The sequence below is a fragment of the Lentzea sp. NPDC004782 genome (assembly GCF_040609115.1).
In the GTDB taxonomy this organism is placed as follows: domain Bacteria; phylum Actinomycetota; class Actinomycetes; order Mycobacteriales; family Pseudonocardiaceae; genus Lentzea.
In genome coordinates this window covers 1-57,671 of the sequence record NZ_JBEXJN010000053.1, presented here as the reverse complement: position 1 = coordinate 57,671, position 57,671 = coordinate 1, and the positions used below count along the sequence as shown (strand labels likewise).

Genomic DNA, 57,671 nt, shown 5'->3' with positions numbered 1-57,671 from the left:
TGGTGGGGGCTGGACGCGATCGCCGCCGCACCCGCGAGTGCGGTGTGGGCCGAGGGCAGCGAGGCGATCACCTACGCGCGACTGCGTGAGGAGGTCGACGCGGTCCGGGTCCGCAGTCGGGCGGCTGGTGCCCGCAAGGGATGTACGGTCGCGTTGCGCGTCTCGCCGAGCTTCACCTTCCTGTGGTGGCTGTTCGGGTTGTGGGCAGACGGCATCCGGGTGCTGCTGCTCGATGCCCGCATGAAGGACGCCGAAGCCGACGCGGTCATGGAGCAGGTCGCGCCGCACTTCATCGTCACAGGTGAACCACCCACCGATCCCCTGACGGCGTTCCACGACCGGTACGAGGTGACGCTCGAACAACACGTTGCCGTCGGAACCGCAGAGGACGACGAACTCGCTCTGATCCAGTGCAGCTCCGGGTCCTCGGGGGTGCCCAAGATCGTCGGAAGGACGGCCGCGGCGTTGCTGGCGGACGTCGACCGAAACGTGGCCAACCCAGGCATGCCGAAGAGAGGTGAACGCGTCTATCTCCTCAGCCCGGCGACACATGCTTTCGGGCTGATGGCGGGCGTGCTCACCGCCCTGCGGGCCGGTGCGACGCTCGTCCTGCCCGACCGGCTGCACCCCGAGGACCTCGCTCTGCGCGCCTGTCTGGCCGACGTTGCCGCGATCTTGGGAGCGCCGGTGCACTTCGACCTGCTCGGCAGAGCGTCCGGTGACCACCGGCCGCCCTCGCTGCGGCTCGCCGTCTCCTGCGGTGACGCGCTCCCTCCCTCAGTGCGTGATCGTTTCGCGGAGAAGTACGGGGTAACGGTCGGTCAGGTGTACGGGATGACCGAGGTCGGAGTGATAGCCACCGACCTGACTGGTTCGTGTGCTCCTCCGGCAGTCGGAAGGACACTCCCCGGAGTGGAGGTCCGGATCGTGGATGGTGAGTTGTTCGTCCGCAGCGACCGCTGCCCGTACATCGGGCCGGACCAGGAGGGCCGGTACGCGGACGGATGGCTGCGCACGTTCGATCGCGCCGAGTTCGAGCCCGGTTCAGGTGCGTTGCGTGTGCTCGGACGTGCCGACTCGGTGCGCAACATCGGCGGGCTCAAGGTGGACCTCTCCGAGATCGAGCAGGTGCTGCGCGGACATCCCGAGGTGATCGACGCACTGGTGACCTGCGGCGCGCCGGAAGCCGCCGACGGGCCACAGGTTCCGATGATCGAGGCGTACATCGCCACCACCGGAACACCCACGCCTGAGGAACTGAGTGAGTGGTGTCATCGGCGGCTCAGCGACTTCAAGGTACCCAGGAGGTGGCACGTGGACACCGACATCCCTCGCAACGCGGCGGGAAAGGCGGACCGCCGCAACCTGACGAGGAGCACCGGATGAACAAGACCGATGTCCGGCAACTCGTACTGGATGTCTCGTACCTGAAGAGTGCGTTGTCCTCCGCCGACGACTCCCACCTCGACGCGGAGGAGTTGCACCTCGACTCCCTGACCCTGGTGTGGTTGATGATGACCATCGAGCGACGGATCGGCCGCCGTGTGTCCGTCACCCAGCCGGTCACGGTGGATTCGCTCCACCTGTCCATCGTCGGGGAGAACAGTGCTGCGGACTCACCGGCGAGCTCGGGTGTCGAGGTGCTCGACCGGCTCGTCGAAGTGGAGAATCTCAACGATCCCTCCGCGTACTACGAACACCTTCGCACCACATCACCGATCGCGCTCTACCCCGCCCGGCACCTGGACACGCTCTTCGGGGCTGAGTACTACTGCTTCGTCAGCCGCTACGCGGAAGCGCGGTACATCATGACCTCGCCGTTGTTCCGCGTACCGGATCTCGGCCCGCTCTTCCCCCAGGGCGACGATCCGAGGGTGAACAGGATGCACCAGTTGTTCGCCAACAACGTGCTGGCGCTCAACCCTCCACTGCAGACTGAACGCAGGAGGCTGCTGACCAGCCTGCTGTCCGCGGGTGCTGCCGAGCAGCTGCGTGAGATCACCGAACGGTTGTGCGAGGAAGCCGTTGCTTCGGTGGTCGGCAGGTTGCAGGCCGGCGACGAGGTCGACGTGCACGCGGCGCTGTCGGAGAAGGTGGCATTGGAGACGATCGCGACCTTCCTGGGCGTCTCCCCGGAGGACGCGGTCCGTCTCAAGCCGTTCGCGTCGGATCTCATCGACGCGTCCCACCCCGTCCGCGACAAGCGGACGATGGCTACCGCGGTGGAAGCGGTCGACGCGCTCCAACAGCACTTCTCCGGTCTGCTGGCCGAACGTGTACGTTCACCGCGGGACGACCTGGCGTCACGGCTGGGCGCCGCGGTCGTCGGCGACCAGGTCGACGAGAGGGACGTCGTCGACGTGCTCATGGGACTGTGGATCACCGGGTTCCTGTCCACCGCGGCCGGCATCGACACCGCCGTCGTCAACTGGGCGAGGGATCGGGCCCTGTTCGCCGCGGCCAACGAGTCGCCCGCAGGGCTGCGCGGCTACGTGAACGAGTCGCTGCGCCTGGACCCGCCTCTTCCGACGAGCGGTGCCATCCGGGAAGCCACCACCGACATCGAGCTCGGCGGTGTCACCCTCCCGCGCGGCACTCAGGTGATCATCCTCTTCGGAGCGGTGAACCGCGATCCCGAGGTGTTCGAACATCCGGAGAAGTTCCTGCCCCTGCGCAACAACTCCCAGGCCATGTCCTTCGGCGTTGGAGCGCACTACTGTGTCGGAGCGCAGTTGGCGAGGATGGAGATGTCCGCCGTCATGACCCAGCTGGACCGGCGGCTGCAGGCGCAGGTTGAGGTCACTGAAGCGGTCCGGCGGAAATGCCTCTTACCGCGTATGTACGACACGCTCAAAATTCGGATCAGCGGGACGGCAAGGCAGACGTGAACCAGAATGAGACGTGCCGAAGGCGGTGCGGTGCTGAGGATCCTTTCGGGCCGTTCGGCGTGTTCGTGTGAGTCGGCGGGGCTCCTGAGGCCGTGCGGACTGTCTGCTCATCGAGAACTGGTGTGGATGCCAGCCGCACGGACCCGCGTTGAGGGCCTCCGCGGTGTGGAAGCGCAATCATGGGGTTGCATTCACGAAGAACCGCGATCCGGCGATGACCGAGCCGTCACAGGAGTTCGTGTTCCCACTCGCTCCGCTCTCGTCGGAGGACGCCGTGGCTCTGCTCGAGTCCCTCACGGGTGCCGACGCCGTACATGCCGACCAGGAGGCCGCGCTTGGACTGGTGACGTTGTGCGGCAACCTGCCGCTCGCAGTGCGGATCATGGGCAGCCGGCTGGCGACGAGGCCGCGCTGGTCGTTGCTCCACGTCGTCAGCCGGTTGCACGACGAACGGGTCCGGCTGGACTTCCTGACCGCCGGTGATCGCCGGCTGCGCTCTGCTTTCGCAGGTGTCGTTGCGCCGCTTGTCGCCACGAGCCGCACTGGTGTTCCGCGGGCTCTCCGTGATTCCGGGAGATCATCTCGACGGTGTTCTCGCCTCGGTGGCCACCGGACTCCCGCTCGCGGAGTGGAAGTCCTGCTCGATGAGCTGGTCGAGGCGTCCCTGCTCACCTCGGCCGATCTCATCGGTCGCTTGCGGTTGCTCGAGCCGATCCGGCTTTCGCGCGTGAACGCCGGCCGAGGACGAAACGCAGGACGTGAGCGATCGGTTGCGCGACGAAACGCTGCGCCATCTGCTGGGCCATCCGCTGGGCGAGGCGTGGAACTGGCTGGAGCGGGAGCACGTCAACTGGTCGGCCTCGTCCGGTGCCGCGTCCGGACTTGGTTGGCACGCCGAGGTACTGGCACTCGCCAAGACCATGTGCCGGCGTGGGTCCGTCCGTGATGAGATCAAGAGCTGGAAGGAGGTGTACCGGCTCGGGGCCGCTGCGGCGCGCGAGCTCGGTGACCGAGTCGCCGAGACGGAGATGTTCGACCAGTTCAGGTGAGCGCAGCGCTGCACCAGAGTGCCTGACTCATGATGGTCTGAGCGGTCACCCGCCGAGGGGAAGCGGCGCTGGAATGAGCCAGGCCGTTGAAGAGGAATGTTGTCGCGTTCGCCGATCCTGGCGACGCCACCGCGGGAGTGCGTTGCCGGGCCCCAGAACTCGTGGAGGCAATCCGCCGTTGCGGACTGTCCGAGCCGTGCCGCAGCCAGCGAGGGACATGACCGAGAACGTCCTGGAATCGCTGGCCGCCGTGGCGAACGTTCTGAAACTATCAGCACGCCAGGGAGGAGCCGTACTGGTCGTTGTGTCGCCTGGCGCGATGGCTCCTGATCATCCGCACCAGTGAATAGCCGTTGAACCTGAGCGCCCGCTCCGCTGCCGCGTGGTCGAAACACCCGATGCGCCCGCTCACCGCCAGCACGGCCGGCCACTGCTGCCCGCTGGTGGAGTCGCGCATGGCCAGTGCGGCACTGGTCGTGCCGTGGCCGAGTTCGAGGCCGTGAGCGAAACCGGTGCTTCTGATCTCCGTCAGATCCGCCGCGGATGGCCTGCCGGGGATCGCGCCTCCGCTTTCGGGCTCGTACGCGTGCAACAGCTTGAGGACCGCCGAGGGCACCGGTGATCCGGGCACCGCATGGACACCTCGGTGGTTGTAGATCTGGTTGACGAGCGTGGGGCCGTTCCTCGTCAACAGCCAGGCGCTCGCGGTACCACCGGTGGCGATGTGCACTTCCACGAGGTATGGCGTCGACTCGGCGCGAAGCAGAGACGCCAGGGGGTTGCTCTCCAATGTGGACTTCGCCGCCATACGGTGGCCAGGACGGTATAGCCCGTCCTGGCGCAACAGCAGTCCGTGGGCGCACAGCCTCGCCAGCAGCCGGTGGGCGGTCGACTTGGGCAGGCCGGTACGGCGAGTCAGTTCGGTCAAGGACAAAGGGGCGTTGCTTGCCATCACGGATGTCAGCACGATCAGCGCCTTGTCGACAGCGCTGAGCACGACACCCTTCTCACGATCGGGCGCCTTCGCGACGCCTAGGCATTCTGCCGACTGAACGTCCATGGCTTAGAGGACTCTTCCTGATGAGCGGGTCTGCACGAGGGCGTTGGTTTTGGCGCGGAGTTCGCCTGCCGTAGCTCAGAAACGCATGGCAAAGCTACGGTTCGCGACCGTTCCGTATCGGAATCCTTGTCCAGACGGACATGCGCGCTGCACGTTCTGACATTCAGCCTGGTTGCGCGACGGCGAAATGAGAGCCGAACGTGGTTCGTTCCGCCCTGCAGACTCCTTCTCAAGCGTTGAGCTTGCTGCCTGGTGCGCCCGCGAATCCGGCAGCGGTGTCCTGCATCATGGTCACGATGTCGTCGGGTAGCGCGGCCCCCACCTCCGCGTATCCAGGCAGGTCGATCGGCCGTGCGGCGAGGTCGCACAGCACCGCCGCGACGCGGAGCAGCGCGTGTGTGCGGAACTCTTCCTGCGTTACTGTGGTTCTGTAGACGAGGAAGTACGAGTCGAACAGGCGCTCCTCATCGGCAGTGGCGCCACACCGTGCTCGCCCACCGGATTCCTTGAACAGCGAGCCGCCCTCGGGCACCAGGATCTGGCCGACCGCCATGTGCACCGCACGGTTGCGCCGGACCGCGGACTTCAGCGGGCTGTCGCGAGGGATCGGTAGTTGGCCGAGCAACCAGCGCACCCACGTGTGGTCCCTGGCCCACAGGCCGCTGAAACTCGGGTGCAGCGCGGCCATGTCCGGCCTGATCACGTTGCGGTACAGCGGTTCCCCGCAGCTGCCCGCGTACAGGACCGTCGAGGTGTACCGGTCATACCACCACGCCGACTCCTCGAGTCCTTCATCCGTGACGCCCGCAGTGACCATGCGGGCGAGCACCTCAGCCAGGCGCCGCCACACGCAGAACGCAACGTGATGGCCGAGCAGCCACCGGAAGCGCGCCCGGCTTGCCGGGTCGTCCAGTGTGGACACTGCAGCAGGATCCGGCGCGATCGTCAATCGCAGGAGGCCGACGTGTGTCTCTGTTGCATCGCTTCCTCCACAAGCGGATGCCGGCTCGGTGGCCAGGGGCCGCGCGGGCAGTGGCATCGGCAGGACATCTGTCGCCCGCCGGATCAACGCCGAGCTTGCATCGGCTTGGTCGCGCCTCACCCGAACTCCAGGTGCTCGGCGGCGAAGGACTCGATCCCAGCCGACACGACACCGGCGCAGAAAGGTCGCCGGTCGAGATCCCGGATGACACCGTGGATCTCGGCGGTGAACAGCCCGCTCACCTGATCGAGCAGCACCGCGTCCAGCCGGACGTCAATGCCGGTGTGTCTGTGCAGGTTGAGATCGTGCGTCGTCATCACGGCGACCTCCGGGATTCGTCGGTCAGAAAGCGTGCGGCGCATCCCCTCCAGGCGAGGCCTGTCCTTCATGGATGCCGCAAGGCTCATCGGTGGATGAGATTGTGGGTTTTGCCGCAGCCGCTGTCTCACTTGAGTCCCAGGCCATGGGACACATCGTCCTTTTGCTGGTTCGGGCAATTGTGTTCCACGAGGTGGAATCCTGGCCGGGAGGTCCTGCTGGTACTCGTGAAGCAGTGATTCTCTGAGTGAGTGGAGGTCAGCTGTGAATGGCATCCCAGCCTGCCCGAACCAGATCGACAAGTGGGTCCAGCTGACCCCGGAGGTGCTCGAGTACGCGCTCACCTGCACTGAGCAACCCGTTCCCGCACAACGTCGGTTGATCGACGCCACCGCTGCGCTGGGACAGGTTTCCGAGATGCAGGTCGTGCACGGGCAAGCGGTCTTCCTGACCGTGCTCACCGCCGCGATCGGTGCCCGCACTGTCATCGAGATCGGTACCTTCACCGGAGACTCGGCGCTGGCGTTCGCACGCGGTCTCGCGCCGGGCGGAGTGGTCGACACCTACAACGTCACCGACGAATGGTCGCAGATCGCCTCGCGGGCGTGGCGGGAGGCCGGGGTGACCGACCTGATCCGCCAGCACATCGGTAACGCCGCGGACCTGCTCGACGAGCTTCCACAAGAGTCCTTTGTGAATATTGCGTTCATCGATGCCGACAAGGTCGGCTACATCACCTATTGGGAGCAGCTTGTACCCAGGATGGTCGACAACGGACTGATCCTCGCCGACAACGTGCTCTACTACGGCGATGCGGTGAGCCCTGAAGCCGAGGGCAACGCCGCTGCGATCCGAGCGTTCAACGAGCACGTGATGGCCGACGACCGAGTGCAGCCGACCATGCTGCCGCTCGCAGACGGGTTGACCATCGCACGGAAGCTGCCGCGGCCGAACTGAACGCAGCCGATCTGGCGCCGCGGCCATCAGGGTCGTGGTCACTTCCGCAAGAGACTCGGCGACCCCGATGGGCACCACCTCATCGGCGCGAACGTCGCGCATCTTCTGGCGCAGCTCAAGAAAGGCCGGCCCAGATCTGATCGATCCGGCCCATGCCACGAGTCCGTGTCGAGCTGCCCCCGGCACTGCCCTCAGGGCGCCACGCGCCACAGCTCGTAGACGTTGCCGCCCGCGTTGTACCTGCACTCGTGTGGCAGGTCGCCGCCGGAGCCGGGCGGGACCATCTGCTGATAGCCCTCCTCACAGGCACCCGCGCTGTCATACCAGTGTCCTGTGTAGTACCAGTCGCCTGCCAGAGCGGGCACTGCGCTGGCGGCGAGCAGGCCGAGTCCCAGGGCAGCGCCGAGCACCAACTTCCTCACAGCTGTTCCTCCGGTGTTGTTCACTTGCCGACGGTGCTCCACCGCGCCGGCATCGGCGGTGGACACCAGCGATGTTCCACAACATCTCTCACAGCGCGGAGGAGGATCCAGACGTGAGCGTGAAGTCTGCCCGTTCATCCATCACGGACGTTCCGCACGCCCAAGCACATGGCGGAGGAACGCATGCGGCGTTGCCGAAGAGGCGGGCGGAATCTGCTTCTTCGGCATGACAACCGCACGAGCCGCAGCCGACTCATCGAACGACCCCGTCAACCGTCCGGCTACGTGGGGCAATGCAGCTCGAACCTTCCCGCCTGTCGGACGTCACGGGCCTGCGGCGCCGACCGCGCGCACCAGCGCTTCGACCCGCATGTGCAGATCGGTCACGTAGTGCTCGAATTCGGGCTTCATCAGGACACTGCGCACGACGCGAGCTTCGGCGAGGTCGCCGCCCAGGTCCGGGTGCCTTGCGGCGAATGCGGCACGGGTAGCCTTGAACGTGCTGAGGTAAACGGGATGGGCGGCGTTCCGTGCTTCTGCGAACACTTTTTCCACCGCTGCGTCGACACCGCTCATCGTCGTCTCCCCTGTCACCGGAAGCCAGGTCACGATGTCCAGTTCTGGCTGCTGGTAGAGCCTCAGCAAGGCGGATGACTCGATCAAGGAGGCCCAGGACACCGCGGCGGTACGGCACGCGGCAAGCACCTTTCCAAGCCCGTCACGAGTGGCCGGCAGTAGCCTGAGGGTGAGCCACAGCGCCGCTGCGGCGGCCCCCGACTTCGAACACTCCAGGCTGATCTCGCCGAGGTGCAGAGCGGCTGGCGTGCAGTAGGTGTAGGGCGAATCGTGGACGTAGAAGCGGCTGACCGAGGGCTCACGGAAGAGCACCGCGCCGCACCCGTACGGTTGAAGCCCGTGCTTGTGAGGGTCGATTACCACGGAATCGCACCGTGCGATCGCCTGCCATGGCTCCGGCGCGAGTCCGGCGGGGCCACTCGCTCCAGCGAGCAACGTGTAGAACCCGCCATATGCCGCATCGACGTGCACACGTGCCCCATAGCGTTGAGCCACTTCGAGGATGTCGTGCACCGGGTCGACTGCGCCGAGTCCGGTCGTGCCCGCCGTGGCGACAACCGTGCCGACCTGGCCGGTACGCATACGTCGTTCCAGCGCATCGACATCCATCCGGCCGTGCGAGTCGACCGGCACCGTCTGGCTCTGCACCCCCAGCACACGGCACATGCGGCTGTGCGTGAAGTGTGCCTCCTCGCTGAAGAGGATCGTCTTGCCGGGCGAGAGTTCGCGGGCGATGTAGAGCGCTTCCAGGTTCGCGATGGTGCCACTGGATGTGAGATGCCCGAGATGCGTGTCGAAGCCGAACATCGCGGCCAGTTGGGCCACCGACTCCTGCTCCATGCGCCCAGTCGCAGGCCCTCCTTCGAATGAGTGGTTGTTCGGGTTGATCAGCATGGCCGCGAGGTGTCCCACTGCCGCCGCGGGATGTGGTGCCCGCATCATGTGTCCGGCGTAGCTGGGGTGGAAGAACGGGTAGTTGTCACCGAGACGATGCGTGAACTCGTGGAACGCCGCCGCAAAGCGGTCGTCGTCGACCGTCATGGACGGATGCTCGTCGACCGTTCCGTGCGTCGCAGCCCACGCATTCACAGCACGTACAGCTTCGGCAGCCCATCGCTGCAGGTCCATGATCAGCTTCCTTCAATCAAGCGATGTCAGTTGTTCGAGGACAGGACTACGGACGTGACAGGGTGCGGTGCACGTCCATTCCGCGGCAATGTTCACCAATCCCCCAGAAGAGCCGGTTGTCCAGGCACTCGAGCAGGTAGCCCACCCCCTCGGTGCCACCGGTGCCGTCTGCGACGCCGATCATCCGACGCCCCAGCGAGTAGTGCGTCCGCTTCCACTTCTGGTGGGCGTGCTCGAGTGCTCGAAGTGCGTCATCGACGAGGAGGCGTTCGTCCCCCGCCATGGTTGGCGCGGCGGTCAGATACCATGAGGTCAGCGACTCGTTCTCGAACGTAGCTCGCGCCCGAACCTCAGGTACGGCGCGGAAAGCCAACGAGTCGAGCCGATCAGGTTTGGGCACGCCGCACAACAGCTCGATGAGCTTGTAGTGCCGGGATTGGACTGCGCTGGAGCCGGTTGTCTGGTCGCGGAACGCGTGAAAGCTCTCCGGTCTCATCGTGGCCAGGAGGCTGAACAGGCCAGCCACGCAGTTCAGGCTCGCTGCCGCGTCCGTCAGGCGTTGTGCGACTGTGGCTGTGGCATCGGCACGTGCCGCCGCCATCGCTTCCTCCAGCAGCATCGCCATCCCGCTGAAGACGGTCTCGTAGCACTGCAGCACACGGATGAACAGGTACTCGTCGTGCTGGGACGAGACGGGCAGAACGCTGACACGCAGTCGCCGTCTCTCGTCCTCGGTGGTCAGCAGAAGTGATGACCTTCCGCGGAGTTCCGCGACCAAGCGGGTCGCCTTGGCGATGCGTTGGTCTGTCACAGCGCGGACCGGTCGATTTCTTGCAAGCCGCTGGTCGCCGGGCGTGTCGGCCGTTGAGGTCTCGAACTCGACCAGGTCGGTGAGCAGCAACCGCACCAACCGATGTGCTTCGAGGTCGCCGACTTGCGCAGGCATCAAGGGCGCGAGCAGTTCCAGCGCGAGATAACTGTCGTAGGTGAACCGCTGGTCTTGCTTGTCCAGCACATTGTTCAGCAGTGACACCAGAAACGGATCATCCGCATGTTCCTGCCTGGCGATCCGCGCCATCTTGATGACTCGCGGGTCCAGCGCCTCCTTTCCCACCTGCTGCGCGTGGTCGATCAATGCGGCGACCGGGAACGGATCCATCGTCTGACAGGAGACGGGTGACGTGCCGTCTTCCTTGGCGAAAACTGACGTTTTCACATAAGAACGATTGGCGTTCAAGATGCTTCCTCAGACTCCGTTGAGGTGAATGCAAAATCGACACGCGAGACTCTAGCTGTGATGTTCCGAACGGCCAAGAAGGGGTTCCATGGCATGGAACACGAGGACTGGTTGTGAGTATGATCGAGGTGTCCACCTTCCGAGTGGTTCTTCGAGCATGATCATGTGCTGTCTGGCTCGACAGATCGCCTTCTCGCCACAGTGTTACCGCTCTGTGGAGCGCGTGATTTGGATTGGGTGGTGACCTGAGTGGTTGGGCTTTCCTGGCGACCATGACCACTTGCGGGCGTGACAAAGATGACCACTTCACTGGCATCGACGATCGGATTGCCAGGCGACTTTGAAGATCGGGTTGTGTTTGAATCCTCAAACTTCGTCGACCAACCTGAAATTGTGCCGTCTCTTCAAGGTGATCAGCCCGTCTCGGGCGTAATGCACCCGCTTGACCCCTGTCTCCTGATCGCACACGTTCGAACACGCGGAGACATGAATGGTGCTGGCGTCAACTGGATCAAATTGATCGGTCAGCCCCAGGTGATCGCGTCCCGGACGGCATTGCGGGTCCAGTGTCGCAGAACTCAACTGGTCCGGAAGAATGGAAGTTCACCACCACCGACCTCGACGACCTACTGACCAGACTCGACCGCCACACACCCGACCAACAGGAACAATCCGCCCTCCCGCAGGCCGCATGATCAACCCCCGACGAACTTGCGAACAGGACCACTTAGGGCGCGTCGAGGAATAACGTGGACGTTTCCATTTTCAGGCTTGTCGATCTCCTATGGGGCGGACGGGCTGCCGCACGGCTGTCGTCACGGAGTTGGTGGTAGGTAAGGTGATCAGCAAAGCGATTGCGTTCGCCGCTAAGTACATCCAACTTCACATCGCCGCGCCGTGAGAGCGCGTACATCAAGATCAAACCAGTGTGTTGTTCATCTGCGCGCCCTTAGCCGGGGAACAGATGGTCCGCACGTCTTCTGATCGTGGATCGACGACAGCGAGGAGTTCTGCGGACCGGACACCATGCCGGTGATCAAGTGCGCTTCCGCGACAGGTCGGTTCATCGAACGTTTGCAGTCCCCCACAACTCCAACCTCAGTGCAGCCAGGCCACATGAGCGACGACGATGGGGCAGACATGATGTGCCATGAGCTCATCGGCTGGACCGACTGCGCGGGACAGGACAATAATGCGGGTTCATGACCATTGATCTTGCGACTGCCGCTGGCGCCCTGTTCACCACCCAGGGCCGAGTTGATCCGTACCCGCTTTACCACACTATTCGGCAAGCCTCCCCCGTCCTGCCCATGGCCGAGAACATTGTGCTGGTCACGGGCTACGATGAATGCGATCGTTTACTGAAGGATCCAGCCTTCATGGTGAGGGACCAGTACCGACGTGATCGCGAAGACGAGTCGGCGGAGAACCGGCATCCTGCCAAGTCCCTCATCGCCGCTTCGATCATCTCGCTCAATCCTCCCGACCACCGCCGTCTACGCCTCTTACTGGGGCGTGCATTCACTCCCGCGCGGATCACAGCGATGGTGCCGGTGATCGAAAGAATCGCCGAAGAGCTCATGTCGGAAATGAAGGAAAAGGCCGAAGACGTCAAATTCATCGATTTCATGAGCGAGTTCGCCGACCGACTGCCGATTCGGGTGGCCGGTGCCGTGCTCGGTCTTTCCGGTGCGGACACCGAGGGGCTCGGCCCACTTGTGCACGACCTGGCCGTGGCCTTTGAACCAGGCATCACCGGGAAACCGCTGGCTGCCGCAAACTCGGCGGCTGCCCGGTTGCGTGCCCACCTCACCGACGTGGCCGACCGGCGAAGAGGTCAGCCATCCGCTGACGACGACCTGATCGGCACGCTCGTGGCGGCTGCACCCGAAGACTTCGACGAGCTGGTCGCCAACCTCGTTCTCCTGCTCGTCGCCGGACAGGAGAGTCCCTCCAACCTCCTCGGCAACGGTCTGCGCATTCTCCTGGACAAGCCTGAACTCGCCGCGACCCTGCGCACGGCCCCAGCCGGGCTTCCAGCGTTCGTCGAAGAGGTTCTCCGCTACGACTCGCCTGTGCAGATGACCGCCCGCTGGCCCAACCAGGAAACCGACCTCGGTGGTTATCGGCTCCCACGTGAGGGCTGCGCCATCCTCATGCTGGGTGCCGCCAACCGCGACCCCCGGATCTTCCTCGACCCCGACGAGTTCCTGACCACCCGTACCAACAACAAGCATCTCAGTTTCGCCTCTGGCTCCCACTTCTGCCTGGGAGCTGCCCTCGCTCGCCTGGGAGGCAGGATCGCCTTTCACGCGCTCCTTCGGGAATTTCCTGGGATGTCGCTCGCCGATGAACCGGTGCGCATCGATCGGCTCAGCCTCCGCGGTTATGCGACGTTGCCAATCCGCCTTGCCGCGTAGTTCCGGCGGTGTCAGCCGGACGGGGCGGGCAGTGCACCGCAATGCCGAGATCGTACGGCTGGACATGGCGCACCGGTACATCAAGCGGCCACGGTCGACGCCCTGACCGTTGTTCCCACGAGGTGGTCAAGGGGAGTCGGAGTCGACCAGCCACTTCATCCGGTCGGCGACGAAGGCCGTGGCCCGCTGCGGCATCAGCCGCGAGAACCGATCGAGCAGGCGAGCATCGCCGCCGATGCGGATCCTGTGCGTGCCCTTTTCGATCGCTCGGATGATCTGCCGGGCCGCACATGTCGCAGTGGTCTGCTTCGCCTTGCCGGCCTTCGCTTCCGGTGCACGGCGGGGACTCCGGACCCCGGAGTTGCGGAGGATGTCGGTGTCGACGGCACCTGGGAACACCACGGTCACGGCTATCGAGGTGCCGCGCAGCTCACCGTGCAGGCCCTCGGTGAACAGCTTGACGGCGGCCTTGCTCGCGCCGTACGTGGTCTGTCCCGGTATCGGCACCAAAGCGCTCATGCTCGAAACGTTGACCAGACAGGCCTCGCGGCGGTCGAGCAGCAACGGCAGGAAGGCTCTGCTCATGTTGACCACAGCCCAGAAGTTGACCGCCATCACCCGTTCGATCTCGTTGAGACCCAAGTCCTGTATGCGTGCGAAGCGCTGGACGATGCCCGCGACGTTGATCACGCCGTCGACCTGGCCGTGCGCCGCGACGATGTTGCCGGGCAGTTCCTCGACTGCCGCACGGTCCGTGAGATCCAGCGTGTGGGTGGTCAGCCGGCCCTTGCAGGCGGCGCCGAACTCGGCGGTCTCGACGAGCGGAGTGGCCCTGAGATCGACGGCGGCGACGTTCGCGCCGCGACCGAGGAGTCCGAGCACGACCTCTCGCCCGATCCCGCTTCCACCCCCGGTGACGACGAAGACCTTCTTCGCTATCTGCATGCCAACCAACTCCCATGTGATGGCCGCCCGGTTCGCTCCCCCGTCGGCCACAGTCGGTTCACCAGGCCACCGGCAGTTCGATCAGTCCGCCGGTGAGCACATCGGTTCTGATCTTCAGCTCCTCGACCGGTACCGCTAGGCGCATCGTCGGAAAGGCTGTGATGAGTTGCGAGAACAACGCGTATAGCTCGATGCGGGCCAACGGCGCGCCGATGCAGTAGTGCCCACCGTGACCGAAGCTGAGCTGGGTCGCGGCCGGACGGGTGACGTCGAACTCGTCGGGATTCGGGAAGACGGTTCCGTCGTGGTTGGCGGCGCCCGTGGAAAGCACGACCAGTTCACCTGTGCGGACCGTGTCGTCCCCGATCCTCAGGTCGGTCTTGGCGTAACGAGGGATACCACCGACACCACCCTTGTCCGCGGTCCGAAGGATTTCCTCGACGGCAGCGGGGATCAGGCTGTTGTCGGCGGCGAGGGCCTGCCACTCGTGGGGATGGGCCAGCAGCAGCAGGGCGCCCATGCCGATCATGACGACAGTGGTCTCATAGCCGCTGAACAACAGGACCATCGACAGTTTGGCGATCTCTTCATCGGGGACGCCTTCTGTCGCGCACAAGCGGGAGATGACGTCGTCCTCGGGCTGGCTGCGTTTGCGGGCAACCAGGTGCCTGCCGTACTCGTAGAGGTCACCGATGCCTTGCAGCGACAGCGCTCCGTCACGGACGTTCGCGGCGGCCTGCGTCCACGTCCGGAACCGCTCCCTGTCCTCGTACGGCACGCCGAGCAGCTCGCAGATCACCAGGATCGGCAACGGGAGAGCGAGTGCCTGGTGGAGATCCGCCGGTGCCGGCTCTCTGGCCAGCTGGTCGAGCAGATCCGCAGCGAGTGCTTCGACCCGGGGGACCAGCGCTCGCATGAGTTTGGGGGTGAAGTGGGGTTGCAGAAGTCCCCGCATCCGTGCGTGATCGGCATGCTCGGTGTCGTAGTTGCCCAACGGACGACCGAACAGCACCGATTCACCGGTTCGCGCGGCGTTGCCGGGGTCGGGATGGGCGCGGCCGAGCCGAGGGTCGCTCAGCAACTTCCGCACTTCTTCGTGGCCCGTGACGAACCACCCCTCGCCGCCGACCGCGGTGCGAATGCGGTGGATCGGGCCGCGGTTCTGCAGGCCGCGGAGTGCTGGAGCAGGAAGCAGCGGACCCGGCTGCTCGAGTGGCAACTGGACGGGGACGGCCACTGGAGACTCCTCAGGACGGCTCGAAGTATACTCGCATGTGTATACGCAGAGATATACCAACACTGGTTTATTACACTGTCAACACCATGGATCCATCCTGTAAGACCGCCGGATCGGCGGAGACGCCACCGGCACCCTGTTCGTCCGGCCCGGTCCGCCGGATGCGCAGAGCCGAACGGCGTCAGCAGATCATGGATGCCGCTGCTCGAGCGTTCGCGCGGACCGGGTTCGCCGGCACCGGTCTGGACGAGATCGCCGCCGAGGCGGGAGTCACCAAGGTGATCTTGTACCGGCACTTCGACTCGAAGGCTGACCTGTACCGAGCGGTGTTCGACCGCATCTACAGTCAGATCACGGGCCTCCTGGGAACCGGCGGCTACGACCACAACGTCGTCGCCACCCTGCTCCACGCGGCCACCCTGGACCCCGACGGGTTCCGGCTGCTGTTCCGGCACGCCGCGAGGGAGTTGGAGTTCCGCGACCTCGTGGACGGCCTGACGGCGGCCTCCGCGACGATCGCCCGCCGAGAGCTTGCCAGTCGCATCCAGGAAGGCCCGTGGCTGGACTGGGCCGTCCAGCTGCTGCCCGTCCTCACCATCGAAGCCGTCCTCGCCTGGCTCGACGTCGGACAACCGGACCCCGCGGAGGCCGCCGACCGGATCGGCCGGATGATCCGCCACACCCTCGCTGCCGCGGAGGCCGGCACCGACTCGATCCGCCCGGTCAAATCCGAAGCGAGATAGCCGGCGTCCGCGACCGCGGAACTATCCGCCGCAACCTGACCAAGACCACTGCGTCGAGCAGGAGCATCAGCACGCCGGCCAGTCGCTGGTCGAGGACCGGGTTCACCGCCGCGGCGCCGGCCAGCGGCTCCGCGGCGACGAGCATCGCCAGGCCCATAGTCATCATCGCCTCCAGCACCACGCCGACGGCGAGCAATCTCAGCCCTCGCGGCAGCCGGGACCGGGTCACCGTCGTCCAGAAGGCACTGCCGAGCGACCAGCCCGATGGGACCACCCACCACGGCGTACCTTCTGGAGCCATCAGCAACGCGTGTCCAGCGGACGTGTGTGCGAGGACAACGACAACAACCGTCGCGATGCCGCTTGCCAGGCCCAGCACGAGCGGAGTGCGGACGCCGGCGTGCGGATCTTCCCCCATCTCCTCGTTCCAGGTCCCGTCAAGGGCTGTCAGTGGTGCGAGGACGAGGACGATCTCCAAGATCGCCATCAGTCCCACGTGGGAGCTCGACAGCGGTTGTGCGACCGCGAGTACGGCCGCGCCGATGACGAGCACGCTCGCGAGGACGGTGTTCCTGCTGCGGTTTGCAGCGAGCATCCTGAGCACGAGGAACACGCAGATGACGGTCGAGGCCATCGTCAGCGCGATGTCCAGGACAGGTTGTCCGGCCGCTGTCACGACGTGCGCGTGGTGGCTTCGAGCGGGGGCGACCGTTGCGTCCGAACCGCTCCACGCGTGGGCGATGCCGAGCGCCAGGACGGTCTCAATCCCGCCGAGAAAAATCAGCGTCACGATCGGCGCCACTGCCGAACGGCGAGAGCGCACCGGGTGGTTCCCGAGCCGGAGCCGGATCAGGGCGAGCACGCGCAGAACGAGAAGGCAACACGCCATGAGTCCTCCTGGAGCTGTACTCTGCCGCCGGCTCGACGGGTTGGGCCGCGAGGAACATCGCGGGTTCAGATGACCGGTGCCATGCGCACCCGTGCACGGTGGTGGAGGTCGACCTGCACGGTCGCCTTGCCCGCGAAGTCTGCGGTGACCAACGGCTCGAGAGTGCCTTCGACCCGGTATTCGGCGTGCGGTGTCAGCCGTTCCACGCCCAGCGCGACCCGCTGTGGACCTGCGCCCGAATACAACACGAGGTCGAGGTGTCTGCCGTCGCTGACGGCGCTGGCCACGAGGACGTCCGGGTAGGCGGCCCCGACCAGGGCCGGGCCGGTCAGAGCGGCCGGATCGGGCCGCTCGTTGAACGACCGCCGCCAGAAGTCCTTGCGCAGCATGCGAACTGTGGGAATACCGACGTTGACCAGGTTCGAGGCGCTCTCGTAGAAACGCGCTCCACCGCGGATCACCGGACTGCAGTGCTCGTCCATCGCATCGAGCGCGGCCTCGAACACTTCGTCGTCACCCATTTCGCGTGCGGCGTGGGCCAGGCTGCACAGGTAAGAACTCGGACCCGGACGGTTGTTACCGGCGTCGACCAGTCCATCCCGCAGCCTGAGCGTCACGCCGGAGCCGTCGGCGGAGATGCTCTCGCGCCGCACGAAAGCCCAGTACCGCTCCGCGAGATCGGGAAAGTCCGGATTCAGCACGGACACCATCGCCTCGTCTGGCATTGGAAACGGAACGGACAGCCCGGTGAGCTGGGAACGGACTGCGACGATCCTCCCGTCCCCGGTGGTGAACTCCGTCATCAGGCTTCGAAGGAATCGTCCGCGCAACCGAGCCGCGTGGTCGGTGCCGAACAGGGTGTCGTAACCCGTGAGACCGGCCAAGCCGACAAGGTTGCAGTAGGGGAACACCCAGTTCGGCGAACAGGGGTACAGACAGGTCTGATGGTCGTCGAAATTGCTCCTCAGCGACCGAGCGAACGAATGAGTGCTGTGCTGGTACGACCTTCGGTTCCCCCTGAGGAAAGCGACGCCACCGGGTGTGGAGAACCTGTCGTCTCCCGTGTTCAACTCGTAGAGCACCAGGTTCGTCATCATGTGGCCGACCATCTTGACGTTGCCCCGGCGGACTGGATCCGGGTTGAGGTCGAGGTTGCCCCAGGCGTTCTCCCTCCACCAGTAGGACCAGATCGGCTGCTGGCAGTACTGCTCGATGACGCGTTGCTGGCCGGTCTTGACGTAACCGTGGAAGTTCGGCGTCCAATGCCGCTGGTAGACGCCCAGCGCCCAGCCCGTGGAAGCGAGCTGGGACCGCACACTCGCTGCCTGGCGTTGGTTGTCGAACAAACCGAAATCACCGATCTCGGCCAGAGCGCGGTCGAGGGTGTACCGCAACCAGGAGAGGTCGTCGGCCGACAGTTCACGCCCGTCGGGCCCAGGCACCGTCACCAAGGCCCGTGCGGCGCGGACAACGGCCAGTTGCGCCGAGAGGTGGTCCAGACGCTCGGCGCGTCGGCGACGAACGCCGAGCGAACGACGGCGCACGATCGTGACGACCAGCATCCCTGCGGTGACGGGCGCCGCGCTCGCCACGAAGACGCCGTGGCCAGGCAGGGGTTCGTGGGTCACCCACGCCGCCGCACCTGCCGAGAGCAACCAGACCAACGGCGGGAGGAGCGTCAAGCCCACCTGAAACCAGGCGACGACTCCCACGAGGAACAGGAAGGCACAGAGGCCGCCCACCGGCATCCACCAGCCACCCGAGGCCAGGAAGCCGGCTCCCGGAAACCACAGACCTGCGCCGAACGCCTGCATTTTCGCGGAAGGAGAGCTTGCGAACAGGACCGCCCCCGAAGCCGCCACTGCGACGTACACGGCGAGCGTGCGCAACTGGCGCAGTCGGCTGATCGGCCCGGCCAGTGATCTGGCCCCCGAGACCGGCATCTCGTTCGCCACGTGTCCTCCTCATCGAAGACTTCAGTCTTGAAGCAGGTGAGGTAACCGGTCGCGGTCAGTCGACCCGAGCCAGGTGCCGCCGCGGAGGCGGCGGGACGCGGTCGGTGGAGGGCGTGGAGCGACGCGAGCCGCGCAGCACACGTGCGACGACGGCCGGCCGAAGGAGCGCCGTGGGCGGCGCCAGCATGTGCAGGACACGTAGCGTGGCGAGGCTGACGTTGCGGTTCTCGAGCGCCACCGCGAAGACGGCCTCCAGGTAGTGGCGCTGCAATCGCTTCACCACCCCACCGGCGCCACCGGTGCTCTGACGCTTGAGGTCTCCGCTGGTCGCGACCCGCCAAGCCGGCATGGACGTGATCGCCAACCGCCGCTGGAACAGGGAGCTGAAACCGGCGAGATCACCCGAGGCCGATCGGCGGCTCTGCTCACGCAGGCAGGAGTCGAGCGTCTCGGCGCCGAGGGCGGCGACAGTCGTACCCTGTCCGTACAGCGGATTGAAGGCGCAGGCGGCGTCTCCGACGACGATGAGACCTTCCGGCCGTCGGCGCATCGCCTCGTAGTGCCGGCGCACGTTCTCCGTCCGGCGGAATCCCCACACCGGCGTCAACGGCTCCGCTTCTTTGATCGCGTCGTACAACACGGGACTGCGAAGGCGGCGCGCGAAATCAAGGAAAGCGCTTTCATCCGTAGTGGGCGCCACATCGCCACGGCCGGTGAGCGTGACCAGCCACCGCCCTCGCTCGACCGGCACCAGTATGCCACTGCGAAGGTTCTCCGGGTGCTTGCGTCCCAAGTAGATGGCCTTCCAGTCGGCGTCGAAGCCGGAGGGCGGGGAGTAGAAGCGGCTGGCGTATCCCAGCGACGACTCGATGCAGGTTTCCCTCGGTGGTTCGTAGCCGATTTCCCGCAACCATCCCGTGGCGCGGGAACCTCGTCCCGACGCGTCGACCACGAGATCCGTCGTCAGGTTGACCTCTGGGCCAGCCCCCGCCCGTGGCCGGAGCACGACGCCGGTGACGTGTGTGGAGTTGTGGCTCGCCAGCAGGCCGGTGCAGCTGAGCCCGCTGAGGAAGTCGACTCCGGCCAGCGCGCTCAGCCTTTGCCGCAGTGTCCACTCGAGCAGTTGGTGGGTCAGGGAAACCGACCGAAGGCCTCCACCGAAGCGGGGTGACCAGCCGTGGTCGGTCAATGTCAACGCGTCCGCAGGCCACTCGGTGGCGACGGCCCCTGCGGAGACGAGTTGCTCGGACAGTCCGGGGAACATCCGTTCCATGGACTGCGCGCCGCGGATGAGCAGGACGTGTGCGTGCCGCGACTGCGGTGTTCCTGGCCGGAAGCCCGGTTCGTCGGGAAGATCGTCACGATCGACGACCGTCACCCGGCGGAAGTGGTCGGCCAGTGCCCTGGCGGCGAGCATCCCGCCGACACTGCCTCCGATCACCACGGCATGCCCCTGCCACGGGCCTCGGGTGGTCATCGGGTTGCCGCTCGGTATCGGGCCAGTGCCTGCAACGCGAATCCGTTGACGACGGCTGAACACCAGTACGTGACACCGTCCACGTAGTAGAGGACGTCGCTTGGATCCCACCGCCCGTCCGCCCACTGTCTGGACACCAGCCAATTCGCGGCCGCTCTGGCTGCCGGGTGGTGTGATCGTCCGGCGCTGGTGAGACCCAGCAACGCCCAGGACGTCTCTTCCACCGTGGCGGGCCCACCGGAGCCGTCACCCCACCCGCCGTCGGGCGACTGGTGGTCCATCAACCACCGCAGGCAGCTCCGTGCCACACGATGGTCACCCAGCCCCAGTTCGCCGAGTGCCTCGAGCACCTGTGCCGTGCCGGAGGTGAAGTCCCGGTACCAGACGGAGGACATCGCGCCATCCGATCGCTGGACGCCGGACAACCAGTGCACCGCCCGGTCCAGCTGACCGCCTGAACCAGGCAGCTCCCGCAGCGCCATCATCGAATGTGCGGTGAACACGGAACACGGAGCGTCGAACGAGCTCCGGTTGCTCCGGATGAAACAACCCCACGAGCCGTTCCGGTTCTGCATGGAGCGCAGCCAAGCGACACCACGACCGATGTGCTGGTCCGCGACGCTGACACCGAGACGGCGCAGAGTGAGCACTGCCAGAGCGGTGTCCTCCACGTCCGGCCACGACGACGGAAGGCTCCAGCCCCATCCGCCACTCCTGGCTCCCGCCGCCGGGAGAGGGATGTCACGCTGGCATGCTTTGATCCAGGTTGCGCTGGGACCGAGGCGCTGATCACCGCCGAACCCGGCTTCCCACAACCCGCCGATGACCTGGCAGGTGCCGGACAATTCCAGATCCCGCACGATCGGCCAGGAGCCGTCGGCCCGGACCGACCTCGCGAGGTAGCCGAGGTACTGCTCCTTGATGTCGTCGCCGACGCCGGCGAGAGCGAGCGCGATGACGATGAATGCGACCGCCAGGCAACTCTCTTCGCAACCGCCGTCGGGTCCCTCGAACTTCCGCAACTTCCGCAGGTACCGGAGTGTCCGTTGCTCGGCGAGCGCAGTGAGCCACCGGCGGGGCCAGTCAGCCTGCCGCGTACGGCTCTGCATCAACGCGATCGCATAAATGCCCGGTCGGCCGAACGATATCCTTCGCTGCATCCGTTCGGGGAGCAGCGCGATCTCGATCGGGATGTGCAGCACCCGCGCAGGGTCGAAGAGGCCCGCGAGCATCATCGCGATCTGGACTGCCGGGTTGAGGGTGGCTCGCTCCTTGTCCGCCACGGCGTCCTGGCCGCCGAGCCGCATCAGTCGACCACGGGCCCTGCTGATCACGGTTTCCGCCGTGGGACGCGCCATGGTCACGGCCGCGAGCCCGATCGCGGTGGCGTTCACCGTGGACGGTCCATCCGGAACGTCCCCCCAGCCACCGTCCGGGTTCTGAACTCCGGCCATCCAGTCCAGGGCGCGGTCGACGAGATCACGCGAGCCGTCCGGGTCGGCCGTGCGGAAGGCGATGATCACCGAAGCCGTGGCCGTCGGGGAGGAGGGGACGAATCCTTCCCACGATCCGTCCGGCCGCTGCTCCGCGAACAGTGCGGCCGCCGCGGCGACGATGGACGTGTGGACGTCGACGCCGGAAGTACCGTCAGCTGACACGGTCGACCGCTCGATCTGCCAAACCGGCCAGTCGATCCCTGCTGGCGCTCGGCGGCAACACCTCCAACACCTGCTTGGCGGTGGCCGCATAGCCCCTCGCCATGTCAGCTGACGCGTCGATCGCACCGGTGGTCCGCAATACGTCCTCGACCGCCCGGACCGCCGCCTCGAGGGTGATGTCGTCGGTGATCTCGCCGTCCAGCGCGGCGTCGAGCACCTCGGCCGCTGAAAGACCACCGTTCCGGTAGGCGAGCAGGATCGGAAGCGTGAGCCGCCGGTTGCGCAGGTCGCTCGCCGCCGGCTTGCCCGTGGCGGCTGGATCACCGACGTAGGGCAGGAGATCATCCCAGATCTGGAACGCGATACCGAGACCGCTGCCATACGTGCCCAGCGCCCGCACCCATTCCTCCCGGCCGCCGGCCAGGACGGCGCCGCTGCGGCAAGCCCCCGAGAACAATGCCGCGGTTTTCAACTCGATCATCTCCAGGTAGACGTGGAGACTCCGCAGGCGACGTCGTCCGATCTCGGTTTCGAGCTGCTGTCCACGGCACAGGTCTTTGCCACAGTCGGCCAGGATCTCCAACGCTGTGACGATCCGGTCGTCGGCGACACCGGCTTTCCTGCACTCGGCAAGGCACCGGAACAGCTGGAAAATCAGCGCGTCTCCGGCCACGATCGCCGTGTCCACGCCGTATCTGGCGTGGACCGCCGGCTGGCCTCGACGCTCGTCGTCGTGATCGATGATGTCGTCGTGAATCAGGCTTGCCACGTGTCCGAACTCGGTGCCGACCGCCGCTGGCAGAACGTCACCTGCAGCACCGCCGACGGCGAGCGCCGACTCGATCAGGAGTGTCGGCCGCGTCAATTTGCCGGGCACGTTCAAAGCATGTTCCAGCACGCTGTGGAGTGGGTCCGACCGCGGAATCCGGTCCCGGGTCAGCTCCAGCCTCAGCTCGTGTTCGTACGAGGGCACCGCCGATGACGGGTGCGCGTAGTCCGCCTCCACCTGCGCCGTAGCCGCCTTGATGCTCATCATGTCGTTGCTCGCTTTCTGTGCTGCGCCACTGCGGCCATCCGGCTGGGCGGAGCGGCGTAGTCGCGGAGGCAGGGGTGATCACCTGCGGCGAAGCCGAAGTGAGGCCGCGCCGGGCGAACAGGCCGCAGCCCGAGTTCGAGAGAGAAGCGTGCGAACCGTGTGATGCTGAAGGTCAGGTGTTCACGTGATCACTCCTGACGACGAGCCTCGTTCGGTGGCAAAACCTTGATTCAACGGTCAGGCACTCCTATTCATTGGGCGGTGGTCGCACGGGCCGGACAATGCGGCGGAACCTGTTCTGCCCTCCTGGCTCAACAGATGTGCACGCACAGCCAGAACAGCTGTGCGTAGTCGTTGTGACGTGAACTACCCGCAGCTCCTCACCAACCTCGGCGAGCCACTACCACGCCGCAACACGGATCTGGATCACGCCAGTTCGCGCCGAAAGATCGCCTTGAGTGAGGTTGCCGCCAGCCGCGAAGCAGCGCGGCCGAGGGCAAGGAACGTTCGTGCGTCAGAGGGGTACATCGACCACGAGTGCATCGTGCATCCGCAGACTGCCGTCGATCACGCGAAGGCGCGGGCCGAGCAGCCCTGCCGGCTGAACGCCGATATTCTCATCGTTGCGCCGACCTCAACGTTCGTCCTGCACTCGAAGGATCAACGCGTGACTGACTGCGTTGCCGACGGCATGGTCAGGTAATTGATCGAGACTTTTCGGGCCGAATATCACGTCAGACCTCAGTCTCTTCGCCAGGTTCGGCCTTTCCGAAACACGGTTTTGTTCTGCCGAGGAGGGCTACCACGGCTGGAGTTCCCGTCTGTCCGATCCCCCACGACCACCGCGTACATCCACTCGGGCCGCCCGCCGGTTTCGAGGACACCACCACTAACGAACCCGTGCGGATGCGGTGGCCGAACGGCGTCGAGGACTGGGTCATCAGCAGCTACGCCGGTGTTCGGCAGGTGCTCCCCGACAAGCGCTTCAGCGAACCGGAACGGTACTCCCACGATGCGCACCGAGGGCGAGCCAGTCGTCGACTCAGATCAGCCCGGTGAGTTGCACGCGATGGACGGCGAGGCGCACCTCGCTGCGACGCCCTCTCACGCGGCTTTCATGGTCAGGCGCATGGCCTCGTTGCTGCCGCGAATCCAGCGGATCGTCGATGAGCACCTCACCGAGATGGAGCGCAAGGGTGCCGCCCGCCGACCTGCAGCCCGCTGCGGATCCACGTGTCGGTCAGGTGACCTGCCGGGCACATCAGAATGCAACATATTGACACTGTGTTACATCGACGGTAGACACGGGCGCCCCGGCGGCTACGCGACCGCCGATCGACGAGGAGTCCCCATGACCTCCGTTCCCGAATCCCTTCCCGCTCCAGGCCGTCTTGGCGACTGGAACATGTCGCTGGGCACCGACCCGCGGGCCGACCCGCGACTGGTCAGTGCGCTGACCCCATTCGGCATGGATCGGAACGACACACCCGGCCAGATCACGCCCGCCTCGGCCCTGCAAGATCGCTTCCGGCACGTGCTCGACGTGGTCGAACCCGGCAACGAAGCGCTCTACAACGGGCTGTTCGACGGCATCGAGCCAGTGCCTGGGGTCGATCGTTCGGAGCGGTCGTTCACCACCTCGGACGGCGCGACGATCACGCTGTACATCTCGCGGCCGGCAGGACAGAACGAGACCGCGCCTGGTGTCCTGCAGATCCATGGCGGCGCGATGGTGTTCCTCACGGCACAGACGGCGACGTACGCGCGACAGCGCGACGAATTGGCCGCAGCCGGCATGGTGGCACTCGGCGTCGACTACCGCACCGCCGGTGGAGTGCGGGGCAACTTCGCATATCCGACCCCACTGGACGATTGTCTCGCAGCCGTGTCCTGGATCGCCGAGCGCGAGGACGAGCTCGGCATCAGCGGCCTGGTTCTCACAGGTGACTCCGGCGGTGCAAACCTGGCGCTGGCGACCGCGCTGCGCGCGAAGGCCGCCGACACACTGCACCAGTTCGCCGGGGTCTACGCCATCTGCCCCTACATCTCGGGCGCTGCTCTGTGGAACCGCGAACGCCGTGCCACCGAACTACCGTCATGGATCGAGAACGACGGTTACTACTACTGCGCGGAGAACACGGCCGTCCTGGTCACCCTGTGGGACCCCACCGGAGAAAACGCCGAGAACCCTTTTGCGTGGCCCTACTTCGCCAGTGCCGATGATGTACGCGGGCTGCCGCCGCACGTGATCACCGTCGCCGAACTCGACCCGGTACGCGACGAAGGCCTGGCCTACTACCGCACGTTGATGGCCGCAGGCGTCGATGCGCGGGCCAGCACGATGCACGGCATGTGCCATGTCGCGGACCTCATGATGCACCGCTACATCCCGGATCTGTGTGCTCAATCGATCGCCGACATCCGGGTGTTCGCCGATCACGCCATCGCCGGCCAGGCTGCAGGGCGAGGAAGTCGAGGAGCGACGCGTTGACGTTGAACGGACCAGCGCTCGGCCAACCGGCGTAACCTGGGCCCCAGATCTTGCTTGGTCTGGCCGTCACACCGACCGCGCTGCTGGAGTGGGTCCATGTCACGCACTGGTCACACGGTCGACGCCGGTGACGCCCAGGTGAAACGGCGCCCGCAGCGCAGCGACGCCGTGCGCTTGGCCCGCCGGAAGTACTTGAGCGGCGAGCGGATCGAGATGGGTCAGCTGGCCGCGGAGTTGGGCGTCAGCCGGGTCACCCTGTACCGCTGGGTGGGCACCGTCGATGCGTTGCTGGTCGAGGTGATCTGGGCACTGACCGAGCTGACGCTCGCTCAGGAGTGGGAACGGGCGATCTCGATGGCCGGCCCTCGGGTGCCCACCGTGGCTTGCAACTACCTTCGCCAGACCATGGTCCAGCAGGGCGCTCGGCGCTTCGCGATCGAGGAGAACGAACGCGCCATGCGCATCCTGACCTTGGCGAGATACGGCTACCAGCCACGCCTGGTGGACGCTGTCAAGAACTACCTCGCCGCCGATATCGCAGAGAGACGGATCCACTCGTCCCTACCGCTGGACGACCTCGCGTATGCGTGCGTACGCATCATGGAATCTTTTTACTACCTGCCCACGATAACCGGTGAGCAGGTAGATCCGGACGGCGCCGAACGCGTGCTCACGGCGCTGCTGCGCCCTTGACCACTTCCGAACCGGACCGGGCGTCCGTTCGATCGACGACACCGTGGTGATGTCGATCGAACGGATGGCACAGGGAGAACACCACCTGGGGCCACGACCGGATCCCTGTGAGGTGCCAGAACGAGGTCCGACGGGCTGACTGCGCGCAGGCCATCAGCGGCCAGCGCCAACGGCAGTCTGCACAAGCTGACTCGTGCCAGCCTCCTGCACACAACGGCCATTTCCCGGATGACCCTCGGACCACAGAGCCGCTACGACTCCGATGCCATGAGAGTGCTGCTCGAGGACCCGGCGGTGTGCGTCGAGGAACAACGTGGACGTTTCCATGTTCAGGCTTGTCGATCTGGCATGGGGCAGGCGGGCGTGCCGCACGGCTGTCGTCACGGAGTTGTTGGTAGGTAAGGTGATCAGCAAACCCATTCGCCGCCAAGTACAGCCAACTCGCATCGTCCACTCCATGAGAGCGCGTCCATCGGGATCGGATTGTCTCCAAACCCTCACCCTCACAGGTCACGTCAGGCGGCGAACTCCGCGGTCGACGGCACCGCTGGTTCCCAGGCTTCGCCGATCTCCACGCAGTTCACTGCGACGCCCAGGTAGCGACGTAACGCGCATAACGCATAGTGATACCGCGATCTGACCGTTCCCTCCGGGACACACATTGCCAGGGCAGCCTGCGGAATCGAGCGGTCGGCGAGGACGAGTTGAGCGATCACCTCTCGGTGCAATGGCGAGAGCCGGTTCAGCACGCTCATGAAGACATGCCGTTCAAGCAGACACGTGATGTCGTCTGGTGCCTGCGTCCCCAAGTACGACAACAGATCACCACCGAACTCCACCGGGCGCCGAGCCCGAGCACGCCGCCGGTCGATCACGATGTTGCGGGCAACCTTCACCAGCCACGTCCGCGTCGTGTCCGGGTTCTGCGAAAGGCGATCCCAATTGCGCCAAGCGCGCAAAGCGGTTTCCTGCCACACGTCCTCGGCCGCATGCCGATCACCGGTCAGTTTGGTGGCATAACCCACGATCATTTTTCCGTGTTCGGCGTACAGCCGACGGATCGCACTCGCGGCGTCCTCGTGGCTGGTAGAGGCATCCATCGCCTTCCCCCGGTTCCGGTCGGTCTGGGCAGGAGACTGCTGCCCGAAGGCTAAGGCACATGAGCAACGCGAGATGACGCGTTGTCCTTTCTGGGCAAGCAACTGTTCACTTTGATGCAGGTCCGAAACCGCATCGCGCTGGAAGCGAAACCGGCTGTACAAGAACTCCGTCGAGCGAGCGCAGTCCACAATGTCTCGCATGAAACGATTCTGGTGACCTGCGGGTGACCCGCGGCTCGACCGGAGGCCCATCCGTCGCGAGACCGGTCGTCTCAAGCAGCCACCAGCACCGCGAACTGGTGGCCGCTGTGGTCGAGGTTCATGTCGCGCCAGCACCGTGCTTCTCCGCGCAGTGGGCACCGAGCGGTGGTGGTAGGCCGAACTGGGCCTGCGGGTTGACCGACAAGGCGGCGAGGTGCTGCTACTTCGTCGTCACGAGGCAGGTGGGTCGAGAGCGGCGGCTCATCCCACGGAGAACACCCGAGGCGCGGAGTTGTTGTGACATCGAGGCTTTGGCGCGAACGGAGCAACGCCAGTCTTCTCAATCGAGTGCGCGCTTCAGGAAACAGCGCATGCTCAGCACGCCGAATCCCACGATCGCGATGGCGAGAGCCAGCAGGTCGAGAGCGAACGGCACGTGCGGCACACCGGAGACCACCTGGCTCCGCATGCCCTCACTCGCGTACGTGAGCGGGTTGAGCGCGCAGGCAACCTTGAACCACAGCAGGTCGTCGCTGAGAGTGAGCCAGGGGAACTGCGCGGAACCCGTGAACACCAGCGGGGTGAGGACCACCGCGAACACGACGTTGATCAGGTGCGCGGGTACCGCTGTGCCGATCACCATGCCGATCGCAGCACCGGCCAGACAGCCGAGGACGAGGACGAGCATCGCGAGGGGGACGGCGGACAGCGGCCACGTGACATCGAGCATCAGGAACCCGATCGGGATCATCAGCACTCCCGCGACGAGACCTCGCAGTGCTCCAAAGACGATCTTCTCGACCGCCACCAGCGGAATCGAGATCGGAGCGAGCAGCCTGTCCTCGATCTCCCGCGTCCAGTAGAAGTCGAGCGCCAACGGCAACGCCGTGCTTTGCACTGCGATCAAGAAGCCGTTCAGCGCGACCGCGCCGGGCAACAGGACCTGAGCGAAGCTGCCCTGCACGTACCCGATGTCGCCCAGCACCTTCGCGAAGATGAAGAGCGTGAAGAACGGCTGGATGATCACCTGTGCGAGGAAGCTCGGCAGCTCGCGGCCGGTGACGAAGACATCGCGCCACAGGATCGCTTTGAACGTGCGGAACTCACTCACCGCAGTCCCCTCCCTGTCAGGTGGATGAACACGTCCTCGAGACCCGGCTTGCTGACCGTGATGTCGCTGACCGCGACGCCGAAACCGCGCAGCGCGTCCAGCACGGGCGGCAGCGTGGCGGCCGCACCGGTGCCGGTGGCCACGCACACGCGAAACGCACCGGCCTCCGAAACCTCCTCCACCTGCCGCGTGCTGTCCACTTCGGACAGCTTGGCGCGGATCATCGCGAACGCGTGCCCGGTCGCGTCCGCCGTTACGGTTGCGGTACCTCCGCCACCCGCGAAGTTCCCGCTCAGCTCGGCGGGTGTACCGAGTGTGAGCAGTTTGCCGGGGTCGATGACACCGACCCGGTGACAGAGCTTCGCGGCCTCTTCCATGTCGTGCGTGGTGAGCACGACCGTGACGTCCTCCTCGCGCAGCGAGGCGACGCGTTCGTGCACGAAGAGCCGGGCCTGGGGATCGAGCCCGTTGCCCGGTTCGTCCAGGAACAGCACCTCGGGCCGGTGCATGAGTGCGCGGCCGATCATCAACCGCTGCGCCTGTCCTCCGGACAAGGTGTCGATCTGGGCTTTCGCCTGGTCCATCAACCCCATCCGTTCGAGGACCTCGTCGGCGAGCCGCTCACGCCTCGCCCGCGAGATGCCGTGATACGCCGCGTAGAACAGGAGGTTCTGCCGCGTGTAGAGCGAGCGGTCCAAGTTGTTGCGCTGTGGAACGATCGCGAGCAACCGACGTGCCCTCGCCGATGCCGACGGTGAAGCTCAGGCCGTACACCGCCGGGGCCTGCCCGGCTTTGTAGACCTTGCGAAGGTCCCTCACCGAGACCGCTGCGCGCATTCCTCGCCTCCCGTCGCGCGTGACCGGGCGAGCTCCGCCGCGGCGACGCCGCGGGCGATCGCCAGTGTCCTGCCCTCTACCACGCGATCGATCCCGTACCTGCGGTTGCAGTGCATGTGCAGCAACGTCGCGAGCACGCCCGGACAGATCTGAGGGCCGAGCACCTCGCCATAAGCGACAAGGCTGTCCCTCATGCGCTTGGGCAGGACGTCATCGCGTGGACGCTCCTTGAGCAGCAGTCGTCGTTCGGCGGCGACCGCGCGGTGCAGTTCGTCACTCCGCCCGAACGCGGCGAGCAAGCCCTCCCGCCAGCCTTCACCGATCAGGTGGCTTGCCAATGCCAGCACGTCCCGCGCGCCGGACAGTTCGTCCTGCCCCGCCGGATCAAGCTGGAGTCCGAGCACGAACTCGGTGTCGGCGAAGAAGACCCGTTCCGCGAGCTCCATCGCGGCCGGACCACCGTAGCGTTCCTCCTCCGGCCGGTAGCAGTCGAGCTCCATGCCGTGCGACAGCCCCAGATCCACAAGCTCGGACACCAGCGAACGCAGCTCCGGGAGGACCTCACCCCACAGTGCCGACGGTGCTCCGCGCACTCTCAGCCGCAGATGCGGGCCGGGGTCGGAGTAGCGCACGAAGAACCACTCGTGTGCGGCCAGCAGCGGCGCGACGTACCTCGAGAGCACCTCGTTCTGCCGGGCAGGAGAACATCGCAGCTTCGCGTACAACCAGTCGCCACCGCCTGGCAGAAACGCGTTGTCCCGCAGCCTGATCACCGTCGTTCCCACCGGCTCCGGCCCGGCGGGCCGCTGCTCCGTGTGGCCCGCCGGGCGCGCCGGAACGTGCTTCAGGGACGCGATGATCTCGGCGTCGTGACGTCCTTGCGGACCGGCGAGCCAGCCGTCCTTGACGTCCTGCCACGGGGGTTCCCGCAACACCGTGCGCTCGCGGCGGCCGAGCTCCTCGCGAAGCAGGTCGCGGTGAGCGCGGAAACCGAGGTGCAGTGGCAGGTACTCGTCGTCGATCCCCATCTCCACCACCTCCGGCACCGCCCACTGCTCACACCAGTGGAGCAGTTCCGCGTCACTGGTCAGGCCAGAGGACGGCGACCAGGTGGCCGGCGCCAACACGGTGCGTCCGCTTCGGACCGCCGGGAGGAAGGGCGCACCGGTCGCGGGTCCCCAATCCCACAGAGACACCCGCCGTTGCCCCATCGCCCCCGCCTCGACGAGGAACCGGGCGACGTTGGGCACGGTCGACTCCGGGCGCAACGCGTGACCGAAGAAGGGCCGGATCTCCTGTCCCAACGACAACGAACGAAGCCTGAAGCGCTCTGCGTCCGCCACCACGGCGATGTCGGACAGCGCGATCACGCCGGGTGCGCTCTCGTCAACGAAGTCGCCCACCACGACCTGGTGCTCGACCAGCGGTGGAACCCGTGCGACGTTGCCGAACCGCTCACGCGCGACGCCGTGAGAGACCTGGACGGGCAGCGGTCCCCAGTGCTCCGCCGCGTTCGCGCGCAGTGAGGCCGAGAAGTCCTCGAGCCCGAGCACCGGCACGAACCGGCCGAGATTCGTCCCGCCGGCGCCTCCACCGGCCGACACGACCGTCAGCGTGAAGTCGCCCTCGCACAACGCCGTGGCCGATGCCGCGGTCAGCCTCGCAACGATCTCCAGGTGCCCGGCGGGTGGCCTGGCATCGTGCGCCAGTTCAGCGAGCGTGTGCGCCTCCAGCTCCACTTCACGCTTTCCGTCGCGGACCGCGGACATCGCCAGGTCCAGCAAGCTCCGCGCGCGGTCGGCGGCCATCAGCGGCCGCTCCACCGGCGACCGCCACCCAACCGGCAGGAGATAGCCCGCCGGGGGACCGAGACCTGCGTCGGGATCCAGCACCTCGGTCACCGGTACCAACCGCCCCGCGCCGTACCGTTCGAGGAACTCCAGGTGGTAGGAGGCCAGCGCGTACTCCGTGCTGTGCGGGAAGCTCAACCGCCACAGCACTGACGCGGCCAGTTCCAGCTCACGAGCGACCTGGTCTGGCAGCTGTACGTCCGCGTCCAGCGCGAGGTCAACGTGCACGGACTCGTCGGAGCCCGCTGCCGCGCGCACGGAAGCCAGTTCGGCGATGCCCGCGCCGAGAGGCCGGTCCGCGTAGGCGCGGCAGCGGCTCGAGACCTGCGCGACATCGGGAACCCGTGTGGCGTTCAGCGCTGGGAACTGGTCGGTCAGCAGAAAGTCGGTGGCCACGAGCCGCCGCACCACGGTTGCGGTCGCGCCGTTCGGCGCGTCCGGGAACTCCGAGTCGAGCGCAGCGACCAGCTCAGCGGCGTTGATCGGCCTCGCCGCGTGCCGCAGCGCGGACCTGACCACACCGGAACGCCGCAGGCTGCGTTCCACCGGCTCGTCGGAAGACGACAGCGCGAACCGCAACGCGACGCGGTCGCCGCGGTCGAAGCCGAGGTTGTTCACGACCACCCAGAACTCGTCGAGCGGCGTCTCCGGCAGCGTGGCCGCCACGTGCTGCCGCAGCCACGACCGGCCCAACCTGACCAGCTTGCGATGCTCGGTGCCCAGCCGCGCGACCGGTTCGGAACCGAAACCGGCAACCGCCACACCCGCCATGAGCCCGAACGGGGTGGCCCTGGCGGCTGTCCGCAGGTGATACCGCATCAGTGCACGCGCGATGCGACCGGCTGTGCGCGTGTTCGCACCGTCCGCGGCGAGCTTCTCGGCGGCCTCGTACAAGACCGGGCTCGCGACCGCGACGGCCTCCGCGAACAGACCGTTGGAGAACAGGCGGCGCACCAGTGCGACCGGGTCCTCGTGGGCGTCCTCGTTCCACGTGCACTCGAGGCGGTCACGCGACAGCACGGGTGCACGCAACAAAACCTGTTGCGAGCAAAGGAAATCAGTCATTTCTTTTCCTCATCCGCACCAGCATCCACCGTGCGCTTCGGTGCTATCTTCATGCCGTGCCTGACCACAAGGTTCTGCCTCTCTCCTTTGCGCAGCAACAGTTCTGGCTCGCTGATCAGCTCGATCCCGGCAATCCCAGCTACAACTGCGCCGGGTACCTGGATCTGTCCGGCCCTATCGACGCTGAGCTGCTCCGCGCAGCAGCGACTCGGACGCTGGAAGACAACGACGTGGCTCGTGTGCGCTTCATGGAACGCGACGGTGTGATTCGGCAGCTGGTCGGCGACCTCGGTGCGGCCGCTGTGTCGCTGGTCGATCTGAGTGCTGAACGTGATTCCACCTCCGCGGCGCACACGCGGATGACGGCCGTCGCGAAGCAGGCGATCGATCTGCACGCCGGGCCGCCCGTCACCTGCCACGTGCTGCGCGTCGCGGACGACCGAGTGCTGTTGTCCTTGTGCGCGCATCACATCGTCGTGGACGGCTACGGGTTCGTACTCGTGTTGCGGCGCATGGCTGAGGTCTACACGGCGCTGACGGAGGAACGCCCCGTTCCCGCGGTCGGGCACGGCCAGCTGGCCGATGTCGTCGCAGAGGACGCGGCGTACCGCGCTTCTCCTGCTTGGCAGGCACACCGCGAGTTCTGGACCGCACGAGCCGCGGACCATCCGCCCGTTCGGACACTGGCAGCCGGATGGGCGCCGGTCGCGCACTGTTCCGTGCGCTCCGCACTGGAGGTGCCGCCGGCCGCGGTCGACGGGTTGCGCGCTGTGGCGCGAACAGGTCGTTGTGGTTTCTCCGGTGTTTTGATCGCTGCTGCCGCGCGATACACCCAGCAAGCCACTGGGGAACGTGACGTCGTGCTGGGTCTCGCCGTGACAGGACGGCAGGGCCGCGTGGTACGCGACGTTCCCGGGTTGATGGCGAATGTCGTGCCGCTGCGCGTGCGTACCGATCCGGCGGTGCCACTGGCCGAATGCGCGGCGGAAGTCGCCCGCGAGGCGCGGGCGGCTCTGGCACACCAGCGCTACGACGGCCTGTTCGCCGATCTCCAGCAGCACCGCGTGTTCGGCCCCGTCGTGAACGTGCTGCCGTGGTCGCGGCCACTGCTCTTCGGTCAGGTCGCGGCCGTGCCGGAGTACCTCTCGACCGGGCCGCAGGACGACATCTGCCTCACGTTCTCTCCACAGCCGCCAGGTGGCGGGATCAGGCTGATCGTCGAAGCCAACCCTACGACGTACGACGCCGACGCCGTGAACGAACACCTGCATGGCCTCGCCGCTCTCCTGACTCCTCCGTCCTGTTCGGACTGAACGCGCTACCGCAACAGCAGGGCCGCGTCCCACTGCGGTTCACCCTCGAGCGATGCCGGGTGCCGCACGTGCCACAGTGCGAGCACTGCTCCAGCGGCGCCGTCGAGGAAGCCCGGTGGATCGGCGGAACCTCCGCCGAAGACGAACGTCCGAGACGCGTCCGCGTGAGCGAGAACCCCGTCCACGAGCGACGGGATCAACTCGGTCAACTCGGCATCACCGCTGTCGGCGGTGATGAGCGCAGTGCAGTGGAGCCACCCCGCCGCACCGTGACACAGGCCGGGCCCCGCGAGTTGCTCAGCGCTGCCGGGTCGGCGTGCTGCGGCGAGCGCCGCTTCCACGGCGAGGCGCTGCCAGCGGGGCTCACCGAGCGCCATCCCGGCGAGCTGGACGGCTCTGGCGATCCCCGGAGTGCCATAACACCAGGAGTTCCGGGTCGCCGGGCGTTCGCGCAACCCGCCGCTCACCTCTTCCTCGTGTGACACGACGCCGGGCCAGTGCGGGCCGTGGCTGTCGCGCAGACACCGGCTCTCGAGCCAACTGGCGATCCGGCTCACCGCCTCCTCGTGTCCTGCGACTCGAACCTCACGGAGCAGTGCCAGCGAAAGCATCGCGAGCGGTCCTGCGATGCCGTGGGCCATGCCGAGGTTGAAGTGACCATAGGTGAACTCGTGACCGCGCACCGGTTCCGCGGTCCACCATCCGGGCACGACGGCACCGTGCACCCGGACGTCCCGTGTCAGCGCGACCAGCTGGGTGAGCACTCGACGCAGCGCCTTCTCGTTGCGATCGTCGGCGAGAAGTCTGCACAGCAGATAGCGGCCAAGACCACTGGTACCTGAGATCACGTCGTGAAGTTCACTGGGGCTGCCGAGCGCCTGCTCGTCCGTACGGCGCAAATCGGTGTCAACCAGACCGAGAACGATGTCACGCACACGGGAATCCGCGCTGCGCAGCAACCTCCGGTAGTCGCGCTCGTCCACCGCGGCGGTCGCGGCCGCGATTCCGATCGACGCCACACCGGAGTACAGACCTCTTCCAGCGCAATCGGGTGGTGCGGATGCGGAGGCCCGCAGCCAGGCGTGCGCATCGGCGCGCAGCTCACCGTTCGCCCGGCTCAGCGAAGCGAACAGCAGTGCCAACCCAGGCCGCCCATCGGCCAGACCTGTTCGCGTGTGCGGAAACTTCTGGCTGTTCGCGAGGTAGTCCTCGACCAGCCGCGGGTCACGCAGTCTCGCCAGCGCGAGGTCCGCAATCGTCAACACGTTCATCGTTTCGAAGCCGCTCGGGTGGTGTCCGGAAAGGAGGGCGCTCGTGGACAGCGCGGAAGAGCACTGTCCACGAGCATTGCGACCTCAGCAACCGACCTGAGTGATCGCACAGCCGGAGGTCGGCTTGGCGTGCATTTCCGTCAGCTCCGCCGAACGCATCGAAAACTCTTCGACGTCCAGGTCGAAGTGAGCTGCGTCGTTCATCTGCATACCTCCCGAAAGTAAGCGTTTTACTGCTCCCCCAAGCTATCCAGAATTCACTTTCAGCACGCGAATCAGTGGTCGGTCGCACGCCAAAACCTGCCCTTACGGCTGTCTTTCGTTGCCACGCCCCGTGTCCCAGCTGGGCCGCGCCAAGAGCAGCGCCCTGATCTCGACGGCAGTTCAATCCCGGACGCCCGCCGACCGGCCCACGATGCTTGTTCTCCACCGGGGTTCGGAGGCAATGCCACGCAGCTTGAGTTGATCGGCACGGCGGCCGGGAAGGACGTCCACGTGAGTAAGCACCAACCCGATGGCGACGGTGAGACCGCAGCGGCGCGGCGGCTCGCCGAGGCCTTCGACCCGTCGGCGATCGACGCGTTGCTCGCCGCTATTTTCGACTCGGTCCCGCCTGAGCATCCTTTTCGGACTGGCTTGCCCGAACGAGCCGAGATCAGTTCATCTACGAACACGAGGAGATGGGGTTGCGGCACCGGGGTTTACAGTCTCCGTGGAGGTGCTCGCTGTATGGTCTTCCGCAGGCGTCAATCCTTGTCCTTCCCAGCGGCAGGTGCTGCGCTTCCCAGCCACGCTCACGCGCGGCGGCGCCAGCAAGTGCGTGATCTCCCACGTCGTAAACCTTGCAGAGCACGGCGTCACACTGGACGAGGTGCTGCTGTCGGCCTTCGATTCCATCGACCAGACCCAGGTCGACTGGATCGGCCGAGCGACATCGACACCCTCCAAGGCCGCGGTCGTGACACCCCTCTTCCCGGCCCGACGCGGACCTCGATTTCTTGTTCGCTCTGGTCGGCATCGGCAACCAGGTGGTACCACGGCGCGAACACCGGTCACGGCATGAGCGCCACGGCATACGGCAACTGCTCGTCGAGTTGAACACCGCCGGGACTCCAGACTGGTCGAGGGCCGTGACCGGACGGCTCGCATGTCCGAGCCCTCAAAGGTGGCCCAACCGAACCGAGCCAGGTCGCCAGCGCCCCAACTGGTTTGAAGCACCATCTGGTCAACGTGCTCGCGCACAACCATCACCTCACCCGTGATGGCCCAGATCTCTGGTGGACAAAGGTTTCTCCGGCAAGCCGTTGAAGCTGTGCACCGAGAGGTCGGCCCTGATCCTGCTCCGTCTCGACCGCAAGGAGGAGACCTACGGCAACGGCAGCCTCGGTGGTCTCCGACAGCGGATCGAATCGGTCAACAGACCCTCAGAGGTCAGCTCCACCTTGAGCGACACAGCGCACGCACCCCTGCCGGAGTGTTCGCCCGAGTTGCTCAGCGCCTGCTGGCCATGGCCGCCACCAGCGGGCACAGCTGGAAGGCGAGGGTGACCAGCAAACGCTCACTGACCACGTTCGATCACTGACACCAACTTCACGGAATCAGTTATCTAGTTCATACATTGCGGGGGGATTGGGTGACCAGCTACCTGATCGGGCTCGTCGGCTCCGGCATCGGTCCGTCGCTGAGTCCGACACTGCACGAGTGTGAGGCCGATGAACTCGGGCTGCGTTACGTCTACCGTCTGCTCGATCTCGACATGCTCGAGCTGTCTGTGGGTGAGGTGCTGAGCGCGGCCCGGACAGCAGGATTCGACGGGCTCAACATCACCCATCCGGGAAAGCAGGCGATCCTGCCGCATCTGGACGAAATCGTCCCCGAGGCCGCCGCGCTCGGCGCCGTCAACACCGTAGTGTTCGCCAAGGGCAAGGCGATCGGTCACAACACCGACGCCACGGGCTTCGCGCGCAGCCTGAGCCGAGGCCTGCCGGGCGCCAGGATGGAGAACGTCGTACTGCTCGGAGCGGGCGGAGCAGGTGCCGCGGTGGCGCACGCGCTGCTGTCACTCGGCACCGAGCGACTCGGTGTACACGTGAACGCGCGCCGATCCAAGCAGTTGGTGGAGTCACTGCAACGCAGGTTCGGCGTCGATCGAGCGGCAGTGTGCGGTTCTGACGAGATCCGCACCGCCGACGGCCTGGTGCACGCCACGCCGAGGGGCATGGCCGCATATCCTGGACTGCCCGTCGACGAGTCGTTGCTGCACGAGGAACTCTGGGTCGCCGACATCGTCTATCGACCACTGGAGACAGCACTGCTCGCGGCCGCACGGGCGCGGGGCTGCCGAGTGCTGCACGGCGGCGGCATGGCCGTTCTCCAGGCCGCTGAGGCGATGCGGCTGTTCACAGGGGTTGAGCCCGACGCGGACCGGATGCTCGCTCATTTCGAGGAGCTGAAAGAGGAACCCGCCCATGCGTCCTGACCTGCGCACCGCCACCGCCTGCCTGTCCGCCGGTTCCGCATCGGACGACGTTCTTGCGATGCCGGACAGCCGGGCCTCGCGACCGATCACCGCTCCTGCCCGACGGGTTGACCTGAGGGCGAGGGAGAAGCCGTACTCGGCACTCCTCTGGGGATGTCCCCTCTCTCCACCCACTGGTCGAAGACGGACAGGACTGCGTCGACGAAGGCGTGGTCGTTGATGTGCGCGCGCACTGGCCGGTAGTCCACGGTCTGCGAGAGCCTGGCCTCCATCGCATCGGCAAATGCATTCACTCCCTCGGGATCCCACATCGGCGACCCGGCCCGGTCCCACTCGCTGAAGCCGTCGAGCGGCAGCACGACCGCGACGGGCCCGCTGGCGAGATTCGCACGCTCCGCGATCATCATCGCTACCTGGGCCTTGTCCTCTGGGCTGGTGGCCGAGCTGCCCACGAGTCTGTTGTGGACACGAAAGGATTCTTCGCGAACTCGTGGGCGCGCCGACCACGTGCAGTAGTCGACGCTGTCCAGACCACCGGGAGCGAGGATCTGCGGAATCCCCCGCGCGCCGGCGGCGCTGAGCCTGTCGGGTCCGGAGTGGACGGTACTGCCCAAGGCCCAGTTGCCGACCTCGATCAGGCACAGGTCCAGCACCGCAGCCAGCCTGCCCTGTGCCGCGAACTGCTCCAGCGAGCGCCCGCCCATGCCCACGGCGTGGAAGACGAGAACTTCGTATCCGCGTTCATCGAGTGCCGGCAGGAGTTCGGTGACGTAGCGGAGAACGGACGTGCCCAAGGTCGACAACCCGACGACCGGCCGCTCGAACACGAGCGGTCTCGCGCACTCGGCGGCGCCGACCACCGCGCCGGCCGCCTGACGCAGCACCGAGCGACACGCCTCATTCATCCCCCAGAGCCCACCTGTCCAGAGCATCATCGTGAGGTCGGACGACAATCGTTCCGGGGGAATGATGTGGGAGAACGCGACCGTGGAGACGATGACCTTCGCAAGACCCACGGGCAACGCCGCCGCCACCTCCAGCGCGAGGTCCGTGCCCATCGTTCCCCCGATGGCGAGCACACCGTCGATGTCACCGCGGTCGGCAAGCGCCGCGGCGAGCTTGCTCGCGCCGGCGGCCATGGCACCCATCGCCGTGTTCTCGTCCTGACCGTGCGCGATGTTCTCGATCGTCGTGCCCGCCGCCGCGGCGACCGTGTGCCGGTCGATGCCGGCCATCACCTCGGCTTCGCCGACGACGCCCACGTCCATGAGCACGCAGCCGGCGCCCCGCTTCTCGATTTCTCCGCGCAACAGTGAAAGCTCGGCGCCTTTGGTGTCCGCAGTTCCGATCAGCAGGATGCGCGGAGCGATCCGGTGATTCACACCGCGCTCCTCGTCCGCTCGATCGCCGTCAGCGCGAGGTCGAGCTTGCCCACCAGTTCGTCGACGTGCGGAAGTTCCATGATCAACGGCGGGGCGACGAGAACGCCCTCGATCCCGTCGTCCCCGGCCAGATAGATGATCAACCCCGCTTCTGCGGCGGCCTCGACCAGCCGCTCGGCCGCACGTGCCGGGGCTTCAGGGGCTAGCTCGATCCCCCAGAGCATCCCCGTGCCCCGGACTTCTCGCACCGCGGGGTGAGACCGGCCCATCTCCACGAGTGCATGGCCGAGCTGCTCCCCCACGCCGCGGCAGGCGGCCGCGAGACCGTCGGACTGAATCGTCCGCATCACCTCCAGCCCGACCGCGGCAGCCAACGGACCTGAGGCGTAGGTGTGGCCACCGGTGTCGAGGCGGCCGCTGCCCGCGAGGACTCCGTCGATCACCCTGCCGGACACCATCACCGCCGACAGCGGGATGCAGCCACCTCCCAGCCCCTTGCCGAGAACCGTGAGATCGGCGTCGACCTCGAAGTCGTCCATCGCGAGCAGCGGACCGGTGCGGTGGACCCCGGTCATCACCTCGTCCGCGATCAGCAGGAGTTCGTACTCGTCGCACAGCGACCGCAAGCGCCGGTGATATCCGTCCGGTGGCACCAGTGCCAGTGCCGCACCGCCCACCACTGGCTCGACCACGACAGCGGCCAGGTTCTCCGGTCCGAGTCGTTCCACGGCATTCTCGAAGTCCGCGAAATCCTGGTCGGAGGTCGGTGCCGGTAAGGCCGGGTAGTCGTGGAGCACAGTCTCGAACCGGGAGCGCCGACCGGCGTGACCGGACAACGAGAGCGCTCCCATGGTGTTCCCGTGGTAGCTGTGCCTCCTGCTGAGCATCCCGGTCTTCGTCGGCCGTCCTCGCTCCTGCCAGTACTGGATCGCGATCTTCAGCGCGATCTCCACCGCTTCCGAACCACTGTTCGCGAACTGGACGCGGCGGTAGTCGCCGCCTGACTGCGAGAGGAGCAGGCGCGCAAGTTCTTCCGCGGGCCGGTTGGCGAACATGCCGCGGTACACGTGGCTGATCTGCTCGGCTTGGCCGCTCATCGCGCGGAGGAGGTTCGGATGTGCGTGGCCCAGCACCGCCGCGACAGAGCCCGATGAACCGTCCAGGTAACACTTTCCTGCGGTGTCCCACACGTACACACCCGCGCCGCGGTGCACGACCGGAAGCGTCGCGCTGAGACGGCTGTTCAGCACCACGGGACCTGAGCGCGGCTGGGGTAGCAGGACACTCGTCGACACTTCGAGATCACGTAACATGATCGATGTCCCTTCCACTCGGCTACGGCAGCAGCATCGACTTGACGCTCTGGCGCTGATTCATCGCGAGGTACGCGTCGGATGCCTGTGCCAACGGGAACGTGCTGTCGAAGACGACGCCGGGATTCAGGTCGCCAGCCAGCACCGCGGGCAGCAGCGTCGGCATGACTGTCCTGACGTTCGCGCCTCCGCCGCTCAGGACGAGGTTCTTGCCGAAGAGCTCCCAGAGCGGAAGCTCGACGTTCCACGGCAGGCCGACGTAACCGATCCTCCCGCCCGGACGCGCGCAACCGATCGCCTGTCGCATCGCGGGCAGCGTTCCGACCGCGTCGATGACGTGGTCGGCTCCACCATCGAGTAGATCGCGCACGGCCGTCGCCCCGTCGTCACCGCGAAGACCGACGACGTCCGTCGCGCCGTTCTTCCTGGCGAGTGCCTGTCTCGACGGGTGGGTCGACATCACCACGATCTGTTCAGCGCCGAGCCACTTGCTGGCCATGATCGCGCACTGCGCCACGGCGCCGTCTCCTACCACCACCACTGAGGCTCCTGATTGCACCCCGGCGTGCCGGGCTGCCTCGTAGCCCGTCGGCATCACATCGGTGAGAGTCAGCAGTTGCGGTACCAGCGCCGGATCGGGCTGGTCCGCCAGGGCGAGCAGGGTCGCCTCCGCGAACGGCACCCGCACGAACTCGGCCTGGCCGCCGTCCAGCGCTTCGCCGTCGTCGAACTCACCGAAGAACCTCCGGTTCCAGCAAGCGATCGGCAGGCCTCGGAGACATTCCGGGCAGACTCCGTCCGAGACCTGGAAGGGCGCGATGACGAAGGTGCCCGGTCGCAGTCCACGTACGTCCGTCCCGCACTCGACGACCACCCCGACGAACTCGTGCCCGGTGCGCACCGGACGCGGCACGGGGGCGATCCCCCGCATCATCCACAGGTCGGTGCCGCACACCGCGGCTGCCACCACCTTCACCACCACGTCGGTGGGCTGCTCGATCTGCGGTTCGTAGACGTCGTCGACGTGGACGACGCCGTCTTGGCTCATCACCACTGCTCGCATGTTCAGAGACCTGCCACTGTGCTGCAACGCATGAGAAACTCCGAGAGATATCCGTCGTGGGGAAGTCCGGGGCCCAGCCACCACGTGGGTCTGTCGAGCCCGTAGAGGTTGTGGATCGTCGGTTCGGCGAGCAGATCGTCAACGAGGCTCTGCTCGGTGGCCGCCACGGCGACGACCAGGGAACTTCGCAGTGGCGCCACGCCGTCCGACCTGTTCCAGGGGGCGACCCAGACACAGGGGAACGGCAGTTCCACGTCGCGCTGCACCGAGCTCACGCAGGGCAGCAACCGCACGGACGGCCGCAACGCGGCACTGCCGTCACCCAAGTCGTGCACGATGCCGGACGTGGTGCCAACCGCGGTCGTACCCGCGGAGTGGGTTCGAAGCAGCTCCGCCAGCGCGCGAGCTTCAGCCAGAGGGCGGCAGGGGAGCACCGCCGCGTCGTCCTCCGGCGCCAGCGGGGAGAAGCTGGCAAGCCGTTCCGCCAGTGCGGCGGCGAGACCAGCGGGATCGGTGTCGGCGAGAACGGCGGTCGTGTTGAGACAGGACACTCCCGCAAGCCCGCACACGGACTCCACCACCGAGTCGAGGTGGCTCTCCCACGGTCCCTGGACGAGCACCTTCACCCGTCCTGGTCCCTGTGGCAGAACAGGAGTCCCGCCCTGCCCGTAGCGCCGCACCACCTCGTCACCGCCGAACACCATGGCGAGATCACTGCCCCGCACCACCTCGTCTCCGATGTCGTGGTCTCCCGGTAGCAGGACGACGTCCTCCGCGGGTACTCCAGACTCGCGCAGCGCCAGCACCACCCGATGCGCGGTGAACGGATCGCGTCTGGAAGGGCGAACTACGACGCGATAACCCAGCACCAGCGCGTCGAACCACAGCGAGTGGACGGCGGGGTGGTTGCCGGCCGCGTGAACGCCGAGCAGCCGTCCCTTCCTCCGCCACAGCACGCCGCCTCTCACGGGGTCCAGGTTCGCGCGATCCCACGTGGCGTACCGAGGCCGCGCAGCTTCGACCGACCGGCCCGCCGCACGCGCGGCGTCCGCGATCGTGGTGGAGGCAGCCCTCACAACGCTGACCGGCACTCCGGTCGCCCTGGCCACCAGCCGATGATGGTCCTCCGGGCCGATTCCTCCGACCACACCGTGTTCGACCAGGTCCGCGAACCTCGCCAACCGTTCCTGGTGCACTGCAACGCCGTCAGCCGCTCCGCTCGCCGGAGCAGACCTCAGCCGCGACAGCGTTCTTGTCGCGTAGAGCCGGGGAACCTGCGTCAGCGCCGCGATCGGCGCGCCGGTGACGTCCTGCACGACGTGCCGTGCACGGGGACGGTAGGGACGATCAGGCCCGAGAGCGTCGATGTGCAGCCAGGAATCCGGTTGAACGGCCGACTCGGACATCAGTACGCCCCCTCGACCACGGTGACGCCGCCGATCTCCAGCACGGGACGCACCTCAGCGAGCGAATGCCCCACCTGGCCCGGCAGTCCTTCGACGCGACGTGCCAGGTCCCGTTCGAGAACGTTGGGCATGAGCATCGACTTGCTCACGTGATGCATGACGACACGGCCGGTTTCCCCCACCGGTACTGGGTTTCCGCTCTCCGGCTCGACGACGGTGAACCCCACGTGCGCGGACAGCGGGTCGAACACGCACTCGTCATCACGGAGAGGTGCTCGCTCGAACACCGCGCTCAGCACGATCGTGCTGCCGTACAGCCCGTACTGCGGTATCCCGGGGAATACCTCTTCTCGCAGGAGAGCACGCGTGTCCAGGTCGAAACTGGTGCCGCACCAGGTGATCGCCCGCACCTGATCGCGGACCAGGTCGACGAGCTCTTCGTCCTGCGCGAGTCGCACCAGCAACGGAGGTGGCGCCTGCAGCACCCCGACCGCCTGGCTTCGCAGCACGTCGCGCGCCTGTGCCATGAGGTGGTCGAGATAGCGTTCCGCCTCGTCGTTCCTGCGCTCGTGCAGACACCGCTTCACCCAGCGCGGATCGAAGTCGATGGCGAAACGAACGCCACCGCGGCGGCGCGCGTACTGGCCCGTCAGTTCCGCGTAGTCGTGAGGACCTGCGGGACCAAGAGACAACCAGTTGGTACCTCTCGGATAACCGCGGGCGTCCATCGCGCGCATGGCCGACGCCATCTCGTGTTCCATCCAGTCCGCAAGGAACACCACGCGCTTCGGCCGCCCGGTGGTGCCGCCGCTCTCGAAAACGCCCACGACGTCGACGGCACCTCGGTAGCCCCGCGGAACCAGGTGCTCCACCGGCACGTCCCGCAGATCGTCCACCACCTGCGGGAACATGCGCAGATCGCCGAACTCTCGCACGTCCGTCCGCGGATCGAAGTCCAGCTGTCCGGCCCGCTCGAGCCAGAAGCGCGAGCCCGTCTCCGGCGAGAAGTGCCATCGCATCGCCGCCCGCACGAGTTCGTCCGGATCGACGTCCGTCCCCGGCGGCGCGTCGAGCACCGCGGGACAGGAAGTCTCTCGCACACCAGCAGTCATCAGCCAACCTCCGTGCAGGGGCCTCACCTTCGGACTCAGTGCAGGGTCACGCCGCACTCGGCCGGCGGGCTCAGCAGCGCGCCCCGGCCGATCGCGTCTGCGACGAGCTCGATGTCGTCCGACATGTACCGGTCGCGGTCCAAAGTGGACACCAATGATCTGATCGCGCGGTAGGTGGCCTTGCCCACCGGGCTGAGCTCGGCGAACCGTCCCGAGATGTCGACCGCCTGGGCCGCCGCCAACGCTTCGACGGCGAGGATGCGGGTGTTGTTGCCCAGCACGCGCCGCGCATTGCGGGCGGCGATGAGGCCCATGCTCACGACGTCCTGGTTGTCACCGTTCGACGGCACGCTCTGGATGCTCGCCGGGCCGATCGTCCTGTTTTCCGCCACCAGCGCCGTCGCAGGGTACTGCGCCCCGGCGAAACCGCTGTTCAGCCCAGGTTCCGCGGCGACGAGGAACTCGGGCAGACCGTCGCTCAGATGACGGTTGAACAACCTGTTGCTGCGCCGTTCCGAGAAGACACCGAGCTGGGTCAGCGCGATGGTGAGGAAGTCCATCACGAAGGCAACCGGTTGACCGTGGAAGTTCGCTCCGTGGAACACCTCCTTGTCCGCGAAGAACAAGGGGTTGTCGTTCGCGGAGTTGAGCTCGGTCTCCACAGTGGCGATTGCGTGGTAGACGGTGTCGCGCACCGCGCCCAGCACCTGGGGCACCGCACGAAGCGTGTACGCCTTCTGCAGGTAAACCTCGTTGCGCGAGACCGCGTCCCCGCCTTCGGGTCCGTGCAGCTGACGCCGGAGATCCTCGTGGTCGACGGCGAGCCCCGTGCCGCTCATCAACGCGAGCACGTTGGCCGCGGAGTCGATCTGGCCCTGATGCGGCCGGGCGAGCACATGCCCTTCCGGCTGGAACGGACTCGTCGAGGCCCGCATGGTCTCCAGCACGAGCGCGGCGATGACCTCCGACTGGCGCACCTGGTCCAAGGCCCTCGAGGCCACCAGGGAGCCGAGCCCCGTCATCGCCGACGTGCCGTTGATGAGCGCCAGTCCCTCCTTGAACCGGAGGCTCAGCGGCTCGATGCCCAGTTCTCGCAGGACCGGCCCGGTCGGAGTCTTGCCTCCGTCGCGCAGCAGGTAGCCCTCCCCGATCAGCGTGCTCGCGATGTGCGAGAGAGGCGCCAGGTCACCGCTGGCACCGAGCGAACCGATCTCCGGAACGGCGGGGATGAGGCCGAGGTTCAGATGGAGCGCCAGGCGATCCAGCAGTTCCGGCCGCACCGCGGAGTACCCCTTGGCCAATGCGTTGAGCCGCGCGACGAGCATTGCCCGCACCTCGACCTCGCTGAACAAGGGGCCGACCCCGGCACTGTGGCTGCGCACCAGGTTGGTTTGCAGTTCCACCTCCCGAGAGGTGTCCACGAGCATGTACACCATCTCGCCATAGCCGGTGGTGACGCCGTAGACCGGCACATCGCTCTTGATGATCTCCTCGAAGTGAGCCCGGCTGCTGAGCGCTTTCTCCACCGCCATCGGGTCGACCGCGCAGGGCTCGCGATCCTCGGCGATACGGCGGACGTCACCGACGGTGAGACCCTCACCGTCGAGCGACACGAAAACCGCTCCGCCCACTTCTGCTCTCTCCTGGTACGTGGTCATCCGTTCCTCCAGATGGGGACATCTGTGCAGGGGTCTCGCCCCATTCGCAGGGCGAATCGGCCGGAGACCCGTCGGGATCTCCAGCAACTTCAGGTACATGAAGAGTCACGACCGGCCGACAGCGACCGAAAGCACAGAGCTGACTCCCCTGCCGCTGCGACCGCATTCCACCAAACCGACAAAAGAACGTCGTCAGGACTTCGTCGGCATCACATGATCAAGAACAAAAACCCACACCACATCATCACGACGCGATGCCCCCCAAAGTAGACACTCAGCGATAATTCCACAAATTCATCCACTGCCAGCTCGGCAACACTCGACTGCGGGCAATCGACCACCCTTCCCGGCAATCAGATTCTCGCGACAAGCACACGTTAGAGGGCAGACTCACACACCCGGAGCAACATGCCCGAAAGTACCGATGAGAGTGCCGCCAGGTGCAGACAGCCGCACAAACGCCACACCCAAGATCACCGGGGAGGCACCTCCCCACGGCTCGGCAAGAGCGAGGCCAGAGGCACACGACACCGGCGCCCATCAGCACCTTCGACACACATGGCGGCGCGGGCCCTACACCGAACAGGCGAGTCGTGCGGGCAACGACGCTGCACCGCGTGCTCCACCTCGCACAGGCGGCAGGTCGGCCCATTATGCCGAACAGCGGATTCCGGACCGTAGAATGCCAGCGTATTATTCCCCATCGACACGCCCACGTGAGCCGGCCATTCTCGAGGACCAGTCGCGACATATAAACGCGCTCGCGGCCCACCTTCACCGATGCCGCCCAGCGTCGCGACGCGAGCCTCGAAAAAAGATTTCCACCCAAACAGCGCAAGCCGGCCGTTCGCTCGACCCCGGAGGTGCGTCATGGCCGACACCCGAAGTCGTGCCGATCTCACAGACGCTCTCGGAAAGATCAGCATGAAGGATTTGGTGATCAATCCGTATGGCACACTGGCAGCTATTCGGGAGTCGTGCGCGGCCTTCCCGGTGGAGAGTGTCGGGTACCGGATGTGGGTGATCACGCGGTACGACGACGTCCGCCGGGTCCTGGCGGATCCCACGGTGTTGCGCGACCTGGTCGAACATCGGCGTGAGATCAACGCCAACTGCATGGTCCGCGCTGTGCGCAAGGCTCATCTGCCGCACGACTCACGGCGAAGCCTTTTCGACCGCGACGGAGAGAGCCACCAGCGACTGCGGACGCTGGTCAGCGGTTCCTTCACGACCGGCAAGCTGCGGAAGCTGGGACTGAGGACCGAACAGGTGACGCGAGACGTGCTGGACGCGTTACCGGTGGGCGAGCCGGTCGACCTGGTCTCGCGATGCGCCACCCCGATCGTGGGCACGGTGGGTCTGGAGACACTGGGCGTGTCTGCCGACGACCGCGATGTTCTGGCCGCCATGTCCAGAGCGATGATCGGATCTCTGGACATCGACGAGATCGAACGGGCCGCGCAGGAGTTGTTCGACTACGCCAGGCAGCTCGTCCTCGTCAAGAAGGACGAGCCCGGCGACGACCTGTGCACCAGCCTGTTGCGCGCGCACGAGAGCGGCCAGATGAGCGCTGACGAACTCGCCTCCACGTACATCCTGATGATCGTCACGAGTTTCGAGCCCGCGAGCTCGATCGGCAGTGGCGCTTTGGCGCTGTTGAGCAACCCGGACCAGCTGGCGAAGCTGATCACCCAGCCTGAGCAGTTCACCGCCTGCGTCGAGGAGATCGTGCGGTTCGAGTCGCCTTTCCGGTTCGTACCGCCGCGTTACACCTCGGCACCGTTGCGGCTCGACGGCGTGACCATTCCGGCAGGCGAGTTGCTGCTCCTGTCCCCAGGAGCGGCGAACCGGGACCCGGCACGTTTCCCGTCACCGGACGTGTTCGACGTGACGCGGGAGACCGGCGGCCATCTGGGTTTCGGGCACGGTGTGCACCGGTGCCTCGGGGCGGGACTGGGACGAATTCAGACCGAGGTCGCGCTCAGGATGTTGTTCCAGCGGTTCCCGAACACCAGGCTCGTCGAGCCTCCCGAGCATGCCCGCTGGCAGCCCGGGAAGTTCATGCGCAGGCTCGCGGACCTTCCGGTAGTGCTGAAGGATTAGTGACGGAGAACGATCGATGAGCATCACGGAGCATCAGGAATCGATCCCGGAAGAGCTGGGGAAGCTTCCGATCACGGAATTAACGACCTGCCCTCACGAAGCGTTCGCCAGACTTCGCGATACCTCCCCCGCGATCCCGGTCGAGAGCGCAGGCCACCGCTACTGGGCCATCACCCGGTACGAAGACGTGCGCAGGGTGCTGTCCGACCCCAGCGTCGCACGGGATCGCACCAAGCACGGCAACAAGGTCAACCCAGGCCGCGCGGTGCGCACCGACGCCAAACATCCCCGCGTGCCGCGCGGCGTGCGGCAAAGCCCCTTCTACGAAGAAGGCGAGCGCCATCAGCTGCTGCGCAACACTTTGGGAACCATCTTCACCCCCAGGAAGATGGCGGAGCTGACCCGCAAAGTTCGCGATTCCGCCGAGGAACTACTGGAAACGTTCCACCGCGGCCAGCCGATCGATTTCCTGACGGACTACGCCTACCCCATTTCCGGCAAAGTCATCTGCGCCATCGCCGGGATTGCCGGGAACGAGCGGAACATTCGGGCGGCGATAGATGTCGAAGCACTGTTGACTCCTGTGGTCAGCGAAGTGGAGCGAGCTGCCCGTTCACTCGCCGACTGGGCTGCCGAAATCGCCGACGCCAAACGGCAGGAGCCCGGCGACGATGTGTTCACCACTCTGCTGAGGTTCCACGACGAAGGGCTGATGACGTCTGAGGAACTCACCTCGAGTTACGTCTTCCTGCTCATCGGCGGCATGGAGGTGGCCATCACGATCGGCAACGGCGCCTTCACGTTCATGACGCACCCCGGCGAGCTCGCCAAAGCTCTCGCTCGACCAGAGCTGTTCGACACCTGCGTGGACGAGATCGTCCGGTACGAGTCCAACTTCCGCTTCCTCTCACCTCACGTCGTCACCCAGGCACTGCACTTCGACGGCGTGACTGTTCCCCCAGGTGAACTGCTCCTCATCTCTCTCGGTGCGGCGAACCGCGATCCCCACCAGTTCGACGAACCGGACACCTTCGACATCACCCGTACGACCACCGGGCATCTCGGGTTCGGGCACGGTGTGCACCGATGCCCTGGCGCACAACTGGGCAAGGCGGAAGTCGCCGTCGCGCTCCAGATGTTCTTCGAGCGCTTTCCCCGAACCGCACTTGTCGATCCACCCGACCAGGCTCGATGGCAACCGGGAAAGTTCAAGCGCAGGCTGGAGGCCCTCCCGGTCATCCCGCTCTGACGTTCCGCCGGCGGGCGACAAAGGCTCACCAACGGCCGCATGCCGTCGGCCGTTGGCTGCGCCAAGGGGCGTGCACGACCGCACGATGCGCGAGATGTCCCCCGCCCGGAGAAGCCAGCACCGCTGGGCCGCACCGTGAAGGTGCTCGCGGCGGAATCGGCGTTGGTTCCTCAGGTGTGGTTTTGCCTCACGGGGAAGGCCGCTCCCACCACCACGCCCCGGCGATCGCGGAACAGCACGCGGATCGCTCTCTCGTCGCGACTCCTGACGACATCCCAATCGGAGCGAGCGGCAAGCGACGTCTCGATCAGCACCTCGTGCTGCGGAACACCGTAGGCCGTGTCCCTGCCAGGGACCCGAACAACGACGCGGATGGCATTGACGTCCACCGGCATATTCCGGCTTTCCATCTTCTCCGCCTCGTCGCGCATCTCGGCGTCGAAGCGTTGCCGGACCTTCTCGGTCCGGGCGATCGAGAGCAACGGCCCCCCGCGTGGAGCTTTCGGGGCATGGCCGGTTCCTCCCCCGGTGATGACAACAGACGGCATCGCGGTGTGCCACTGTTCCTGTGGGAGTTGAAATTGGCGCCACGCGGCGGCACGCACCACGGCACGCGCTGACTGTGCGATGCCGGCACCGGAATCAGGGCTGATCCGGGCTCCACTCGGGCCGAACCTCGTACTCGTCGGCGGGATGTGGTTCGCCACGAGATCCGTGAGCTCGACGGACGGGAGGACGACAGCGCCCGGCGCGACGACCTCGACGAGGTCACCACCGTTGTCGATGACGTAGTTGTGCCCACGACCGAAATACATCACCTCGGTGGAGGCGAACATCCTGGGAACGTCCCGATGCGGCGCGACGGAGCTGAACGCCCGCTTGATCGCGTGCGCGAAGCTCTCAGCGGTGGAACCGGGTCCAGGGCCGCCCACCAGACACATTTCCAGGATCAACGGTGGAGTGGTGTTCGGATGCGCCTGAGTGAAGAGTTCGTGTCCGACGATGAACGAGGCCACCTGCTCCGGCCCGAGCCCGACGATGTCACCCAGCGAATAGGGGCGGGAGGTGGGCAATGCGGCGTCCACCTTCGTCCGCTCCCCGTGCGCCCATGTGCGCCACAGCTGGAGACCAAAAGCAGGGCTGAGCATCGGCACGTCCAGTTCGACCTCGGTACCGGAGGAGTCCAGGGTCTTCCGCTTGCTGAAGTAGAAGTCGCGATCGGCTTCGGCTCTGAACGCCGCGTCACCCATCGTCGTGACCAGGTCGTGCGGCTGCGATGGGAACACCACTCCGTCCAGGCCGTGCGTGCGGACTACCATGGGGTACGAGACGACGTCGGAGACGGTGATCGGGCGCGGTGGCATGCTGCCGAACGTCGGCACGTTCACGACGATGGAACCGTCCGGCTTGAACTGCATCGTCCCGTCCGGCCAGTGAGTCGTGCGGAAATAACCGCCTTGGGCGAGTCCAGCGGCGAGATCGCCGGGGTCCAGCAGAGGTTCGTCGACCGGCGCGAACACGACCGACGGTTCGGTCAGTCCTGGGGCCACCGCATCGCCCCGGCCGAGCACCAAACGCAGGTTCGTGTCGTCGCGCAGTACTGTGATCAGCTGTCTCGGGGTGACGTCGAGCTCAGTCACCCCGTCCGCGGCGGCGCCGCGATAGCTGGCAGAGCCGGGCCGAAGCACGACGAACACCGGCGTGAAGCGCTCGTGCCGCCAGCTCGCGTCCACCGCGGTACCGTCCGGCAACCTCGGCTGCCGCACCGAGTCGTCGGTGCTGGCGTTGGCCCACACGTTCATCGAGTCGAAGAACGCATCGTCACCGGGAGTGCGTATGACGAGCGCACGCGGTGTGCCTGCCGCGTCCCGCACCGGCGAGACCTTGAGGTCACCCGCCCGCAGCTCGGACACATCCGAGTAGGTCGTGGAGGGATCGATGACCGTCGTCAGATCTCCGAAGCCCTTCAACGCGTACACCGTCGGATAGAACCCGGATCGGTGCAACAGCGTGACCAGGTCGAATGCGAAGGTGCCGAAGGTCTGTTCACCGGACGGGTGGGGCTTGATGATCACCAGGGGGCGACGCGGGGTGGTTGTGAGGGCCGAGCGGAAGTGCGGATCGGACAGCAACGCGGTACCGGCCCAGGCCCCGCTCACGTCGACCTCTCCGTCACGCACGAGCCCAGCGCGACCCCCACCGATACCCTCACCAGGGGCGACGAAGAAGAACGGCCGGGCGTGCTTCCACGGGCCGGGGACGACCAACCGGCCACTCTCCACAGCGTCGGAGAAACCCTGGAACGTCGCGAGAGACCATCCGGCGCCCCGCTTTTCGCTGGGGAAGCCGAACACCGAGTTCGAGCGGAAAACCGAGGTGGCACCGACCGGCATCGGGCGGTACATAATGCGGTTGGCGGTACGCATCCTCAGAACACCGTCCACGTTCACGGCCAACTCACCAACGACGTCGATGGTGGCGAACGTTCGTTGAGTGGCCGCCGACAGCGCGGTCACGACCTGGGCCGCGAGGCCTTGCCCGACCGCCGCGGAGTTCACGGCTGTCCGGGTCAGCAGAACCAGGGTGGGTTGCTCTGGCGCCGTGATCGCAGCGACGAAGCCCGGCTTGCCGAGCAGGATCCGGGCGGTCTCCTCGGGGGTGAGGTGGAACGGGGGATGGCCTTCCCCCTCGCTCAAAGTCAGATGTCCGGGGGCCGAGGCGGACATCCCGATCAGCACGGGGCGAACACGCCCCGGCTCTGTGAGGCCTGCCCACTGCAACGGCACGTAGTATCCGGGGTGTCCGGCCGCGGTCGTGACGAACGGCTGACCAGACGCTCGGGCGTCGGTGACCCGTTCCGCATGCACCGTGCGGCTCATCACCTTCGCGCTGTTCAACCAGCGTTCCCCGGACAGGTCGAACCCGACGAGGTCACCGGACGAGTTGCGCATGGGTCCGGAGACCAAGCTGTCCGCGGTGATGGCGGGCAACGGACTGAAGTGCACGTGTTCGGGCCGGCGGAACCGGGACAGCGATGGATCCTGGTCCACCACCGCGATCAGCACCGGCCGTAGCGGAGCGTTGGCACGCAACACCTCACCGAACCGGTTGGCGAAGTCAGTCGTGCGGGGATCGTCGTTCACGTCGAGCACCAGTACCCGGATCGGAGTGTCCCGCTCCAGCGCCTTGAAGCCCGCCGAGTCCCGCACTCTCTGACCGGCGGTGTCCGCGTCGATCACACCCGTCTCGTCGCGAGCGGCACCGTTCTCGGCCTCGATGATCACGAAAGCCGGGCGCGTCCCGCTCCAGTGGCCTCGCCCGAGCCAGCCGTGCAGGTGTCCCGGCCAGTCGTTCAAGGAAACCGACCTTGACACCACCGCGAACCCGCCACGCGACGACCCCTCCGGCGGGTAACTGACGACGGCGGGAAGCGACGCCGACGAGGACGACTGGCCGAAGCCGCCGGACGGTCCCGTCGGCGGCGTACCGCCCCGCACGCCCTTCGACGCATGGGACACCACAGGCTGTGGCAGCGCCGCAGCCTGGCTTGGACTGCCTCCACCTGCGTCGGCCTCGAGCAGGTCGCGCCACACCTGGCCACCGGCGCGGGCCGCGGCGGCTTCGTCCTTCCGCACCTCCAGGTTGGGCAGGATCAGCACCTCCTGCGGACGTGCGCCGCGGTGGGACCGCCGGACAGCCGGCAGCAGCACGAACCGCAGCGCGCTCACGTCCACCGCCAGTCCGAACGACTCGAGGTACTCGTTCCTGGCCCGGATGGCGTCCAACACCTGGTCACGCACCCAAGCGACCCGGTCGCGGGCCTTGACCAAGGCCTCATCGGACCGGATCGGCATGTTGTGAGACCCGCCTCCGGCGATCGTGATGGGCCGGATGAGCGTTCCCCGCATCTGCCGCCAGGCCAGCGCATCCGCGATCTGTTCCCCCGCCTCTTTCGTCTCCTGCGCCCGGTACACATCGTCCACGCCCGGCCGAAAAGTCACCGAGAACCGCTGGCGCGGAACAACGAGGCTAATAGGACGGATCGGCGCTGGGACGGGCTCGCCCGGCATCACAACACGACTGAAGATCCCACCATCGAATGTCTCCAACGGGCGTCTCACGGACCCGGTCCACACGCCGACCCGTCCAGTTGCCGCCACCATCCGTTCGATGGGCCGGTCGGGCGACATTCGGTTCCACGCCTGCAGAATCTGCTGAGCGAGCGAAAGCGCGGATCCTCGTGCACGCTGGTTGAAGTCGCACTGGAAGAACAGCAGTGATGGGGCCCGGTCCTGGTTCGCGCCCTCGAAGACCACAGTGGCAAGTAGCAGTGCAGCGGCACCGCGGCCGCCCAGCATCGTCATGTCGCCGAACTGACGCGGACGGCCGGTCTTCAGGGACACCAGCATCCCATGGACACTGCCGTGTCCGTCTACCACCCAGAACCGCTGTCCGGCATAGGGACTGAAATAGAACTCGCCGCTCGACCCGTCGAGAAAGTAGCGATTGGCGAATCCGAGATCCGGTCGGTAGGTCTGCGCCCAGGCCGATCCTTGCACCAGATCGTGATCCTTGGACGGGAATGCCCGCCCGAACTCGCCCAGCTCGGCGTTGGACAACGAAACGGACACCACCTCCGCCGGGGATGGAGCTGACGGCGGAACACTGTTGACGGCCTTGCCGCCCGGCGCAACCGGCCCGATGGCTACCGTTCCGTCCGCGTGGAACGTGAAAGGGCCATCAGACCAGTAGAACGTACGCGCGTACCCGCCCGAGGCCAGGCCCCGTTGGATTTCAGGCGCTTCGAGAGCACCGTCTCCCAGCGTCGCGAACACGAACGATGGGTTCTCCCTCGGATTCCGGCCCAAGGCCAGACGCAGGTTCATGTCGTCACGGAGAATTCGCATCAGCGTCGATGCGTCGTGCTCTGCCTCGCTGCCGTCCGGCCGGGTGCCCCGGTAGCCGGTGCGCGTGCGCTCGGCGACCACGAACACCGGCGGTCTGGTTCCGGAACCCCATCCCGTGGTCGTCCTGGTGCCGTCCGGCAGCGTCACCCAGTCGTAATCCTTGACCTTGGACGACCCGCGAGCCCAGTCGGTGTACTGCCCGAATCTGGCATCGTCGCCGGGTACGCGCACCACGACCATCCGGATCTCGTTCGCCGGGTCACGTACCAGGCTCAGCCTCAGGTCACCGGCCCTGGGACCGGACACCAACGCGAACGAGGGTGTCTCCGCTCCAGTCCTTCCCGGAAGTCCGTCCCTCCCGATCTGGGCGTAGGCCTCGGGGAACACGCCGGCCTCGTGCAGGGCGGTCACGAAGTCGAACCCGAACCCGCCGAAGCCGACCCGGTCACCGCTTCCCGGGACGAGGATCAGCAACGGCGAGGAACGCACCAGTTGTGAGAAACGCGGATCGCGCAACTGCTCCTGGGCGGCCCATCGACCCTCGACCTCGAACGCTCCCTTCATCCCAAATCTCTCCACGAGCACGGCGCTGTCGGCAGCACCAGGCGCGACGAAGATCACCGGCTGGCGAGAGCCCCACTGGCCCGCCAACCGGATCGAACCGTTCGAGACACCATCGGCGAATTGCTGCATCGCCTGCCTCGACCAGGCGGGATCGGAGGTGCTCGGATATCCGAACACCGTCCCGGAGCCGAACACCGAGATCCCGAACCGCGTCAACATCATGGGCCGGTAGCGCACACCATTGCCCACCCGCAACACGGGCATCGAACCCGTAGGCAAGCGCCCCAGAGGCATCCCCATTGAGAGAACGTGGATCTCTCGCGTGTCCCCCTGGATGAGGAGTTCGTCGGCCAGGTGCTCGGCGAACGTGTAACCGCCCAGTCGCTGTTCTTGCACGATGATCAGCGGTGAGCGCACCTCACCTGCGGTGAGCGCGCGGAACTGACTGTTGCCCACAATGCGAATGGCGAGCTGCCGCGTGTCCAGGAACAGGCTGACCCCACCTACCAACGGCGTCAGCAGGTCCGGCCCGAGGAACAGCCAGATCGGAGGCGTGCGACCAGGCTCCAGTGCCTCCAGCCAGGGTGTGGGCACGGTCATGTCCCGGCCGTTGAGGTCCGACATGAACGCCACCCTCAGCGTTTCGACCGTGGTCACGCTGAGCGGCCCTGCGTAGAAGTTGTTCGTGGACAGTTCGAGCCCGCGCAACTGCCCGTCCAGGGTGTCGATCCGGCTGAAGCGGAGATCGTCCGGCCGCGGCAAGGTGGCCGGACCGTAGTCGGCCGGAGCCGGGGCCAGCTCGACCGGTCGGCGGTTGCGGTCCCCCACCCGCGCCACCGCATCCATCCGCCGGTACGGACCATCACCCCGCAGCGCCTCCGCGAACTCACCGGCCACCCGCATCCCGTCCCTCGTCGTGGTCCGCGAATGAACCACGATCCACACGGTGCTGTCCGGGTCCGCCAGCGAGAAGCTCGGCTGTGCCAGCATCGCGGCAGCCGCGTCGGCGGAACTGACCACACCGGCCCCGGACAGCACGCCCTGCCCGTCGGTCTCCAGCACCACGTACAGGGACGGATGGGGGAGAGCGGTGGCGATCACGGAAGACATCAACCGTCGCGGCCAGCCCGCGACCTCCGCGTCGTCGGAGGTCAGCCGGAACGCACCGCGACCGTGCTCGATCACCTGCGCGGACACGACGTGGAAGTCGCTGTGACGCGGCGTGCTGACCGCGACGGACACGGGGTCGGCCGGCAGCACCGCCGCGGTGACGTGCCGATGAGGGCCGGTTCCTCGCAACAGCCCGGCGAAACGGGCGACCATCGCCTGGGCACCGGTGTCGTGAGCGACGAGCCGGATCTCGACCCCGGGATCGGCGGGAAAACCCGGCAATGCGCGTACCGCGTCGGCCGCGAACTTCGCGTCGACGACGCCACCGTGTGCCATGACCGAGTCCGGTCCAGCCGCCCGCAGGAAGACGTAATAAGCGTGGCCGGCCTCGTTCGGGCCCTGACCCGCGAGACCACCGAGGAACGCGGTGTACATCGGACGAGACCAGTCGACGGCGCCGATCGCGGGGTCGCGTAGCGCGGCACCGCCTGCCACCCTTCCAGCCCCCAGATACTCGTTGATCGTCACCAACGGCGGAGGCGGCTGCGTCGACGACGATGCCATCGCGGAGCTCCCTGCCGTAACGGTGGAGCCGGCGCCACCCGGAAGCCTGCCCGGCAGCGGACCGCGGGCCTGTCCTCTCGGTGACACGAACCCCGCCTCGGCCATCAGATCCCTTGCCAGGTCGGCGGCGTTGTCGTGTTCCGGCCCCAGCAAACCCCGCTCCAACTGGTACAACCGCCACGAGACCAGAGCGACGACCTGGTCATAGGCATCCCGCCGCAGCTGGTCGGCACGACCGAGCACCACCGGCGGCCGTCCGTTGGAAGCCATCACCAAACGAGCGACCTCACGCAACTCCTCGAGCCGACCCGCAGAAGCCTTCGCACTCACCACAGAAAGCACGCTCGCGTCAGCGAGACGAGTCAACGGCGTGCCCGCCGTGACCACAACCCCCACCGGCTCACGCTCCGCGGAACGGGAATAGCTCTCCGCGACCCGCTCACCGGCCTCACGGTTGTCCTGCAGACCACCCGCACGCGGGTCCACGAACGACTCGGGACCGAACGACCCCGTCTCCTGCCGCTGTCCCTCCACCTTGACCTCGATCAAGCCCATGACCGGGTCGGAGTGCGAATCGTGAGTGGGCGTCATGACCTTGGCCTGAGCCATCACGTCGTCCACCGTCACGGTGGTGGAGCCTGCCGGGTACTGGGAGAGCCTGCCCCGCACAGCTTCTCCGACGATGCCCGAGAACAACGCCGACCGGGCCGGAGCGGCGTGATCGTTGACCTTCTCCAGAAGGTGCACGGTCACCGTGAAACGCGGCAGCCGACGGTCGCCCACCCGCACCATCGCGTCGGTGAAGCCTTCCGCCATGAGCGCGATGCGCCGCCGATCGGCGGCCGAGACGATTTCGTTGCCGACGGTCCTCATGGTCAGAACGGGCTGCGCGCGGTACGAGGCGAACGTCCGTCGTGGACTGTGATGGACCTCCAGTCTCCATTGACCGTGGACGTCGCCGGAAAGGGATTCCCTCGTGAAGGTCAGCGGCCAGTCCGCGGGCCGGTCGGAGAACCGGTCCACCGGGTAGTCCGCGTCCAGCGTCCGGGTCAGCAAGCGAGGAATCCCGATCCTCAACCCGGCGGCTATCTCCTCGTATTGTTCCACCGCCCCAGGGGCTGTGGCCCTCACACTGACGACAACCCGCAGGTCCAGTCCCTCACGATCGGTGTTCGACGTCGCCATCGCCAGGCGGACCACCGCTCGGGCCCCCTCGGCCAGGGCCGCGTCCGGCACCTCGGGGAACTCGCCGGTGAACCGGCCCCACATCGGCACCGAGACAACTGCCGAAGGATCCGGCGAGGTCTCCTGCGCCCCGCCACCCGGCGCGGAGAAGAAAGCGCCCACATCCTGCCCGCCCATTGCAGAAACCACGCCCAAGCCCGAGCCGAACACGCTCGGACCGCTCGTCGTCCCCGCTATCAACCCGGAGAAAGGCAGAGGATCGACGACCGTGCCCCACCCCGGCCCCAGCAGGAAGCCCTGGCCCGACGATGCAACAACCTCCCCAGAACCGCCACCGGCCAACACATCAAACCCGGCATTCCCACCGAACGACGTTGTTGCATCCCCACCCTCAACCCCCTCCATCCCGACACCCTCCCCAACCAGACCACCACCAAACACATCCAGACCACCACCAAACACATAACCGCTCATCAAGCCACCGTCGAACAAGCCATCGCCGATTGACCCGTTACCGGGGAAGACTCCGCCACCCACACCGCCACCCGGCGCGGAGAAGAAAGCGCCCACATCCTGCCCGCCCATTGCAGAAACCACGCCCAAGCCCGAGCCGAACACGCTCGGACCGCTCGTCGTCCCCGCTATCAACCCGGAGAAAGGCAGAGGA

General features: G+C 66.4%; 38 protein-coding genes (1 of these 38 running past the window's edge). 13 read left to right on the top strand and 25 right to left on the bottom strand.

Annotation, left to right across the window (positions count from 1 at the left end):
* The 3 genes from ABZV40_RS36100 to ABZV40_RS36090 form a co-directional block, all read left to right on the top strand.
* Positions 1-1,386: the 3' portion of a class I adenylate-forming enzyme family protein gene (locus ABZV40_RS36100; protein ID WP_355452232.1), read on the top strand. It extends 30 nt beyond the left edge of the window; only the last 1,386 of its 1,416 coding nucleotides appear in the window; its start codon lies off the left edge, out of view; the stop codon is at positions 1,384-1,386.
* The gene (locus ABZV40_RS36095) at positions 1,383-2,888 is read left to right on the top strand and encodes a cytochrome P450 (protein WP_355452229.1); all 1,506 of its coding nucleotides are present in this window, start codon (positions 1,383-1,385) and stop codon (positions 2,886-2,888) included. The genes ABZV40_RS36100 and ABZV40_RS36095 overlap by 4 nt, the downstream gene beginning before the upstream one ends.
* Positions 2,889-3,646: 758 nt before the next feature.
* The gene (locus ABZV40_RS36090) at positions 3,647-3,937 is read left to right on the top strand and encodes a hypothetical protein (protein ID WP_355452226.1); all 291 of its coding nucleotides are present in this window, start codon (positions 3,647-3,649) and stop codon (positions 3,935-3,937) included.
* Between the two features lie 271 nt (positions 3,938-4,208).
* On the opposite strand, the gene ABZV40_RS36085 is transcribed toward ABZV40_RS36090, so the two are convergent.
* The 3 genes from ABZV40_RS36085 to ABZV40_RS36075 all read right to left on the bottom strand — a co-directional run bounded on the left by ABZV40_RS36085 (position 4,209) and on the right by ABZV40_RS36075 (position 6,296).
* A complete protein-coding gene (locus ABZV40_RS36085; RefSeq protein ID WP_355452223.1) occupies positions 4,209-4,997 on the bottom strand; it encodes a helix-turn-helix domain-containing protein in 789 nt (262 codons plus the stop codon).
* Positions 4,998-5,226: 229 nt separating this feature from the next.
* Positions 5,227-5,919, bottom strand: a complete 693-nt coding sequence (locus tag ABZV40_RS36080; RefSeq protein WP_355452220.1) for a hypothetical protein — start codon at positions 5,917-5,919, stop codon at positions 5,227-5,229.
* 176 nt (positions 5,920-6,095) lie between these two features.
* Entirely contained in the window at positions 6,096-6,296 is a 201-nt protein-coding gene (locus tag ABZV40_RS36075; protein ID WP_355452217.1) for a hypothetical protein, read from the bottom strand.
* Between the two features lie 325 nt (positions 6,297-6,621).
* Between ABZV40_RS36075 and ABZV40_RS36070 the strand changes: the two genes are divergently transcribed.
* Entirely contained in the window at positions 6,622-7,254 is a 633-nt protein-coding gene (locus tag ABZV40_RS36070) for a class I SAM-dependent methyltransferase (protein WP_355452214.1), read from the top strand.
* 191 nt (positions 7,255-7,445) lie between these two features.
* Here ABZV40_RS36070 and ABZV40_RS36065 read toward each other — a convergent pair whose 3' ends face one another.
* The 3 genes from ABZV40_RS36065 to ABZV40_RS36055 all read right to left on the bottom strand — a co-directional run bounded on the left by ABZV40_RS36065 (position 7,446) and on the right by ABZV40_RS36055 (position 10,617).
* Positions 7,446-7,676: a hypothetical protein gene (locus ABZV40_RS36065; RefSeq protein ID WP_355452211.1), complete on the bottom strand. Its 231-nt coding sequence runs from the start codon at positions 7,674-7,676 to the stop codon at positions 7,446-7,448.
* A gap of 324 nt (positions 7,677-8,000) precedes the next feature.
* Complete coding sequence (locus tag ABZV40_RS36060) at positions 8,001-9,380, bottom strand: aminotransferase class I/II-fold pyridoxal phosphate-dependent enzyme (protein WP_355452208.1); 1,380 nt, start codon at positions 9,378-9,380, stop codon at positions 8,001-8,003.
* A 46-nt stretch (positions 9,381-9,426) separates the two neighbouring features.
* Positions 9,427-10,617 carry a tryptophan 2,3-dioxygenase family protein gene (locus ABZV40_RS36055; protein ID WP_355452205.1) on the bottom strand — a complete coding sequence of 397 codons (1,191 nt, stop codon included), beginning with the start codon at positions 10,615-10,617 and terminating at the stop codon, positions 9,427-9,429.
* Between the two features lie 1,202 nt (positions 10,618-11,819).
* Here ABZV40_RS36055 and ABZV40_RS36050 point away from each other — a divergent pair.
* Positions 11,820-13,037: a cytochrome P450 gene (locus ABZV40_RS36050; protein ID WP_355452202.1), complete on the top strand. Its 1,218-nt coding sequence runs from the start codon at positions 11,820-11,822 to the stop codon at positions 13,035-13,037.
* A 126-nt stretch (positions 13,038-13,163) separates the two neighbouring features.
* On the opposite strand, the gene ABZV40_RS36045 is transcribed toward ABZV40_RS36050, so the two are convergent.
* Positions 13,164-13,982 carry an SDR family oxidoreductase gene (locus ABZV40_RS36045; RefSeq protein WP_355452199.1) on the bottom strand — a complete coding sequence of 273 codons (819 nt, stop codon included), beginning with the start codon at positions 13,980-13,982 and terminating at the stop codon, positions 13,164-13,166.
* Positions 13,983-14,040: 58 nt separating this feature from the next.
* Positions 14,041-15,219 (bottom strand): cytochrome P450, encoded by a 1,179-nt coding sequence (locus ABZV40_RS36040; RefSeq protein ID WP_355452196.1) that lies wholly within the window; start codon positions 15,217-15,219, stop codon positions 14,041-14,043.
* A gap of 86 nt (positions 15,220-15,305) precedes the next feature.
* Here ABZV40_RS36040 and ABZV40_RS36035 point away from each other — a divergent pair, with 86 nt between their 5' ends.
* Positions 15,306-15,962, top strand: coding sequence for a TetR/AcrR family transcriptional regulator (locus ABZV40_RS36035; protein ID WP_355452193.1), 657 nt, complete (start codon positions 15,306-15,308; stop codon positions 15,960-15,962).
* Here the strand turns inward: ABZV40_RS36035 and ABZV40_RS36030 are convergent.
* The 5 genes from ABZV40_RS36030 to ABZV40_RS36010 form a co-directional block, all read right to left on the bottom strand.
* A complete protein-coding gene (locus tag ABZV40_RS36030; protein WP_355452190.1) occupies positions 15,943-16,752 on the bottom strand; it encodes a hypothetical protein in 810 nt (269 codons plus the stop codon). The genes ABZV40_RS36035 and ABZV40_RS36030 overlap by 20 nt on opposite strands.
* Before the next feature lie 164 nt (positions 16,753-16,916).
* Positions 16,917-18,806 (bottom strand): hypothetical protein, encoded by a 1,890-nt coding sequence (locus tag ABZV40_RS36025; RefSeq protein ID WP_355452187.1) that lies wholly within the window; start codon positions 18,804-18,806, stop codon positions 16,917-16,919.
* Positions 18,807-18,861: 55 nt separating this feature from the next.
* Positions 18,862-20,283, bottom strand: coding sequence for an FAD-dependent monooxygenase (locus ABZV40_RS36020; protein WP_355452185.1), 1,422 nt, complete (start codon positions 20,281-20,283; stop codon positions 18,862-18,864).
* A complete protein-coding gene (locus tag ABZV40_RS36015) occupies positions 20,280-21,941 on the bottom strand; it encodes a prenyltransferase/squalene oxidase repeat-containing protein (RefSeq protein ID WP_355452182.1) in 1,662 nt (553 codons plus the stop codon). The genes ABZV40_RS36020 and ABZV40_RS36015 overlap by 4 nt, the downstream gene beginning before the upstream one ends.
* Positions 21,931-22,977, bottom strand: coding sequence for a polyprenyl synthetase family protein (locus tag ABZV40_RS36010; RefSeq protein ID WP_355452179.1), 1,047 nt, complete (start codon positions 22,975-22,977; stop codon positions 21,931-21,933). The genes ABZV40_RS36015 and ABZV40_RS36010 overlap by 11 nt, the downstream gene beginning before the upstream one ends.
* A 361-nt stretch (positions 22,978-23,338) precedes the next feature.
* Here ABZV40_RS36010 and ABZV40_RS36005 point away from each other — a divergent pair, with 361 nt between their 5' ends.
* From ABZV40_RS36005 to ABZV40_RS35995, 3 genes are all read left to right on the top strand, one after another.
* Positions 23,339-23,680 (top strand): hypothetical protein, encoded by a 342-nt coding sequence (locus ABZV40_RS36005; RefSeq protein WP_355452176.1) that lies wholly within the window; start codon positions 23,339-23,341, stop codon positions 23,678-23,680.
* Between the two features lie 648 nt (positions 23,681-24,328).
* Positions 24,329-25,468, top strand: coding sequence for an alpha/beta hydrolase fold domain-containing protein (locus tag ABZV40_RS36000; RefSeq protein WP_355452173.1), 1,140 nt, complete (start codon positions 24,329-24,331; stop codon positions 25,466-25,468).
* Positions 25,469-25,564: 96 nt separating this feature from the next.
* Complete coding sequence (locus tag ABZV40_RS35995) at positions 25,565-26,161, top strand: QsdR family transcriptional regulator (RefSeq protein WP_355452170.1); 597 nt, start codon at positions 25,565-25,567, stop codon at positions 26,159-26,161.
* Between the two features lie 515 nt (positions 26,162-26,676).
* Here the strand turns inward: ABZV40_RS35995 and ABZV40_RS35990 are convergent.
* From ABZV40_RS35990 to ABZV40_RS35975, 4 genes are all read right to left on the bottom strand, one after another.
* On the bottom strand, positions 26,677-27,462 hold the full coding sequence (locus tag ABZV40_RS35990) for a sigma-70 family RNA polymerase sigma factor (RefSeq protein WP_355452167.1): 786 nt from the start codon (positions 27,460-27,462) through the stop codon (positions 26,677-26,679).
* Positions 27,463-27,802: 340 nt separating this feature from the next.
* Positions 27,803-28,573 carry an ABC transporter permease gene (locus ABZV40_RS35985; protein WP_355452164.1) on the bottom strand — a complete coding sequence of 257 codons (771 nt, stop codon included), beginning with the start codon at positions 28,571-28,573 and terminating at the stop codon, positions 27,803-27,805.
* Positions 28,570-29,301, bottom strand: coding sequence for an ABC transporter ATP-binding protein (locus ABZV40_RS35980; RefSeq protein ID WP_355452161.1), 732 nt, complete (start codon positions 29,299-29,301; stop codon positions 28,570-28,572). The genes ABZV40_RS35985 and ABZV40_RS35980 overlap by 4 nt, the downstream gene beginning before the upstream one ends.
* An 87-nt stretch (positions 29,302-29,388) precedes the next feature.
* Complete coding sequence (locus ABZV40_RS35975; protein WP_355452158.1) at positions 29,389-32,280, bottom strand: lantibiotic dehydratase; 2,892 nt, start codon at positions 32,278-32,280, stop codon at positions 29,389-29,391.
* A gap of 101 nt (positions 32,281-32,381) precedes the next feature.
* Between ABZV40_RS35975 and ABZV40_RS35970 the strand changes: the two genes are divergently transcribed.
* Positions 32,382-33,638 (top strand): condensation domain-containing protein, encoded by a 1,257-nt coding sequence (locus tag ABZV40_RS35970; protein WP_355452155.1) that lies wholly within the window; start codon positions 32,382-32,384, stop codon positions 33,636-33,638.
* Positions 33,639-33,643: 5 nt separating this feature from the next.
* Here ABZV40_RS35970 and ABZV40_RS35965 read toward each other — a convergent pair whose 3' ends face one another.
* The gene (locus ABZV40_RS35965; protein ID WP_355452152.1) at positions 33,644-34,900 is read right to left on the bottom strand and encodes a lanthionine synthetase C family protein; all 1,257 of its coding nucleotides are present in this window, start codon (positions 34,898-34,900) and stop codon (positions 33,644-33,646) included.
* A gap of 1,642 nt (positions 34,901-36,542) precedes the next feature.
* Here ABZV40_RS35965 and ABZV40_RS35960 point away from each other — a divergent pair.
* Positions 36,543-37,388, top strand: coding sequence for a shikimate dehydrogenase (locus ABZV40_RS35960; protein ID WP_355452149.1), 846 nt, complete (start codon positions 36,543-36,545; stop codon positions 37,386-37,388).
* A gap of 86 nt (positions 37,389-37,474) precedes the next feature.
* Here the strand turns inward: ABZV40_RS35960 and ABZV40_RS35955 are convergent, their stop codons facing one another.
* The 6 genes from ABZV40_RS35955 to cmdF form a co-directional block, all read right to left on the bottom strand.
* Positions 37,475-38,770 carry a Tm-1-like ATP-binding domain-containing protein gene (locus tag ABZV40_RS35955; protein ID WP_355452146.1) on the bottom strand — a complete coding sequence of 432 codons (1,296 nt, stop codon included), beginning with the start codon at positions 38,768-38,770 and terminating at the stop codon, positions 37,475-37,477.
* On the bottom strand, positions 38,767-40,020 hold the full coding sequence (locus ABZV40_RS35950) for an aminotransferase class III-fold pyridoxal phosphate-dependent enzyme (protein ID WP_355452143.1): 1,254 nt from the start codon (positions 40,018-40,020) through the stop codon (positions 38,767-38,769). The genes ABZV40_RS35955 and ABZV40_RS35950 overlap by 4 nt, the downstream gene beginning before the upstream one ends.
* Positions 40,021-40,105: 85 nt before the next feature.
* Positions 40,106-41,131 carry an alcohol dehydrogenase catalytic domain-containing protein gene (locus ABZV40_RS35945; RefSeq protein ID WP_355452140.1) on the bottom strand — a complete coding sequence of 342 codons (1,026 nt, stop codon included), beginning with the start codon at positions 41,129-41,131 and terminating at the stop codon, positions 40,106-40,108.
* A gap of 17 nt (positions 41,132-41,148) precedes the next feature.
* Entirely contained in the window at positions 41,149-42,552 is a 1,404-nt protein-coding gene (locus ABZV40_RS35940) for an aldehyde dehydrogenase family protein (protein ID WP_355452137.1), read from the bottom strand.
* The gene (locus ABZV40_RS35935) at positions 42,552-43,664 is read right to left on the bottom strand and encodes a phenazine antibiotic biosynthesis protein (RefSeq protein ID WP_355452134.1); all 1,113 of its coding nucleotides are present in this window, start codon (positions 43,662-43,664) and stop codon (positions 42,552-42,554) included. Before ABZV40_RS35935 ends, ABZV40_RS35940 begins: the two co-directional genes overlap by 1 nt.
* A gap of 35 nt (positions 43,665-43,699) precedes the next feature.
* A complete protein-coding gene (gene cmdF, locus ABZV40_RS35930; RefSeq protein WP_355452131.1) occupies positions 43,700-45,322 on the bottom strand; it encodes a tyrosine 2,3-aminomutase in 1,623 nt (540 codons plus the stop codon).
* A gap of 936 nt (positions 45,323-46,258) precedes the next feature.
* On the opposite strand from cmdF, the gene ABZV40_RS35925 reads away from it, so the two are divergent.
* Both ABZV40_RS35925 and ABZV40_RS35920 read left to right on the top strand, forming a co-directional pair.
* On the top strand, positions 46,259-47,425 hold the full coding sequence (locus ABZV40_RS35925; RefSeq protein WP_355452129.1) for a cytochrome P450: 1,167 nt from the start codon (positions 46,259-46,261) through the stop codon (positions 47,423-47,425).
* 16 nt (positions 47,426-47,441) lie between these two features.
* The gene (locus tag ABZV40_RS35920) at positions 47,442-48,674 is read left to right on the top strand and encodes a cytochrome P450 (protein WP_355452126.1); all 1,233 of its coding nucleotides are present in this window, start codon (positions 47,442-47,444) and stop codon (positions 48,672-48,674) included.
* Positions 48,675-48,844: 170 nt separating this feature from the next.
* Here the strand turns inward: ABZV40_RS35920 and ABZV40_RS35915 are convergent, their stop codons facing one another.
* Entirely contained in the window at positions 48,845-57,181 is an 8,337-nt protein-coding gene (locus ABZV40_RS35915) for a hypothetical protein (protein WP_355452123.1), read from the bottom strand.
* Positions 57,182-57,671 lie beyond the last annotated feature (490 nt).

Excerpts from the sequence above, each read along its gene's own strand:
- ABZV40_RS36095 (WP_355452229.1), top strand. The coding sequence starts at position 1,383 with ATGAACAAGACCGATGTCCGGCAACTCGTACTGGATGTCTCGTACCTG.
- ABZV40_RS36085 (WP_355452223.1), bottom strand. The coding sequence starts at position 4,997 with ATGGACGTTCAGTCGGCAGAATGCCTAGGCGTCGCGAAGGCGCCCGAT.
- ABZV40_RS36075 (WP_355452217.1), bottom strand. The coding sequence starts at position 6,296 with ATGACGACGCACGATCTCAACCTGCACAGACACACCGGCATTGACGTC.
- ABZV40_RS36060 (WP_355452208.1), bottom strand. The coding sequence starts at position 9,380 with ATGGACCTGCAGCGATGGGCTGCCGAAGCTGTACGTGCTGTGAATGCG.
- ABZV40_RS36050 (WP_355452202.1), top strand. The coding sequence starts at position 11,820 with ATGACCATTGATCTTGCGACTGCCGCTGGCGCCCTGTTCACCACCCAG.
- ABZV40_RS36045 (WP_355452199.1), bottom strand. The coding sequence starts at position 13,982 with ATGCAGATAGCGAAGAAGGTCTTCGTCGTCACCGGGGGTGGAAGCGGG.
- ABZV40_RS36035 (WP_355452193.1), top strand. The coding sequence starts at position 15,306 with ATGGATCCATCCTGTAAGACCGCCGGATCGGCGGAGACGCCACCGGCA.
- ABZV40_RS36020 (WP_355452185.1), bottom strand. The coding sequence starts at position 20,283 with ATGACCACCCGAGGCCCGTGGCAGGGGCATGCCGTGGTGATCGGAGGC.
- ABZV40_RS36010 (WP_355452179.1), bottom strand. The coding sequence starts at position 22,977 with ATGATGAGCATCAAGGCGGCTACGGCGCAGGTGGAGGCGGACTACGCG.
- ABZV40_RS36000 (WP_355452173.1), top strand. The coding sequence starts at position 24,329 with ATGACCTCCGTTCCCGAATCCCTTCCCGCTCCAGGCCGTCTTGGCGAC.
- ABZV40_RS35995 (WP_355452170.1), top strand. The coding sequence starts at position 25,565 with ATGTCACGCACTGGTCACACGGTCGACGCCGGTGACGCCCAGGTGAAA.
- ABZV40_RS35990 (WP_355452167.1), bottom strand. The coding sequence starts at position 27,462 with ATGCGAGACATTGTGGACTGCGCTCGCTCGACGGAGTTCTTGTACAGC.
- ABZV40_RS35945 (WP_355452140.1), bottom strand. The coding sequence starts at position 41,131 with ATGAGCCAAGACGGCGTCGTCCACGTCGACGACGTCTACGAACCGCAG.
- ABZV40_RS35940 (WP_355452137.1), bottom strand. The coding sequence starts at position 42,552 with ATGTCCGAGTCGGCCGTTCAACCGGATTCCTGGCTGCACATCGACGCT.
- ABZV40_RS35935 (WP_355452134.1), bottom strand. The coding sequence starts at position 43,664 with ATGACTGCTGGTGTGCGAGAGACTTCCTGTCCCGCGGTGCTCGACGCG.
- cmdF (WP_355452131.1), bottom strand. The coding sequence starts at position 45,322 with ATGACCACGTACCAGGAGAGAGCAGAAGTGGGCGGAGCGGTTTTCGTG.
- ABZV40_RS35920 (WP_355452126.1), top strand. The coding sequence starts at position 47,442 with ATGAGCATCACGGAGCATCAGGAATCGATCCCGGAAGAGCTGGGGAAG.
- ABZV40_RS35915 (WP_355452123.1), bottom strand. The coding sequence starts at position 57,181 with ATGGGCGGGCAGGATGTGGGCGCTTTCTTCTCCGCGCCGGGTGGCGGG.